General features: G+C 48.3%; 47 protein-coding genes (2 of these 47 running past the window's edge). 37 read left to right on the top strand and 10 right to left on the bottom strand.

All coding sequences use genetic code 11. The features are described 5' to 3' along the window. The 3 genes from K4H25_RS10625 to typA form a co-directional block, all read left to right on the top strand. Positions 1–2,611, top strand: the 3' portion of a protein-coding gene (locus K4H25_RS10625; protein ID WP_221020483.1) for a PAS domain-containing hybrid sensor histidine kinase/response regulator. Its footprint begins 1,670 nt before the window's first position; only the last 2,611 of its 4,281 coding nucleotides appear in the window; its start codon lies off the left edge, out of view; it ends in the stop codon at positions 2,609–2,611. Positions 2,612–2,686: 75 nt separating this feature from the next. Then, positions 2,687–3,313: a CoA pyrophosphatase gene (locus tag K4H25_RS10620; RefSeq protein WP_221020482.1), complete on the top strand. Its 627-nt coding sequence runs from the start codon at positions 2,687–2,689 to the stop codon at positions 3,311–3,313. A gap of 217 nt (positions 3,314–3,530) precedes the next feature. Beyond that, on the top strand, positions 3,531–5,339 hold the full coding sequence (typA, locus tag K4H25_RS10615) for a translational GTPase TypA (RefSeq protein WP_221020481.1): 1,809 nt from the start codon (positions 3,531–3,533) through the stop codon (positions 5,337–5,339). A gap of 209 nt (positions 5,340–5,548) precedes the next feature. Here typA and trxB read toward each other — a convergent pair whose 3' ends face one another. Continuing rightward, a complete protein-coding gene (trxB, locus tag K4H25_RS10610) occupies positions 5,549–6,502 on the bottom strand; it encodes a thioredoxin-disulfide reductase (RefSeq protein WP_221020480.1) in 954 nt (317 codons plus the stop codon). A 327-nt stretch (positions 6,503–6,829) separates the two neighbouring features. Between trxB and K4H25_RS10605 the strand changes: the two genes are divergently transcribed. From K4H25_RS10605 to K4H25_RS10490, 24 genes are all read left to right on the top strand, one after another. Then, entirely contained in the window at positions 6,830–7,459 is a 630-nt protein-coding gene (locus tag K4H25_RS10605) for an ABC transporter permease (RefSeq protein ID WP_221020479.1), read from the top strand. Continuing rightward, positions 7,456–8,022 carry a hypothetical protein gene (locus tag K4H25_RS10600; protein WP_221020478.1) on the top strand — a complete coding sequence of 189 codons (567 nt, stop codon included), beginning with the start codon at positions 7,456–7,458 and terminating at the stop codon, positions 8,020–8,022. The genes K4H25_RS10605 and K4H25_RS10600 overlap by 4 nt, the downstream gene beginning before the upstream one ends. Beyond that, entirely contained in the window at positions 8,012–8,992 is a 981-nt protein-coding gene (locus tag K4H25_RS10595; protein ID WP_221020477.1) for an MlaD family protein, read from the top strand. Before K4H25_RS10600 ends, K4H25_RS10595 begins: the two co-directional genes overlap by 11 nt. Further along, a complete protein-coding gene (locus K4H25_RS10590) occupies positions 8,989–9,771 on the top strand; it encodes a tetratricopeptide repeat protein (protein WP_221020476.1) in 783 nt (260 codons plus the stop codon). The genes K4H25_RS10595 and K4H25_RS10590 overlap by 4 nt, the downstream gene beginning before the upstream one ends. Positions 9,772–9,942: 171 nt before the next feature. Then, positions 9,943–10,668, top strand: coding sequence for a 30S ribosomal protein S2 (gene rpsB / locus K4H25_RS10585; protein ID WP_173534353.1), 726 nt, complete (start codon positions 9,943–9,945; stop codon positions 10,666–10,668). A gap of 91 nt (positions 10,669–10,759) precedes the next feature. Continuing rightward, the gene (tsf, locus tag K4H25_RS10580) at positions 10,760–11,644 is read left to right on the top strand and encodes a translation elongation factor Ts (RefSeq protein ID WP_221022927.1); all 885 of its coding nucleotides are present in this window, start codon (positions 10,760–10,762) and stop codon (positions 11,642–11,644) included. A gap of 86 nt (positions 11,645–11,730) precedes the next feature. After that, positions 11,731–12,450, top strand: coding sequence for a UMP kinase (gene pyrH / locus K4H25_RS10575; RefSeq protein WP_221020475.1), 720 nt, complete (start codon positions 11,731–11,733; stop codon positions 12,448–12,450). 70 nt (positions 12,451–12,520) lie between these two features. Continuing rightward, the gene (gene frr, locus K4H25_RS10570) at positions 12,521–13,078 is read left to right on the top strand and encodes a ribosome recycling factor (RefSeq protein ID WP_173534729.1); all 558 of its coding nucleotides are present in this window, start codon (positions 12,521–12,523) and stop codon (positions 13,076–13,078) included. Positions 13,079–13,106: 28 nt separating this feature from the next. Next, on the top strand, positions 13,107–13,865 hold the full coding sequence (uppS, locus tag K4H25_RS10565; protein WP_221020474.1) for a polyprenyl diphosphate synthase: 759 nt from the start codon (positions 13,107–13,109) through the stop codon (positions 13,863–13,865). Positions 13,866–13,875: 10 nt separating this feature from the next. Then, positions 13,876–14,703 (top strand): phosphatidate cytidylyltransferase, encoded by an 828-nt coding sequence (locus K4H25_RS10560; RefSeq protein ID WP_221020473.1) that lies wholly within the window; start codon positions 13,876–13,878, stop codon positions 14,701–14,703. A gap of 18 nt (positions 14,704–14,721) precedes the next feature. Next, positions 14,722–15,930 (top strand): 1-deoxy-D-xylulose-5-phosphate reductoisomerase, encoded by a 1,209-nt coding sequence (gene ispC / locus K4H25_RS10555; protein WP_221020472.1) that lies wholly within the window; start codon positions 14,722–14,724, stop codon positions 15,928–15,930. Then, positions 15,924–17,267 carry an RIP metalloprotease RseP gene (gene rseP, locus K4H25_RS10550; protein ID WP_221020471.1) on the top strand — a complete coding sequence of 448 codons (1,344 nt, stop codon included), beginning with the start codon at positions 15,924–15,926 and terminating at the stop codon, positions 17,265–17,267. The genes ispC and rseP overlap by 7 nt, the downstream gene beginning before the upstream one ends. A gap of 26 nt (positions 17,268–17,293) precedes the next feature. Further along, positions 17,294–19,588 (top strand): outer membrane protein assembly factor BamA, encoded by a 2,295-nt coding sequence (gene bamA / locus K4H25_RS10545; RefSeq protein WP_255587533.1) that lies wholly within the window; start codon positions 17,294–17,296, stop codon positions 19,586–19,588. 14 nt (positions 19,589–19,602) lie between these two features. Further along, entirely contained in the window at positions 19,603–20,088 is a 486-nt protein-coding gene (locus K4H25_RS10540; protein WP_173534347.1) for an OmpH/Skp family outer membrane protein, read from the top strand. 2 nt (positions 20,089–20,090) lie between these two features. After that, positions 20,091–21,131 carry a UDP-3-O-(3-hydroxymyristoyl)glucosamine N-acyltransferase gene (gene lpxD, locus K4H25_RS10535; protein WP_221020470.1) on the top strand — a complete coding sequence of 347 codons (1,041 nt, stop codon included), beginning with the start codon at positions 20,091–20,093 and terminating at the stop codon, positions 21,129–21,131. Positions 21,132–21,141: 10 nt separating this feature from the next. Then, positions 21,142–21,597 carry a 3-hydroxyacyl-ACP dehydratase FabZ gene (gene fabZ, locus K4H25_RS10530; protein ID WP_173534346.1) on the top strand — a complete coding sequence of 152 codons (456 nt, stop codon included), beginning with the start codon at positions 21,142–21,144 and terminating at the stop codon, positions 21,595–21,597. 7 nt (positions 21,598–21,604) lie between these two features. Next, positions 21,605–22,381 carry an acyl-ACP--UDP-N-acetylglucosamine O-acyltransferase gene (lpxA, locus tag K4H25_RS10525; RefSeq protein WP_221020469.1) on the top strand — a complete coding sequence of 259 codons (777 nt, stop codon included), beginning with the start codon at positions 21,605–21,607 and terminating at the stop codon, positions 22,379–22,381. 5 nt (positions 22,382–22,386) lie between these two features. Then, positions 22,387–23,571 (top strand): lipid-A-disaccharide synthase, encoded by a 1,185-nt coding sequence (gene lpxB, locus K4H25_RS10520; protein WP_221020468.1) that lies wholly within the window; start codon positions 22,387–22,389, stop codon positions 23,569–23,571. After that, positions 23,565–24,140: a ribonuclease HII gene (gene rnhB, locus K4H25_RS10515; protein ID WP_221020467.1), complete on the top strand. Its 576-nt coding sequence runs from the start codon at positions 23,565–23,567 to the stop codon at positions 24,138–24,140. Before lpxB ends, rnhB begins: the two co-directional genes overlap by 7 nt. Before the next feature lie 80 nt (positions 24,141–24,220). Beyond that, on the top strand, positions 24,221–25,081 hold the full coding sequence (gene motA / locus K4H25_RS10510; protein WP_173534342.1) for a flagellar motor stator protein MotA: 861 nt from the start codon (positions 24,221–24,223) through the stop codon (positions 25,079–25,081). A gap of 25 nt (positions 25,082–25,106) precedes the next feature. Continuing rightward, complete coding sequence (gene motB, locus K4H25_RS10505; RefSeq protein WP_221020466.1) at positions 25,107–26,030, top strand: flagellar motor protein MotB; 924 nt, start codon at positions 25,107–25,109, stop codon at positions 26,028–26,030. Between the two features lies 1 nt (position 26,031). Further along, positions 26,032–26,757, top strand: a complete 726-nt coding sequence (locus K4H25_RS10500) for a class I SAM-dependent methyltransferase (protein WP_221020465.1) — start codon at positions 26,032–26,034, stop codon at positions 26,755–26,757. Next, the gene (locus tag K4H25_RS10495; protein WP_221020464.1) at positions 26,745–28,142 is read left to right on the top strand and encodes an HDOD domain-containing protein; all 1,398 of its coding nucleotides are present in this window, start codon (positions 26,745–26,747) and stop codon (positions 28,140–28,142) included. Before K4H25_RS10500 ends, K4H25_RS10495 begins: the two co-directional genes overlap by 13 nt. 5 nt (positions 28,143–28,147) lie before the next feature. Next, the gene (locus K4H25_RS10490; protein ID WP_221020463.1) at positions 28,148–28,924 is read left to right on the top strand and encodes a TrmH family RNA methyltransferase; all 777 of its coding nucleotides are present in this window, start codon (positions 28,148–28,150) and stop codon (positions 28,922–28,924) included. Between the two features lie 218 nt (positions 28,925–29,142). Here the strand turns inward: K4H25_RS10490 and K4H25_RS10485 are convergent, their stop codons facing one another. Beyond that, positions 29,143–30,915 (bottom strand): glycoside hydrolase family 18 protein, encoded by a 1,773-nt coding sequence (locus tag K4H25_RS10485; RefSeq protein WP_221020462.1) that lies wholly within the window; start codon positions 30,913–30,915, stop codon positions 29,143–29,145. Positions 30,916–31,084: 169 nt separating this feature from the next. Between K4H25_RS10485 and K4H25_RS10480 the strand changes: the two genes are divergently transcribed. Continuing rightward, positions 31,085–31,315, top strand: coding sequence for a DUF2789 domain-containing protein (locus K4H25_RS10480; RefSeq protein ID WP_221020461.1), 231 nt, complete (start codon positions 31,085–31,087; stop codon positions 31,313–31,315). On the opposite strand, the gene K4H25_RS10475 is transcribed toward K4H25_RS10480, so the two are convergent. The 3 genes from K4H25_RS10475 to K4H25_RS10465 all read right to left on the bottom strand — a co-directional run bounded on the left by K4H25_RS10475 (position 31,312) and on the right by K4H25_RS10465 (position 34,824). Next, the gene (locus K4H25_RS10475) at positions 31,312–32,073 is read right to left on the bottom strand and encodes a competence/damage-inducible protein A (protein ID WP_221020460.1); all 762 of its coding nucleotides are present in this window, start codon (positions 32,071–32,073) and stop codon (positions 31,312–31,314) included. The genes K4H25_RS10480 and K4H25_RS10475 overlap by 4 nt on opposite strands. 84 nt (positions 32,074–32,157) lie before the next feature. Beyond that, the gene (locus tag K4H25_RS10470; RefSeq protein WP_221020459.1) at positions 32,158–33,834 is read right to left on the bottom strand and encodes a DUF2813 domain-containing protein; all 1,677 of its coding nucleotides are present in this window, start codon (positions 33,832–33,834) and stop codon (positions 32,158–32,160) included. 81 nt (positions 33,835–33,915) lie between these two features. Continuing rightward, positions 33,916–34,824 (bottom strand): LysR family transcriptional regulator, encoded by a 909-nt coding sequence (locus tag K4H25_RS10465; RefSeq protein WP_221020458.1) that lies wholly within the window; start codon positions 34,822–34,824, stop codon positions 33,916–33,918. A 116-nt stretch (positions 34,825–34,940) separates the two neighbouring features. Between K4H25_RS10465 and K4H25_RS10460 the strand changes: the two genes are divergently transcribed. The 4 genes from K4H25_RS10460 to K4H25_RS10445 all read left to right on the top strand — a co-directional run bounded on the left by K4H25_RS10460 (position 34,941) and on the right by K4H25_RS10445 (position 39,917). After that, on the top strand, positions 34,941–35,945 hold the full coding sequence (locus tag K4H25_RS10460; RefSeq protein ID WP_221020457.1) for a YeiH family protein: 1,005 nt from the start codon (positions 34,941–34,943) through the stop codon (positions 35,943–35,945). 446 nt (positions 35,946–36,391) lie between these two features. Then, positions 36,392–38,128, top strand: a complete 1,737-nt coding sequence (locus tag K4H25_RS10455) for an alginate export family protein (protein WP_221020456.1) — start codon at positions 36,392–36,394, stop codon at positions 38,126–38,128. 44 nt (positions 38,129–38,172) lie between these two features. After that, on the top strand, positions 38,173–39,162 hold the full coding sequence (locus tag K4H25_RS10450) for an SDR family NAD(P)-dependent oxidoreductase (protein ID WP_221020455.1): 990 nt from the start codon (positions 38,173–38,175) through the stop codon (positions 39,160–39,162). A 320-nt stretch (positions 39,163–39,482) separates the two neighbouring features. Beyond that, positions 39,483–39,917, top strand: coding sequence for an ion channel (locus tag K4H25_RS10445; RefSeq protein ID WP_221020454.1), 435 nt, complete (start codon positions 39,483–39,485; stop codon positions 39,915–39,917). A 60-nt stretch (positions 39,918–39,977) separates the two neighbouring features. On the opposite strand, the gene K4H25_RS10440 is transcribed toward K4H25_RS10445, so the two are convergent. The 3 genes from K4H25_RS10440 to K4H25_RS10430 all read right to left on the bottom strand — a co-directional run bounded on the left by K4H25_RS10440 (position 39,978) and on the right by K4H25_RS10430 (position 43,120). Beyond that, positions 39,978–40,541 (bottom strand): DUF4442 domain-containing protein, encoded by a 564-nt coding sequence (locus tag K4H25_RS10440; RefSeq protein ID WP_221020453.1) that lies wholly within the window; start codon positions 40,539–40,541, stop codon positions 39,978–39,980. Positions 40,542–40,965: 424 nt separating this feature from the next. Then, positions 40,966–41,199 carry an antibiotic biosynthesis monooxygenase family protein gene (locus tag K4H25_RS10435; RefSeq protein ID WP_221020452.1) on the bottom strand — a complete coding sequence of 78 codons (234 nt, stop codon included), beginning with the start codon at positions 41,197–41,199 and terminating at the stop codon, positions 40,966–40,968. 88 nt (positions 41,200–41,287) lie between these two features. Continuing rightward, positions 41,288–43,120 carry an ABC transporter ATP-binding protein gene (locus K4H25_RS10430; RefSeq protein ID WP_221020451.1) on the bottom strand — a complete coding sequence of 611 codons (1,833 nt, stop codon included), beginning with the start codon at positions 43,118–43,120 and terminating at the stop codon, positions 41,288–41,290. A gap of 179 nt (positions 43,121–43,299) precedes the next feature. Here K4H25_RS10430 and K4H25_RS10425 point away from each other — a divergent pair, with 179 nt between their 5' ends. The 4 genes from K4H25_RS10425 to recD all read left to right on the top strand — a co-directional run bounded on the left by K4H25_RS10425 (position 43,300) and on the right by recD (position 55,217). Next, on the top strand, positions 43,300–45,915 hold the full coding sequence (locus K4H25_RS10425; RefSeq protein WP_221020450.1) for a DUF1631 family protein: 2,616 nt from the start codon (positions 43,300–43,302) through the stop codon (positions 45,913–45,915). Between the two features lie 178 nt (positions 45,916–46,093). Continuing rightward, a complete protein-coding gene (recC, locus tag K4H25_RS10420) occupies positions 46,094–49,633 on the top strand; it encodes an exodeoxyribonuclease V subunit gamma (RefSeq protein ID WP_221020449.1) in 3,540 nt (1,179 codons plus the stop codon). After that, positions 49,633–53,415, top strand: a complete 3,783-nt coding sequence (gene recB, locus K4H25_RS10415; RefSeq protein WP_221020448.1) for an exodeoxyribonuclease V subunit beta — start codon at positions 49,633–49,635, stop codon at positions 53,413–53,415. Before recC ends, recB begins: the two co-directional genes overlap by 1 nt. Then, entirely contained in the window at positions 53,412–55,217 is a 1,806-nt protein-coding gene (recD, locus tag K4H25_RS10410) for an exodeoxyribonuclease V subunit alpha (protein WP_221020447.1), read from the top strand. Before recB ends, recD begins: the two co-directional genes overlap by 4 nt. A 41-nt stretch (positions 55,218–55,258) precedes the next feature. Here recD and K4H25_RS10405 read toward each other — a convergent pair whose 3' ends face one another. Beyond that, positions 55,259–56,044, bottom strand: coding sequence for a tRNA pseudouridine(65) synthase TruC (locus K4H25_RS10405; protein WP_221020446.1), 786 nt, complete (start codon positions 56,042–56,044; stop codon positions 55,259–55,261). 105 nt (positions 56,045–56,149) lie between these two features. On the opposite strand from K4H25_RS10405, the gene K4H25_RS10400 reads away from it, so the two are divergent. Next, the gene (locus K4H25_RS10400; protein ID WP_221020445.1) at positions 56,150–56,644 is read left to right on the top strand and encodes a hypothetical protein; all 495 of its coding nucleotides are present in this window, start codon (positions 56,150–56,152) and stop codon (positions 56,642–56,644) included. A 78-nt stretch (positions 56,645–56,722) separates the two neighbouring features. Here the strand turns inward: K4H25_RS10400 and glnE are convergent, their stop codons facing one another. Further along, positions 56,723–57,671, bottom strand: the end of a protein-coding gene (gene glnE, locus K4H25_RS10395; RefSeq protein ID WP_221020444.1) for a bifunctional [glutamate--ammonia ligase]-adenylyl-L-tyrosine phosphorylase/[glutamate--ammonia-ligase] adenylyltransferase. It continues 1,742 nt past the right edge of the window; the window shows 949 of its 2,691 coding nt (coding positions 1,743–2,691); its start codon lies off the right edge, out of view — the gene reads right to left on this strand; the stop codon is at positions 56,723–56,725.

Here is a 57,671-nt window from a genome sequence, read left to right as displayed (position 1 = left end):
GGCGGGGCTGTCTGCGGTGCATAGTTGTGAATTAAGGATGAAAACTGCGCAGGGCACGTGGAAGTGGGTGCATGCGATTGGGCGTGTGTATGAGCGTGATGAGCATGGCGCGCCGATTAAAATTGCCGGGATTCATCTTGATATTGATGCGCGTAAACACAATGAATTAATGCTCATTGAGCAAGATACCGCGTTGACATATTTGCAGCAGCAGCTGCGCAGTGTGGTGAATTCTGCGACTGAAATTTGTATTGTTGCAACTGATATTGCGGGTGAAATTCAGTTATTTAATGTTGGTGCAGAGAAAATGCTCGGTTATTGTGCTGAATCCGTGATTGGCGTTTTAACGCCAGAAGCTTTTCATGATGCCAGTGAGTTGGCAAGTCGAGCGCAACATATCGCCGCACAAACTGGAGTGTGTGTGAGTGGGTTTGAAGTGCTGGTGTATATGGCAAGGCAGGGGGGGAGCGATACCCATGAATGGACTTATATTTGCCAAGACGGCTCACGTTTGACGGTCAATTTGATTGTCACGGCCCGTTATGATGATGCGGGTGAATTGATTGGTTACTTAGGTGTTGCTACCGATGTGACTGAGCAAAAACAAATTAATGCCGCACTGGAGGTGGCCATTGGTCAAGCGGTGGCAGCGAGTCAAGCCAAGAGTGATTTCTTGGCCAATATGAGTCATGAGATTCGCACGCCAATGAATGCGGTGATTGGTTTTTCAACCTTGTTAACCGACACCCCTTTGAGCGCGGTACAGCTAGAGTTTGTTAGTGCAATTCAGCAATCTGGCGATGCTTTGCTGAGTTTAATTAATGATATTTTAGATTTTTCTAAGATCGAAGCGGGTCATTTGCAGCTCGAACAAATTGAATTTGATGTGCGCTATTTGTTGGAGGGTGCTTTGGATATTGTGGCGGAGAAAGCCGCCAAACAGTCGCTTGATTTAGCCTGTATTATCAATCCCAATGTGCCCTTACGTTTGATTGGCGACCCGAGTCGTTTACGCCAGGTGGTGCTTAATTTACTTAATAATGCGATTAAATTTACTGCGCAAGGCGAGGTGGTGGCGCGATTGGTAGCGCTACCTAGCTCAAATGATGAGCATTGTGTGTTGCGCTTTAGTGTTAAAGATACTGGGATTGGCATGAGCGAGTCGGCGCAAGTGTCGTTGTTTCGGCCGTTTTGTCAGGCCGATGCATCGACAACACGTCGCTTTGGCGGTACCGGTTTGGGCTTGTCGATTTGTAAACGCTTAATTGAGGCCATGGCTGGAGAGGTAGGCGTGGTGAGCGTTTTGGGAGAGGGGTCGGAATTTTGGTTTGAGGTGACGTTAGCCGTTGCCAAAATCGAAGTGCCGCCGCCCGAAGTTGAGCTTGCTTTGCAAGGCTTGCGCGTGTTGGTTGTCGATGGCTTTGCCGCCAATCGTGAGCTGATTGCTTTGCAATTGACGTCTTTTGGTATGGAACCAGTTTGTTTTTGCTCGCCACAGGATGCATTGAATGCTTTGACACAAGCGCCGAAGCGCTTTGCATTGGCGTTGATTGATTTGCAACTGCCTGACCTAGATGGATTGCAATTGGCGCGGCAAATTCAGACTGTGGTGGGTGAGACGCCATTACCCTTAGTATTGTTAACCTCGATGGCGGTGCCTGGGCTGGCGGCGGAAGCCAAAGCGGCAGGATATTCTGCGTTTTTAACTAAGCCAGTCCGACAAACACAATTGCTCCATGTTATTGAAGAGGCTTTGAAAATGCAGCAATTTCCTCGTGGGACGCAAAATCTAGTGACGGCGCATCATTTGGCGGAACAAATTGCGGCGAGTAAGCCTTATTTATTGTTGGCTGAAGACAACCCCATTAACCAGAAGGTGGCGGTGTTGATGTTAGAAAAATTTGGCTGTCGGGTTGATGTTGTTGAAAATGGCGCATTGGCCGTCGCCGCAGTGGAGCAGCGACGTTATGATTTGGTGTTGATGGATTGCCAGATGCCAGAAATGGATGGCTTTGTGGCCACGCAAACGATTCGTGCATTACCCCCCGAGCAAGCGGGGGTTTATATTGTCGCGTTAACCGCGAATGCATTTCAGTCCGATGTTGATCATTGTTATGAAGTGGGGATGGATGATTTTGTTGCTAAGCCGATTCATATGACAGAGATTTCATTGGCTTTGCAGCGTGGCTTGGCCAAGTCAGGGCGTTTGGCGCGTTTAGATTCCCAGTTACAAGAGCCGGAGGGCGATATGGAAGTTGGCATTAGTTTAGAGCTGCAGCAAGAATTGCTAGATGTTGATCGCATGTTTAATGAGCTGAAGCAAGCGGTTGGCATGGATATGAAAGAAGAGTTGCTAGCCTTGTTTTTCCCTACGCTGGATGAGTGTGTCACCGGTTTGTCACCGGCGATTGCGTCTGCCGATTCAGTTCAAGTCGTGAGCTTTGCGCATAAGCTGAAAGGCGCAGCGGCGCAATTGGGCGCAACAAAATTGGCGACTTATTGCAAGGCCATTGAAATGGCCGCTAAAAACAATGATTTTCAGTTGGCGGCGACGCAATTTGCTATGGTGCAGTCTTTGGGTGTAGGTTTGTCGCAGCAATTGCGCGTTTAAGGCAGTTGTGGGGCGCACGCTTTGCTTGCTCATGAATGACGGCCTTAGTCGCTATTAAGTTAGGAATGAATAAATATGTTGCCAGATGTTGCGCAATTACCGCACTGGCTGAGTCAGCAATTGGCTAATTCGTCACGCATCAGTGGTTATGACTACCAGCATCTATCTTCTCGAACTGCCGCAGTTTTGATTCCTATCGTGCTGCATCCTGATGGTGCAACCGTGTTGTTAACTGTCAGGGCCGATCATTTATCGCAGCATGCTGGGCAGATCAGCTTTCCGGGCGGGGCAACTGAGTACGGCGATCAAGATGCTGTCGCAACGGCTTTGCGTGAAACGGCAGAAGAAATCGGTTTGGATGGTGATCGAGTGCAGGTTGTGGCTTGTTTGGGCGAGTACCATACCATTAGTGGCTATTGTGTAACGCCAGTAGTGGGTATATTGCAGCCCGGTTTTTCTATTTGCCCCGACCCGAATGAAGTTTCGGATGTGTTTGAATTGCCCTTGTCGGTGTTGCTGAATCGCTCACTGTATGAGAAACGCTGGGTAAGTCGGCAGGGCGTACGTGGTACGACGCATTTTTTAGAGGTTAATCAACGCGTTGTTTGGGGTGCTACAGCAGGTATATTGCTCAACTTCGCGCTGGACTTGATGTTGGATGGTATACCTAAAGATATGACCATTGAGGCCGCCAATGGGTGAGGTGCATCGTCCTCGTTGCCTGAAGATTGAAGTAGGCAGGTCAATTTAATTTGGTATTCGAGCAAAAATGGACTTGCAGGTGCGAATGAATCTGCCGTTAATCAGACAAATGCCAATAAAAATCAGCTTTACTCGCCAAAGTCATTGACGAGTTCACAGTTTTTTCATTAAGGCGTGATACAATCCGCCACTTTCGCAAATAGCCCACAGTCCAAACATGACCCGTGCACTTCGTAACGTCGCCATTATCGCCCACGTCGATCATGGTAAAACCACGCTGGTAGACCAGCTTTTACAACAAGCCGGTACATTCCGCGCCAACCAAGCCATCGTTGAGCGTGTTATGGATTCCAACGATCTTGAAAAAGAACGTGGTATTACCATTCTGGCTAAAAACACTGCCATCGAATACGAAGGCACGCATATCAATATCGTTGATACCCCAGGTCACGCGGACTTCGGTGGTGAAGTTGAACGTGTATTGGGTATGGTTGACGGTGTATTGCTGCTGGTTGATGCGGTTGAAGGCCCAATGCCACAAACGCGTTTCGTGACTAAGAAAGCTTTGGCTTTAGGTCTGAAACCAATCGTGGTAATTAATAAAGTAGACCGTCCAGGTGCACGTCCGGATTGGGTTCACGATCAAGTTTTTGACTTGTTCGACAAACTCGGCGCGACTGACGATCAACTCGATTTTAAAATGATTTACGCTTCAGGTTTGAATGGCTTTGCCAAGCTGACTTTGGAAGAAGAATCAGACAATATGCGTCCATTGTTAGATTTGTTGGTGGCGACTGTTCCTAGTCCTCCGGGCGACGCTGATGCGCCGTTGCAATTACAAATTTCGGCATTGGATTACTCAACATTTACCGGCCGTCTTGGCGTGGGTAAAGTGTTGAATGGTCGTATCAAGCCAGGTCAACAAGTTGTGGTGATGAACCATGATGACCAGGTTTCTAGTGGCCGTATCAATCAAGTATTGGGTTTCAAAGGCCTTGAGCGCGTTCCAGTTGAAGAAGCTGAAGCGGGCGACATCATCATTATTTCGGGTCTCGATGAAATCGGTATCGGTGTAACGATTTGCGATAAAGATGCGCCAGTTGGTTTGCCAGTACTCGGTGTTGACGAACCAACATTGACGATGGACTTTATGGTGAATACATCGCCACTCGCAGGCACTGAAGGCAAGTTTGTAACTAGCCGTCAAATCCGCGATCGTCTGAACAAAGAATTGCTCGTTAACGTGGCATTGCGCGTTGAAGACACTGACAACACGGATATCTTCCGCGTTTCAGGTCGTGGCGAATTGCATTTGACGATTTTGTTGGAAAACATGCGCCGTGAAGGCTTTGAAATGGCCGTGGCTAAACCACGCGTTGTTTACAAAGACGTTAATGGCGAGAAGTGCGAGCCATACGAAAACCTGACCATCGACTTAGAAGATGATCATCAAGGTGGCGTTATGGAAGAAATCGGTCGTCGCCGTGGCGAATTGACCAATATGGTTTCTGACGGTCAAGGTCGTACTCGTTTGGAATATCATGTTCCAGCGCGTGGTTTGATCGGTTTCCAAGGTGATTTCATGACCTTGACTCGCGGTACTGGCTTGATGAGTCACGTATTTGACGATTACGCTCCGGCTAAGCCTGATATGCCAGGTCGTCACAACGGCGTGTTGATCTCTCAAGATAACGGCGAAGCTGTTGCTTACGCATTGTGGAAATTGGAAGATCGCGGTCGTATGTTTGTTAGCCCGGGCGACAAACTGTACGAAGGCATGGTTATCGGTATCCATAGTCGCGACAACGATTTGGTTGTGAACCCAATTAAAGGTAAGCAACTGACTAACGTTCGCTCTTCAGGTACTGACGAAGCAGTTCGTTTAACTACACCAGTTAAATTGACTTTGGAATCTGCAGTTGAGTTTATTGATGATGATGAATTGGTAGAAATCACACCAAAATCAATCCGTATCCGTAAGCGCTTCTTGACTGACAACGAACGTCGTCGTAATAAAGTGGCCTAATTCGCTGCTTTATATCCCAAGAAAAACGCCAATCGATTGATTGGCGTTTTTTTATGTTCAGTGTTTGTTGGTAGCGAATTTCAGTATGACAGTGCCCAGAGGTGTGTTGATGTGGCTGTAAAAAAAACGCCATCTGGAAGGATGGCGTTTTGTTGGGTATGTTTCTATAGATCATAGCCATAAATGCTTATGGATAAATACCCTATATCTTATCGCAGTGTTTCTAAGTATTTATCGGCGTCGAGTGCCGCTTGGCAGCCGCTCGCTGCGGATGTAACGGCTTGGCGATAGATGTGGTCTTGCACGTCACCGGCAGCAAATACGCCGGCAATGCTGGTGGCTGTTGCTCCGCCGTTACGGCCACCTTGGGTGATGATGTATCCTGTGTTGTCCATATCGAGCTGACCTTTGAAGATGTCGGTGTTTGGCTTGTGGCCAATAGCAATAAATACGCCCATCAAGGCTAAATCTTTGGTCGAGCCATCGACGGTCGATTTTAAACGCGCACCGGTTACGCCTGTTGCGTCGCCCAAAACTTCGTCGAGAGTCTGATTGGTTTCAAGGGTGATTTTGCCCTCGGCAACTTTTTCCATTAGATGGTCAATCAGAATTTTTTCTGAGCGGAAGGTGTCGCGGCGGTGAATTAAAGTCACATGCTTAGCGATGTTTGATAAGTAGAGCGCCTCTTCAACGGCCGTGTTGCCGCCGCCAACGACGGCAACATCTTGGCCGCGATAGAAAAAGCCATCGCATGTGGCGCAGGCCGAAACGCCGCGGCCAGAGAATGCTTCTTCAGAAGGGATTCCCAAATATTGTGCGGATGCACCAGTGGCAATAATTAACGCGTCGCAGGTGTATTCGCCAGAGTCGCCAACCAAGCGGATGGGTTTTTCAGTTAAGTGCGTCGTGTGAATGTGGTCAAACAGTATTTCGGTGCCAAAACGTTCGGCGTGCTTTTGAAAGCGCGTCATCAATTCTGGGCCTTGCACACCGTCAAAGTCGGCGGGCCAGTTGTCAACTTCAGTGGTGGTCATGAGTTGGCCACCTTGCGCCATGCCAGTAATTAATACAGGCTTTAAATTGGCACGTGCGGCATAGACGGCGGCAGTGTAGCCTGCAGGGCCTGAGCCCAAAATGAGTAAACGATGATGTTGGCTTGCCATGTCGATTCCTTGCTGTTGGTCTAAATAATGCTACTCAATGGGTTTGAGTGTAATGGTTTTTTAAGAAAGCTTCTAATCTAGCTTTTAAATCGGCGCCATAGCGTAAGGCTTGTTTTTTAATGTTGGGGGCGATGCGCGGCAATATCAAGTGCTGGTGTTGTAGTGTTGCTGGGATTGATGGATGAGTCGGAGTGGGAATTTGTTTACAATTGCGATTCTATTTTTTAATGGTATACGGATCATGCAAAAAGGATTGGCGCATTGTTGCTTATCTTGAAGCGGTTTTTAAATCATTTTGCAGCTCTGGCGCGCGCGCCCGTGAGGCGCGTGCTGTTAAAGCAAATTTATTTTACCGCCAATGAAGCCGTTTGGTTGGTGGCGATTACCGGTTTTGCTTTGGGTGCGACGGTCGTGGTGCAGTTGCACGAAGAATATGGCCAAAGTCGTGATGCGGCGTTGCGGCTTCTGGGTTCGCTGAGTTTTGTTGAGTTGTCACCCATGTTGGCGTGTTTAATGATGGTGGCGCGCTCGGCTTCGGCGATGGCGATTGAATTGGCATCGATGCGGATTTCGGGCGAGGTTGCCGCGCTGCGACGCATGGGGATTTCTATTGAGTCGTATTTGTTGCTGCCTCGGGTGTTGGGGATGACGGTGTCGGCGGTTGTATTGGCCGGTGTTATGGCGCTCGCGTCGGTGTTGGGCGGTGTATTGTTTGCCACTGGCTGGGATGCAAGTTATCAAATTTTCGCTTTGGAGCGCATGCTGCGCTGGCATGAAGTGCTGATTTGCTTATTAAAAGCGGCTAGTTTTGGTTTGGTTGCTGGAGTGGTGTCGATTTATGCTGGGTTTTCGGTGCCGCTGCAGGTATCCGAAATTCCTAAGGCTGCGTCGCGGGCGGTGCTCCGAGGGTTGTTGGCTTTGTTTGTGTTGGATTTTTGTTGGGCGCTGGTGTTATGACGCAAGGTGTTTTGAATATTGATTTGAGTCTCGCGTCTGGGCAGTTTTGGTTGGAATTGGCGGCGTCTGACGATTTTTCGTTGTGGATTGATCGTATCTCAGAGGATTTAAATCGTTCGGCTTTTAATGGCTTTGGTGTTTTGGAGTCTAGGCCGGTTTTGATTAGCAATTTGCGGGTGTGGGAAAACATCGTTTTGCCGTGTTGGTATCATGGTGCTGGTGATTTGACGGATGCTGAGTTGGCGCTGCAGACTATTTTGCAGCGGGCAGGCTTAGATATCGCCGCGCACTCAGACATGCTGGCGATGTTGCCTGATCGATTGGATGTCATGCAGCGCCGATTGGTGGCTTTGCTGCGCTTGGCGTTGCAAGACGCGCGAATTTGGGTGGTCGAAGAGGCTTGGTGGCGTTGGTGGCATGATCCGCTTTGTGCGGAATGGCCTTTGGTGAAAGTTTTTTTACAGTTGCCGATGCCGCAGGTCTTGTTGGTGATCTCTGCGCATCCCGCGCCAGCGGGGTTTGAGTGCGTCACCTTGGTAAAGAGTCGGGATAATGAAGAATAAAGTGCAGTTATTAAAAGATGGTGATCCGCGGTTTCGTTGGTTAACTTGGCGGGTAGTGATATTGGCCACCTGGGTTTTTGTGGCTTTTGCCGTGCTGCTGGTGGTTTTGGGGCAGCGGCAAGGCTTTTTTAGTAGTAAGGAAAAAGTGCACTTTGTTGCCGAAAATGGCAGCGGATTGACGCCGGGTATGCAGGTGAGGTTGTCTGGGTTTCGTATTGGAGTGACCGATAAAGTGAGCTTGAATGAGCAGGCGAAGGTGGATGTTACTTTATTGATTGAGCAGCAATATATGCAATGGGTGAAGGCCGATTCGATCGCTATTTTGCAGCAAGAGGGCTTGATTGGGGATCATTATATTGAGATTGCTGGAGGTTCTGCAGCTGCACCGCGTTTGGCTGAGGGTGGAGTGCTAGTGTTTGCGCCGGCGCTGGGTCTGGCTGATATTGCACAAAATCTAAGTAATCGGACTTTGCCGATGATTGATTCGATGCAGCAAACATTTGATTACCTGAATGATCCTAAAGGAGATATTCGATTGGCGTTGGCTAATGTGCGGCAGTTGAGTGTTGAAATGCGTGAAACGCGCCAACGGCTCGATCAATTGTTAGCTCGGGTTGATGGCGTGGTGGATGTTGAGGCGCGCAGTACGTTAAATAGTGCCGATCGCTTATTGACGCGGGCGGATGGTGTGGCCGCAGAGTTAAATACGAAATTGTCACCGGTGCTGCTTGGGGCTGCATCGATTGCGGTGAGTGTTGATGCGGCGGCAAAGGATGCCAGTGCGACGGCTGCCGTGGTGCGCAAGGCGGTTGAGTTGTCTGCGCCAAGCTTGCCTGGAATGGTGCGCCATGCTGATGAGTTGCTGTATGGCGGCCGTCAAACTTTGGATGCGGTGAATCAGAGTTGGCCAATCAATACCATGCTCACGCCTTTGCCGTTGCAGGCACCTCTACCGGAGAGTCGGCGATGAATCGAGTTTGGGTGTTTTTATTTTGCGTAGTGCTTACTGCTTGCGGTACGGCGCCGGTGGTGACGTCACCTGCACGTATCGTCGCCGAACGCTCGCACCGCATGGCTTTGCAAGCAATACAGGATGGACGTATTGAAAGTGCTGAGGGTGAATGGCAGCAGGCGCTACGTGGCTATCAGGCCATAGATGATTGGCGTGGGCAGGGCATGGCACGATTGGGCTTGGCGCAAGCAAGTCAGCGCTTGGGGCGAGGCACTCAGGCTGAACAGGCCTTGTTGCCAATGCTGCAAGAAGGGTATTTTTTACCAGAGCAGCAAGTGCAGGCGGCATTGCAGTTGGCGCAATTGATTTGGCAGCAGGATCTGCCTCGCGCGCAGCGGTTGCTGGCTCAGGTGCGTTTAAGCTGCGTTGCGCCTTGTTTTGTAGCAGTACAGATGGATAACTTGGCGGCACAGATTGCGCTTGAAAAAGGTGATGTGTCTGCTGCTGCGCAATTTGCCACGCAGGCACTCGATTTGGCAAAAGAGCGTCCCGCCGAGCGCGCTTTTGCGCTGCGCTTATTGGCTGAGGTGGCGTTACTGCAAGGGCGTTGGCTTGATGCAGAGGACAAGTTGATGCGGGCGATTGATTTAGATCGTCAAAGTGCCGAGCCCATGTGGTTGCTGGATGATTACCGTTTATTGTTAAAAATTGCGAAGCGTAAAGGCGATGTGGCGTTGGAAAAGAAAGCGCAAGCGCATTTAGGATCTTTGTGTGCGGCAATTGAATGTTCGCCTTGAGTCGGATTTGTATTTCCTATATAATCTTTGGCTTGCTATGTTTGTGTTGTTTTAAAATAGCGTCGTAAGCACAGCTAAAATCCCGTTCGCCCTGTCAGGGGTGCGCTTCAAATGGTTTGAAGTGTCCCGTGCGAATGGAAGACCTAACCCTAAGACACATTGGAGAATTAAATGTCTGTAAGTATGCGCGATATGCTCGAAGCTGGTGTCCACTTTGGTCACCAAACCCGTTACTGGAACCCAAAAATGGGTAAGTACATCTTCGGTGCACGCAACAAGATTCACATTATCAACTTAGAAAAAACACTGCCATTGTTTGAAGACGCGATGAAATACATCCGTCAATTGTCTGCAAACAAAGGCAATGTAATGTTTGTTGGTACAAAACGCGCTGCTCGCGAAATCATCGCTGAAGAAGCAGCACGTGCAGGCGCTCCTTTCGTTGATCACCGTTGGTTGGGTGGTATGTTGACTAACTTTAAAACAGTTAAGCAATCAATCAAACGCCTGACTGAAATGAAAGCCGTTCTGGAAAATGCTGAAGGTAGTGGCTACGGCAAGAAAGAATTGTTGATGATGAAACGTGACGTTGAAAAACTAGAGCGTTCATTGGGCGGTATTAAAGAGATGGGCGGTTTGCCTGATGCGATTTTCGTTATCGATACTGGCTACCAAAAAGGTGCGATTGTTGAAGCCGTTAAATTGGGCATCCCAGTAATTGGTGTTGTTGATACCAACAACAGCCCAGAAGGTATTGACTTCGTAATCCCTGGTAACGATGATTCTTCACGTGCAATTCGTTTGTACGCTCGTGCTGCTGCTGATGCAGTGCTTGAAGGCCGTAACCAAGCAACACAAGCTTTGGCTGCTGCGGTTGCCGAAGCTGCTGCTGAGTAAGTAGCCCATCGCTGAAACCAAGAAAAAGGGGCGTCTGCCCCTTTTTTGTAATGTTTACCGAATAAACTGAAATCCCTATTCAGGAGAATACATAATGTCTATTACTGCAAAAATGGTCGCTGAGCTACGTGAATTAACCGGCCTTGGCATGATGGAATGCAAGAAAGCTTTGGTTGAAGTTGAGGGCGACATCAAAAAAGCTGAAGAATTGTTGCGTATTAAGTCAGGCAATAAAGCCTCAAAAATGGCTGGCCGTACTGCTGCTGAAGGTGTAATTGCATCTTTCATCTCTGCAGACAAAAAAGTTGGCGCGGTTGTTGAAGTTAACTGCGAAACTGACTTTGTTGCTAAAGATGACGGTTTTGTTGCTTTTGCTAAAGCCATTGCTCAAGCTGCTGCAGAGTCAAACGCTGCTGATGTTGAAGCTTTGTCTGCAGTTCAATTGTCAACTGGCGAAACTGTTGAAGAAGCACGTAAAGCATTGATCGCTAAACTGGGTGAAAACATGACTGTACGTCGTTTTGCTCGTTACGAAACTGAAGGCGAGTTGGCAACTTACTTGCACGGCGCGAAAATCGGCGTGTTGGTCAACTTGATCGGCGGCGACGAAGTTTTGGGTAAAGATATCGCGATGCATATCGCTGCTGCAAAACCAAAAGCATTGGATGCCAGCGGTGTTGATCCTGAATTGATTGAAACTGAGCGTCGTGTAGCGATTGAACGCGCAAAAGCTGACAACAAGCCAGAAGAAATGTTGACTAAAATTGCTGACGGCACCGTTAACAAATTCTTGAAAGACGTTACTTTGGTAAACCAAGTGTTTATTAAAGCGGAAGATGGCAAACAAACAATTGAGCAATTGTTGAAGTCTAAATCAGCGTCTGTTGCTGGTTTCACCATGTTTGTTGTTGGTGAAGGCATTGAGAAAAAAGTGGTAGATTACGCTGCTGAAGTTGCAGCGGCTGCACAACTTTAAGTCTAGGCTTAAGCTTTGAAATGACGCCGCACGGTGACGTGCGGCGTTTGTACGACCACGACCACGCACTGTAAAAGGATAAATACATGAGTCAAACCACAAAATACAAACGCATTTTGTTGAAGCTCTCCGGTGAAGCCTTAATGGGTGATGATAGCTACGGCATTAACCGAGCGACGATCGACCGGATTGTGCAGGAAGTGAAGAGCGTTGTTGATTTGGGCGTTCAAGTCGCCATCGTTATTGGTGGTGGTAATATTTTTCGCGGTGTTGCGCCTGCAGCATCGGGCATGGATCGCGCCACTGCTGACTATATGGGCATGCTGGCGACGGTGATGAATGCGCTGGCACTGCAAGATGCAATGAAGCGTGCAGGTATTATTTCACGCGTTCAATCGGCACTCACAATCGCTCAGGTTGCTGAGCCTTATGTTCGTGGTAAAGCCATTCAATATCTGGAAGAAAATAAAGTTGTTGTTTTTGGTGCCGGTACCGGTAATCCATTTTTCACGACCGATACCGCAGCGGCGCTGCGCGGTATGGAAATGGGTGCTGATATCGTAATTAAAGCCACCAAAGTGGACGGCGTTTATACCGACGATCCTAAAAAGAATCCGGATGCAGTTCGCTACCAGACCGTGACGTTTGATGAAGTTATTGGTCGTAATTTGAAGGTCATGGATGCAACAGCATTTGCTTTGTGCCGTGATCAAAAAATGAATATTTGCGTATTAAGTATCTTCAAAGCTGGCGCATTAAAGCGTATGGTACTTGGGGAAGATGAGGGTACGCTGGTACACTGCTAAGCGTGTTGATTCGCAGGGCGACGGGCGGAGCGATGTTCCGCCTGTTTTTTATTGCAGCAAGAGGTAAATGATGATTGCAGATCTAAAGAAAACCACCGAAGCCAAAATGCAAAAAACGGCTGAAAAACTACGCACGGACCTTGCTAAGGTACGTACTGGGCGTGCTCATACGGGCTTGCTAGATCACGTACAAGTGGATTACTGGGGCAGTATGGTGCCAGTGAGTCAGGTTGCGAATGTGACGCTGATTGATTCACGTACCATTGGTGTGCAACCTTGGGAAAAACCGATGGTTGCTAAAGTTGAAAAGGCAATTCGTGATTGTGACTTGGGCTTGAATCCCGCCTCGCAAGGTGACTTGATTCGTGTACCAATGCCGATGCTGACTGAAGAACGTCGTAAAGACTTGATTAAAGTCGTTCGCAATGAAACCGAAGAAGCTCGGGTTGCAATGCGCAATGTACGTCGTGATGCCAATGACCAAATGAAGCGCGCGCTTAAAGATAAAGAAATTTCAGAAGATGAAGAGCGTCGTGGTCAGGATGAAGTGCAAAAGCTGACTGACAAATATATTGCGGAGCTCGATAAGCAGCTTGCAGATAAAGAAAAAGAACTTTTGACGGTATAAAAGTCGATTTGATTAGGCGGTAAGAAACGTGGCTTTATTCTCTCGCGAACGCGAAGAACCCAATGTTTTAGCGGGTAAAATTCCTCAACATATTGCGGTCATTATGGATGGTAACGGGCGCTGGGCTAAACAGCGTCTAATGCCCCGAGTATTCGGCCATAAGAAAGGGGTCGATTCTTTGCGTGAGGTGATTAGCACTTGCAAAGAATTGGGTGTGCAATGCCTGACTGTTTTTGCTTTTTCGAGCGAAAACTGGCGTCGTCCTGAGGAAGAAGTCACGTTTTTGATGGGTCTGTTTTTGCAAGTTTTGCAAACTGAAATTGAGCGAATGTTTCGCAACAATATTCAATTAAAAATCATTGGTAATCGCAGTCATTTTTCTGCTGAATTATTACAGATGATTGAAAACGCAGAAGCTAAAACGGCAAGCAATGATGGTCTGGTGCTGACGATTGCCGCCGATTACGGTGGTCACTGGGATGTGCTGCAAGCGACACATCGCTTGCTGGCCGAGCATCCTGAGCGAGCTTGCGAGTTTGGCGAAGAAGACTTGAAGCCTTACCTTGCGATGGCCTATGCGCCCGATCCTGATCTATTTATCCGAACTGGCGGTGAGCAAAGAATTAGTAATTTCTTGCTATGGCAATTGGCCTACACCGAACTTTATTTTACTGATTTGCCTTGGCCTGACTTTGGTCGTGAACCTTTGCTTGATGCCATTGCATGGTATCAAGGGCGAGAGCGACGCTTTGGCCGTATCAGTGAACAACTTGATGTATCAAAATAATTAATTATATATGCTGAAAACCCGTGTTTTAACTACGTTACTGTTGTTGCCGCTGGTTTTAGCAGCGCTGTTTTTGTTGCCGCCAATGGCTTGGACTTTGTTTTGCGCCCTCCTAATGGGGCTGGCCGCTTGGGAATGGAAAAATCTAGTCGGTATGCATGGCCGTTTTGCCATGTGTTATCCCTTGTTGACTGCCGTTTTGTTTTTGCTCTGCTCTCGTTTTGCGTCAATTTATTTTATCTATGGCCTATTATTGGCATCGCTCATCTTTTGGCTATTTTTGGTGCCATTCTGGCTCAAATTTAAATGGCCTTTAAACTCAGTTGGTAATTTAAATGCCTTTAGCGGCTGGGCCTTACTAATTCCGGCCGGTCTTTCCATGATTGTATTGCGTGGCAATGGTTGGCCATTGTTGTGCGTGATGGCGATCGCTTGGGTTGCCGACTCATTTGCGTATTTTTCAGGTAAGAAATTTGGCAAAAAAAAGTTGGCGCCAAATATTAGCCCTGGTAAAAGTTGGGAAGGGGTATATGGTGGAGCGCTGGCTGTTGTATGCTATTGCCTGTTAATACCCAAGCCATTTTTATTGCTGCCAAGTATTGTTGTTTTACAAAGTCAAACCGCACAAATGTTCGTCTGGGCTATTTTTGCGCTGGTACTCACCGCAGCAAGTGTGATGGGCGATTTACTTGAGTCGCTGTTAAAGCGGCAGCGCGGCATCAAAGACAGTAGTCATTTATTGCCAGGACATGGCGGCATTTTGGATCGTGTTGACAGTTTATTGGCCATCTTACCCATCTCTGCGGCGATTTACCTACTCCACCTTATGCCTTTGTAACAAAGCGATTGGATAACCATGCAGCAACAAATTGTAACTATTCTCGGTGCTACTGGCAGTATCGGTAGCAGCACACTGGACGTCATTGGGCGTCATCCTGAGCGTTATCGTGTTTTTGCGCTGAGCGCAGCAACGCAGATTGATAAGTTACTTGCTGCATGTGAAGTGCACCGACCTTTGCATGCTGTTGTGCTTGATGAGCAAAGCGCCGAACGCCTAAAGCAAGGTTTACTCGCTCGAGGTCTTAGCACTGAGGTGAGTTATGGTGAAAAGGCGTTGGTGCAAATTGCAGCTGCGCCAGAAGTAACAACCGTGATGGCGGCCATTGTGGGGGCTGCGGGCATGTCAGCAACGTTGGCCGCCGCGCAAGCAGGCAAACGAGTGTTACTGGCCAATAAAGAAACCTTGGTTTTGGCTGGTCAATTATTTATGGATGCAGTTGCACGCTCAGGCAGCGTGCTTTTGCCGATTGATAGTGAACACAATGCTATTTTTCAATCCCTGCCCACTTTCTATCGCGAGAATCCTTACGCCTATACATTGGCAGATGCTGGGATAGAAAAAATTCTACTGACTGCATCAGGTGGTCCATTTCGGACTCGCGAGCTGGATACATTTTCGCAAATTACTCCGGCCGAAGCGGTCAAGCACCCGAATTGGTCAATGGGACGCAAAATTTCTGTTGATTCGGCCAGCATGATGAATAAAGGCCTCGAAGTCATTGAAGCGCGCTGGTTATTTAATGCCCCAGCAGAACAAATAGAAGTCGTTGTTCATCCACAAAGTGTGGTGCATTCTATGGTGCAATACCGCGACGGATCCGTGATGGCGCAATTGGGTTCGCCCGATATGCGCACGCCAATTGCTTATGGTTTGGCTTATCCAGAGCGCATTACTGCGGGCGTGAAGGCTTTAGATTTATTTTCAGTAGGGCGATTGGATTTTTCTGCGCCGGACTTTGCGCGTTTCCCATGTTTAAATTTGGCTTATGAGGCGCTTAAAGCGGGCGGTGCTGCGCCCGCTGTACTCAATGCGGCGAATGAAATTGCGGTGGCCGCATTTTTAGAGTCGTCGATTTTGTTTACTCAAATTCCGCATGTCATTGAAAAAACACTCAGTCAATTGTCGCTGCGACCCGCCGGTAATATTGAAGAGTTGCTCGATGTTGATGCTCAGTCGCGTTGTGTTGCGCAGGAAGTCGTTTTACAAATAGGCCGTGCATGCTAACTCTATTTGCATTTATTGTAGCGATTGGTCTACTGGTATTCATTCACGAGTGCGGTCATTACTGGGTTGCAAGGCGATGCGGGGTAGGGGTATTGACCTTCTCTATTGGTTTTGGTCGACCTATTTATCAGTGGCAACGCGGTCAAACAACTTGGCAAATCGCACTCATCCCTTTGGGCGGCTACGTCAAAATGCTCGACGAGTCTGAAGGTGAGGTCGCACCTGCGCAGCGACAATTTGCGTTTAATACCCAGCATCCGGCAAAAAAGATGGCGATTGCATTGGCTGGCCCCTTGGCCAATTTGCTATTGGCGTCGTTCATTTATGCTGGGCTGTATGCTTATGGTGTCGTGACGTTAAAACCACTGGTGGCGACCGTTGCGATGGACAGTATTGCGGCCAAGGCCGGTTTACGCGCTGGCGATGTGTTGCAGCGGGTTAACGGTGATGCAGTGCAAAGTTGGGATCAAGCGCAAGTGAGTATTTTTGAGGCGGCTAGTCAAAATGAGCTCAAGCTTGAGGTCGCTACGCCACAGGGCGAGCGATCATTTACTTTAGATTTAAGCTCCTTAAGTAGTGAAGACTTCGATCAGCATATTTTAAGTCGTCTAGGTCTGTCACCCTATGCAACGACCAATCAAATTGCCTTTGTGCAAGAAAAAGGTGCGGCGGCACGTGCTGGCCTTCAGGTGGGGGATGTGGTGCTGACGCTCAATCAACAGCCATTGACCTCATGGTTGGAATTTCAGCGTTATATTGCTCAAAATCCAAGCCAGCCTTTTGAATTAAAGATTCGACGCGGCGCAAAAACACAGACTTTAACGATCACGCCCGATGTTATTGATCGAGATGGTAAAAAAATAGGCCGTATCGGCGTGAGCCCAGCCAATGACAAGGCTTTGTATGAAAGCATGCAGCAAACTATTCGTTTATCCCCAGTGCAAGCGATGCTCGGCGGGGTTGAAAAAACCTATGATCTATCGGTTTTAACGGTCAAGATGTTTGGTAAAATGCTGGTTGGCGCGATTTCACCCAAACAAATTAGTGGTCCATTGGGGATTGCTGAATTTGCTGGTCAGAGTGCAGCAATGGGTTGGGTGGCTTATCTACAATGTTTAGCCTTGATCAGTGTCAGCTTGGGTGTTCTCAATTTGATGCCAGTACCGATTTTGGATGGCGGCCATTTGCTGTATCATGGTTACGAGTGGCTAACTGGACGTACCATCCCGGCGTGGCTGACTGTGGTATTGCAAAAAATTGGCATTTTTTTATTGCTCATGTTAATGGCGCTGGCGTTATTTAATGACGCTCAACGCTTCTTGTTTGGCTTAGGCTAATCTCTAACCTGTTGACGAATCGACCGATGAAATTTAAACCTATGTATGCGCTGGTCGCAGCGGCGTTTGCCAGCATCAGCCTTGCTGCTCAAGCTTTTAACCCTATCACTGTTCAAGATATTCGAGTTGAAGGGTTGCAAAGAACCGATCCAGGGACGGTTTTTAATTACCTCACTGTAAAAGTGGGTGATAAATTTGATGAAGCCCAAGCCAGTGAAGCAATTCGCGCCTTGTTCGCGACAGGTTTTTTTGATGACGTTCGTATCGAAGTCGATAAAAACGTGATCGTCATTACGGTTGAAGAGCGTCCAACAGTGGCGCAAATCAATGTCAATGGCGCCAAATTATTAGAAAAAGATCAAGTTAAAGCTGCATTTAAAGGACAAAACTTAGCCGAAGGACGCATCTTTCAGCAAGAGGTCTTGGACGCTGCGGTCAACGAATTAAAACAACAGTATTACGCCCGAGGCCGGTATTCGGTCGACGTGAAAGCGACGGTCACTAAATTGGATCGTAATCGTGTCGGGGTACAAGTTGATATCTCTGAAGGGGATGTCGCTAAAATTAAATCGATTAATTTTGTAGGTAATAAAATTTACTCGCAAGATGATTTAATTAGCCAGATGTCACTGACTACGCCGACATGGATGACTTGGTATACCAAAACCGACCAATATTCAAAACCAAAGTTTGGTGCTGATTTAGAAGCCATTAAGTCGCTTTATTTAGATAATGGCTATTTAAATTTTGCGATTGAATCGACGCAAGTTGCTTTGTCTGAAGACAAGGCAGATGTGTTTTTAACCATTAATTTACGTGAAGGCGATTTATACCACACCGGTGATATTAGCTTTGCTGGTAATTTTGATTTACCAGAAGCGGAGTTAAAAGCCTTGGTTGCCGCTGAACCTGGTGAAGTTTTTTCGCGTGATTCGATTAATAAAACCACCGCAGCAATCTCAGATCGCCTTGGTAAAGAAGGGCACGCCTTCCCGAATGTAAATGCAGTGCCGACGATTGATGAAGCGAAAAAAACAGTCGCTTTTACTTTCTTTGTTGATCCAGGTAAAAAGACATCCGTTCGACGTATTAATATTTATGGTAATAATTTAACTAAAGATGAAGTGCTACGCCGTGAAGTGCGCCAGATGGAATCAGCTGAATATAATTTAGCGGATATTAAGCGTACGAAAGAGCGTTTGCAGCAGCTTGATTTCTTTAGTGAAGTGAATATTGATACGCCCGTCGTTCCAGAAAGTTCTGACTTAGTAGATATGAACATCAATGTCGTTGAGAAAAAAACCGGCAATTTGAATTTTGGTGTGGGTTACGGGCAAGGTGAAGGTGCTTTATTCCAAGCTTCTGTTTCGCAGGCCAATTTCTTGGGAACCGGGAAACGATTCTCTGCTGAAGTCAATACCAGTCAAGCCTCTAAAGTGTTAGCTTTTGGGATGAATAATCCATATGCCACACCTGATGGTGTGTCTTTTGGCTGGACGGCTTATTTGCGTGATACTGATCCGGGTGTGATGGATTTAGGGCAATATCAAACGCAATCAAAAGGGGTCGGATTTAATTTTGGCATGCCAACTACTGAATACAATTCAATTGGTTTGGGCATCAATGCTGAAATTATGGACTTCAAAGTATCAGAGCTCTCACCTGACTATGTGCTTGATTACATTAAAGAGTACGGAGACAGCGCGGCGATCTATTCTTTAAATGCCAATTGGGCTACTGATTCTCGTGATTCTGCGGTATTTCCAACCAAAGGCTTTTTGTTTAAGACTTCAGCAGAATTAGGCGTTCCTCCGTCAGATATTAATTATTATAAATTAAATTTGCAGAGCCAATATTTCTACTCGCTACCGACTAAAAAACCATTTACATTTATGTGGAATATGGAAATAGGTTATGGTGGATCTTATGGTGGATCGAATGAATATCCATTCTATAAAAACTTTTATGCTGGTGGTGTAAATTCAGTTCGGGGTTATAAATCAGGCAGCTTAGGGCCGATTGATAATACTGACAATAGCATGGGCGGTTCGACTCGATTTGTGAATAATTTTGAAGTCTTTGCACCAGTTCCTGGTATGAAAGACGATAAATCAATGCGCTTAAGTGCTTTTTATGATGCTGGTAATGTTTGGGGCTATGATCAGGATATTAATTTTGGCTCTATTCAACATTCGGTCGGCGTTGGCTTTACATGGATATCGCCGATTGGTCCATTAAAACTAATTTATGCACATCCAATTAATCCATCAGCGACAGCAAAAACTGAAACTATTCAGTTCCAAATTGGTCAGCTATTTTAAAAGAGATGAGAACAATGAAGTTGATAAAACTATGGCCGATATTTTTGATTTTCGCTGTTGCGAATGTTTTTGCAGACACCAAAATTGGCTTTGTTGATACGCAGCGGATTTTGCGTGAAGCATCGCCTGCAGTTCGTGCAGCGAAAAAGCTTGAAAAAGAGTTTGAGCCACGACGTGCTGAAATGCAACGAGTCTCAGCTCAGGGCAAATTGTTGCAGCAGGTTTTGGATAAAAATAATATTTCGGAAAGTGATCGTCGAATTAAAGAGCGTGAATTGATTAAATTGAATCAAGATTTTCAGCGTATGCAGCGTGAAATCAATGAAGATTTGAATGCTCGTCGCAATGAAGAATTGGCTGGTTTACAAGAGCGAGTTAATTTGGCAATTCGCACCGTTGCCGAGGGTGAGAAACTAGATTTAGTGGTTCAAGATGCTGTTTATCGTAATCCAAAAATTGATGTTACTGATAAAGTCTTGAAACTATTGGTAGATAAATAATCGTGGTTGAAACAATAAAATTGTATAAATTATCGGCTTTAATTGATGCTTTTGGTGGTGAATTACGTGGAGAAGATGTAGAAATCTGCGCGGTTTCATCTTTAGATTCTGCAGTAGCAGGTTGTTTGTCATTTTGTTTAGGAAGTAAATTTCTAAATCAGGCGAAGGCGTGTCAGGCTTCTGCTTTGGTGTTAAGACAATTTGAGCCTGAATTAAAATGCTCACAAATCATCATTAAAGACCCTCAGCTATTTATTGCGCGGGTATTGTCTTTATTGTATCCAGCACCAAAAGCACAAGGAAAAATTCACCACTCAGCGATTGTTGCTGATGATGCGGTTGTTGATCCAAGCGCTGAAATTGGCCCCTTAGTTGTGATTGAATCGGGGGCTGCAATTGGTGCAAATACACTCATTCAAGCGGGTACAGTGATTGGCCCAAATGTAAAAATTGGTTCGCATTGCTTGCTCCATGCCCGAGTGGTGGTTTATGCCGATACTGAAATTGCCGATTATGTCGAAATTCATAGTGGTGCAGTGATTGGATCGGATGGATTTGGCAATGCTTGGGCAGGTCAGCGCTGGGAAAAAATTCCACAAATTGGCCGGGTTCAGATTGGCTCACACGTTGAAATTGGCGCGAATACCACGATTGATCGTGGCGCTTTAGATAATACCGTCATTGCCGATGGCGTGCGTTTGGATAATCAAATTCAAGTCGCGCACAACGTAAAAATTGGTGCGCATACTGCAATTGCAGCGTGTACTGGCATTGCTGGATCAACAACCATTGGCGCTAATTGCTTAATTGGTGGTGGCGTGTTAATTGCTGGGCATATTGATATTGCCGATCGGATTACTTTATTAGCCGGTAATGGCGTGCCGTCTTCATTAACTGAAGCGGGTGTTTACGCTAGTGGTGTGCCTGTAATGCCTTATGCATCATGGGCCAGAAATGTATTGCAGTTTAGGCGTTTAGATGAAATGACTAAGCGTGTAAAAAAAATCGAGAAACAATGCTTAGCTAAAGATTCTGAGCAGTAAGGAGAAATAAATGGAACCTATTGATATTGTCGGCATTATGAAGCATTTACCACATCGCTATCCGTTTTTATTGGTGGATCGTGTGCTGGAGCTAGAGAAAGGAAAGTCAGTTGTTGCATTAAAAAATGTATCAATGAATGAGCCTTTTTTTCAAGGTCATTTTCCTAAGTATCCAGTTATGCCCGGTGTATTGATTTTAGAAGCATTGGCACAAGCTGCGGGTATTTTGACATTCAAAAGTATTGAACCAGCGCCATCAGAAGATACAATTTTATTTTATGCCGGTATTGATAACGCACGTTTTAAACGTCAAGTTGTTCCTGGCGATCAATTGATTTTAAAAGCAGAGATTGTGGCAAGCAAACGTGGTATTTGGAAGTATGTTGCCAAAGCTTATGTTGGCGATGAACTCGCTTGTGAAGCTGATTTAATGTGCGCTCAGCGCGAAGTTACACCTAATAATTAAGAAATATATGCCAAGAATTCATCCTACTGCGCTGGTCGATTCAAATGCTGTACTAGCAGATGATGTCACGATTGGTCCATATTCTATTATTGGACCAAATGTTAAATTATCTGCAGGTACCGTTGTTGAAGCGCATTGCGTGATTGAAGGTCACACCCAGATTGGTAAAAACAATCTATTTCATTCTTTTTGTTCTGTTGGCTGTGTGCCGCAAGATAAAAAATACAATGGTGAACCGACCCAATTAACGATAGGGGATCGTAATACATTTTTTCAAAATGTGACGGTTTCAGTGGGTACAGCGCAAGATCGTGGGCATACCATTGTCGGTAACGACAATTGGGTTATGGCGTATGCACACATTGCGCATGATTGCATTGTTGGCAATAACGTCATTTTAGCCAATAACGCGACATTAGCGGGGCATGTTTCGATTGGCGATTTTGTGATTTTAGGTGGACTCACTGCGGTTCATCAATTTTGTGTTATTGGCGATCATGCCATGGCCGGTGGCGGCTCAATTATTGTGCAAGATTTGCCGCCATTTGTGATGTGTGAAGGTAATCGCGCTAGCGCTCGAAGTATCAATATTGAAGGCTTAAAACGCCGTGGTTTTAGCGCTGAAGCTATTTCTGCAGTTAAAAAAGCTTATAAAATTTTGTATCGAGATGGCGTTGCGTATAACGATGCAATGGTACAAATTCGTGAAATGGCAAAGACAGAGTCTGCTCTAGACTGTTTCGTTAATTTCTTTGATCAAGCCAAACGTGGGATTGTTCGTTAATACTTATGAACGATCAACTGTTTACCGCAGCGAAAGGACCGCGTATTGCAATTGTTGCCGGAGAAGCTTCTGGTGATTTATTGGGCGCGGCCTTAATTAAAGCACTACTACTTCATTTTCCAACTGCTCAATTTTCTGGTGTTGCTGGCCCAAAAATGCTGGCTGCCGGCGCTAAAACCATTGAGCCTATGGAGACATTATCTGTTGGGGGTATTGTTGAGGTATTGCGCCATTTGCCTAATTTGCTCAAATTAAGACGACGTTTAGTTCGTGCAATTAAAAATGAAGCCCCGGATTTATTAATTACGATTGATGCGCCTGATTTTAATATTGGATTGGCGCGTAAAGTAAAACGTTCAGGCATTCCAACGGTCCATTACGTGAGTCCTTCGGTATGGGCTTGGCGTCCTGAGCGGATTAAAGCAATTGGCAAAGCGGTATCGCATATGTTACTTATTTTGCCTTTTGAAAAAACGATATATCAGCAAGCCAATATTCCCGCTACTTATGTAGGTCATCCTTTGGCAGATTTAATGCCCTTGATTGATGAACAATCTAAAATGCGTGAAGTATTGAATGTTGGAGCCGCAAAAAAAGTAATCGCAGTATTGCCTGGTAGCCGTCAGCGTGAAGTGAAAGTCATGGCGTCTATTTTTGTTAAAACCGCATTACGATTATCTGAAGTGCAATCGGATATAGTTTTTTTGGTGCCTTTTATTACTCGCGAAACTAGGCAAATATTTGAGAGCGAAATTTGGCTACAAAATGCGCAGGCATTAGATTGGCGTTTAATGTTTGGTCATTCACATGAAGCAATGATTGCATCTGATGCCATTTTATTGGCTTCTGGAACAGCAGCATTAGAAGCAATGCTAGCAAAAAAACCCGTTGTTGTTGCGTATAAAATTAGCCCGCTGACGTATAAAATGGTCAAAAGAAAGTTCTTATTGCCCTATGTAAGCTTACCTAATATTATTGCCGGTCGATTTATTGTTCCTGAATTTTTACAAGATGAAGCGGTGCCGGAAAACTTGGCGCAGGCATTAAATAATTATTTGCTGGATAAAAATCTGTCGAGTGATTTGGCCGCAGTGTTTACTAGTCAGCATGAAACGTTGCAATGCGATGCAGCTGCTCGAGCAGCGGCGGCTGTGGCACAGCTGTTACCTAAAAGAGCGCAGCTATGCTGATATGTGGCGTTGACGAGGCAGGGCGCGGACCTCTCGTTGGATCGGTATTTGCTGGCGCAGTGATTTTGCCCAGCGACCATACCATTGAAGGGCTGACAGACTCTAAAAAACTATCAGAAAAACAACGTGATCGCTTAGCCATTTGTATTAAAGAGCAAGCGATTGCTTGGGCTATCGCCAGTGCTTCTGCCGCAGAGGTGGATGAAATCAATATTTTGCAAGCGACTATGCTCGCTATGCAGCGGGCAGTTGGCGCTTTATCGATTACGCCTTCTGAAGTTTTAGTTGATGGCAATAGAACGCCTCTATTGGCAATGCCTAGCAGGGCGATTATCAAAGGTGATGCCACTGAGGCTTGTATTTCTGCAGCCTCAATCTTGGCCAAGGTGAGTCGTGATGCCGAAGCTTATGCCTTAGATTTACGCTACCCGCAGTATGGTTTTGCTCAGCACAAAGGCTATGGCACAGCACAACATTTGGCGGCGCTAGCCCAATTTGGCCCCATCCCAGAGCACCGCACTTCGTTTGCACCTGTTCGAGCTGCATACGCGCAACGTCAGCTATTTTAAACGTTGTCGTGGTCTGCTGTAACTTCTATGATGTAATGTAGTAATTTTCTTTGCGTGATCGCTAACTAGGAAGCTGGCTTATGTTTGTCATTATTGGCTACATTTTTATGTGCGTCTGTATTTTAGGGGCATATGTCTGGCATGGTGGTCATTTGGCAGTGTTTTGGCAGCCGTCTGAAATTATTATTATTTTCGGTGGTGCAATTGGCGGCATGATTGCCGGTTCCAGCGCGAAAGGATTGAAATTATTCACTAAAGCTTTGCCGACAATTTTTAAAGGCTCACCTTTTAATAAAGCATTTTATATGGATTTATTTGCTTGTCTTTTTGAATTACTCGCCAAAGTACGCAAAGAAGGCTTGATGTCCATTGAAGGCGATGTTGAAGATCCACACGCCAGTCCGATTTTCTCTAAATATCCCAAAATCGCACATGACCATCATGTCACAGATTTTATTTGTGACTATTTGCGTTTAATGGTCGGCGGCAATTTAAATGCTTTTGAAATTGAAAATTTAATGGATATTGAAATCGAAGCCCACCATAACGAGGCGCATGTGGCTGCAGGCATGATGGCCAAATTGGGCGATGGTTTGCCGGCATTTGGTATTGTGGCAGCGGTGATGGGGGTGGTGCATGTGATGGGGTCTTTGCATTTGCCACCGTCTGAATTGGGTAAATTAATTGGCGCGGCATTGGTCGGCACCTTTATGGGTATTTGGTTGGCCTATGGTTTTGTTGGTCCATTAGCCAATGTATTAGAAACCAAAATGGCCGAAGGTCATCAAGTTTTTCTCACCATTAAAGTAACTTTAATCGCCAGTCTAAATGGCTATGCACCGCAAGTAGCGGTTGAGTTTGGACGTAAGGCATTAGATTCAACCGAGCGGCCTTCGTTTAAAGAATTAGAAGAATTTGTCAAAAACGCTAAATCTAAATAATGCAGTCCATAAGGGTTGATAAATAATGAGCGATGACTCTCAGCGCCCCATTGTTGTAAAGAAAATTAAAAAAGGTGGCGGCGGCCACCATGGTGGGGCTTGGAAAATTGCCTATGCCGACTTTGTAACGGCAATGATGGCGTTTTTCTTATTGATGTGGTTATTAGGTTCGGTTTCTAAAGGTAATTTAAAAGGCATTTCTGATTATTTTAACAATCCTTTAAAGATAGCAAATGCCGGTGGTTCTGGATCTGGCGATGCCGATTCTTTAATTCAAGGCGGTGGTAATGATATTACCAAGCAAGCAGGGCAAGTGAATAAAGGCGCGCCACCAACACAAAACGAAGCAGCAAAAGATAAAAAAAGATTGAGTGAATTAAAGCAAAAATTTGAAGCTTTAATGGACGATAAAATAAAACAAAACACCAATTTGGGTCAGTATAAGAATCAAATTAAGCTAGACATGGTCGCTGAAGGTTTACGCATCCAGATTGTAGATGAACAAAATCGCCCAATGTTTAAATCGGGCAGTTCCGAATTAGAGGATTATGCGCATGGTGTTTTACAAGAAATCGCGCAATTACTCAATGAGGTTCCCAATACCGTTTCATTGGCCGGTCATACCGACGGCACGCAATTTGCTGGTGGCGCAGCAGGATTTACCAATTGGGAATTATCGTCAGAGCGCGCTAATTCTTCGCGTCGTGAGTTGATTATTGGTGGCTTAGACCCTGAAAAAGTATTGCGCGTGAATGGTTTTGGCGATGTGATTCCACTCGATAAAGGCAATGTATATAACCCTGTGAATCGTCGGATCAGTATTGTGGTACTTAATCGGGACGCAGAAACGGACATTCGCCGTCAAGCGGGACAAAATGAAGAAGCCGCTGAACCCGTAGCGTCGGCGCAAGAAGGTTTTGTTAATCCAATTAAAAAACCTGTGCAATAGCATGTCAGTGACAAATTGGCCGCAAAGCGCCATTTTTTTGTTGATCACTTCGGCGTCTTTGCTGCTTCTTTTTCCCATTAGCCATTTTTTTAGCCCTTTGTTGGCGACGATGATCATTCCATTGGCGGCGTTTTTAGCCGCTTATTTATTGCATGATCGGTTCTGGTGGAAATGGATGCATTTATGCTTTTTGCCATTACTGCTGCTGTTTTCCCAGTTCAATATTCAAGCGTATTGGTATTTATTGGCCTTGCTGGTGTGTTGGTTTGTTTTTGGCCGCGTGATGATCTCGCGAGTGCCGTTATATTTAAGCAATCGTTCTGCATTAGAGCAGCTAGCAGGTATAGTGCCAGAGCAAGCGCATTTCTTAGATGTTGGTGCTGGTACCGGCACTGTTTTGCACTACTTAGCACAGCACCGTGATGACTTAAGCTTAAGTGGTGTGGAATATGCCAAAGGGCCATGGCTAGTCGGGAAAGTTCGTTTGCCTGCCACTGTCGCATGGTTAAATGCCGATTACCAAAGCATTGATTTAGGTTCTTTTGAATGCGTGTATGCTTTTTTGTCCTCCGCGGCAATGCCTGATTTGTGGCAGCAAGCGGTCGCACAAATGCGTCCTGGTACATTGTTTATTAGTAATACTTTTGTGGTTCCAGATGCTCCTGCGGATCAAGTGATCGAATTAAATGATTGGAAAGACGGTAAGCTTTTCCTATGGCGAATGTAAAATCAGTAAGTAATGCATGGCTCCAATTTTGGGATCGCCGTGCTATTCCTATCTTGCAAGAGTCTCGCAATCAATTGATGGGGATGATTCGCCGCGCTGACTTAATTCGGCCCGGTGAAGTGGCCGAAATTGTTGCACGAGATCCATTGTTGACCGCGCAAGTACTCCGAATGATGAATCAGCGGCAAAAAAGCAGCATGTCGGCAGATGTGGTGGCGATTGAGTCGGCAATTTTGTTGATCGGTGTAACGCCATTTCTGGATCGTTTTGCCCGCGCACAAACCGTTGAGAGTGTCATGCTGCCGGCTCATCAGGCGGAATATGGGCAATTGCTCAAACGTGTTTTTGAGGCGCGCTTGGCACGGCGCTTAGCCACTGTTTTTGCCAATAAACGCTTTGATGCCAAATTAGGTGAAATCCAAGCGGCGGCGGTGTTGGCTAATTTATGTGAGTCATTGGCCATTATTAGTCCCCGTTTGGACGAGCAAGCACCTGCAGCTTCTTTGGATTTGCTCAGCTTACTGGAACAATGGCAAATGCCCACCGCTATTTTGGATCTAATTCGGGTTGATGCTGAACCCGCCACCCGCAGTGTGCTACAGCATGCAGTGGTGCCTTTGTCGCGGCAACTGGAACGAGGCTGGTGGCAAGACGAAATTCAACAGCGTTTATTAACTATTGCCGGTGTGTTGAACTTCCCAGTCGAACAAGTTTGGCAATTGCTGACTGAGCAGTTACTCGCTTTTGCACGAAAAGAAGGCAAAAGCACTCAACTGTATACGCCGGCACGCTATTTGGTGATGTTGCCCGGCGCTTGGCCGGCCCCTGCTAGCACCGCATCTGCAGCCAATCAGGCTGCTGCAATCCCACCGAAGGATATTTTGGCTGAACGAATGCAAGCTTTGCATTTGGCGGGTGTGCAAGGCGTGCCGACCAATCAGGTTATGGCATTGGCCGTTCGTGCATTGGCCGAAGGCCTTGGTATGCAGCGTATTGCATTTACTTTATTGATGGCGGCGGAAAATGCTTTGCGTGCTCGGTATGTGCAAGGCGTTGCGCCAACTGACCCATTACATGCATTACGAATTTCTTTAGAGAAACAGCATATCTTTACCAAGTTATTGCAAAAACCACAGAGTTTTTGGCTTAATGCCGATAACTACACGCAATTTGCGCCGCATTTGCCGCCCGAATTGGTCGCGCAAATTGGCGCAAAAAGCTTCTGTGCGATGTCCATTTTTGTGGGGGCGCAGCCTGTAGGTTTAATTTATGCCGATTCAGGTCTAGATGGCGCAGTGAACGAATTTCACTACACGCATTTTAAACAAATATGTATTTTGGCGAGCAAGGCCTTGGCCCATAACGCTCGCCGCTCTTCAGTGTGAAATCAATGGAAATTATTACTTCGTCGCAAAACAGCCTTTTTAAACAAGTGATGAAGTTATCGCAAAATCGGCGTGAGCGAATTAAAACGCAACAAACCCTGCTCGATGGTAGTCATTTATTGGCCGCATGGCTCGATGCAGCTCGTCCGCTTGAAAAAATCATTGTTTCTGAATCCGGCTGCCAACGTAGTGAAATTCAAGCCTTATTGGCGCGCAGTCCAGCGCAAGTGGTTTGTTTTGCCAACGCCTTATTTAATCAGCTCACAGACTTACCCAGTGCCAGTGGTGTATTGACTGTGGTGGCGATCCCCGCTGAACCAGTAGTGCAATATTCAGGTTTTGTGTTATTGCTTGATGGCGTGCAAGATCCGGGCAATGTAGGTGCCATTTTACGCACCGCACAAGCGGCAGGTGTTGAGCAGGTATTGCTGTCTAGTGCCTGTGCAGATGTCTGGTCGCCAAAGGTACTCAGGGCAGGTATGGGGGCGCAGTTGGCCTTGCCGATGATTGAAAACGCTGATCTTTGCCAGTTTGCCAGCCAATTTAAAGGGCTAATCGCCGCCACTTTACTCGATGGCGCAGTCGATCTTTATGATGCTCCGCTCACTGGGTCTTTAGCGCTGGTTTTAGGCTCAGAAGGCGCGGGGGTTAGTGAGGCATTGGCGATGATGGCGACGCAGCGAATTAAAATTCCGATGCAGCAAGGGATTGAGTCGCTCAATGTCGGTCATGCGGCAGCGATTTGTTTATATGAAATCAAGCGGCAAAATCGCACCGCTTAATGAGCAAACCGACTTTAAACTGACGGCGACAACTCCGATTTTACTGCGGTTGTACGCGCGGTTTTCATTTGCCGGAATATTCATTGCTCACCTCTCTTTGGCTGCAGCGGTTTGTGCCGTCAATCATAAAAAGCGGCTGTCGCCTTTAAAAAAGGCGATACAGCCGCTTAAAAAGAACTTAAATCGTTAATGGGCGAGACCTTCACCAATTATTCCAATTATTTTTTAATCAGTCCTTGGTAAATGGTATCGACTAATTCAGCCTCGGCACTGTCTTGCGATAATTCCCATGCCATAATGCCACCAAGTTTTTTCTTTTTCACAAAGGCGATTTTTTCTTTCAGTAATTGCACATCGTCATACACCCAAACGTCTTTACCATTCACTTTCCATACTGCACGCGTTTTTTCATCGCGATGCACCGTGCCGGGCAAGGTTTTTAAGTAGGAATAAGGGGCAGATCCGGCTTCGAGCGGACCTTTCGCTTTGGCGATTACGGGTTGATACAGACCGTTGTTTTCTAGGCTATTCACGGTCCAGCCATAGCCATAAAATGGCACGCCCAACACGATTTTGTTTGAGGGCACACCGCGGCTGAGGTATTCATCAACGGTGCTGTCGACAGACACTCGATCTTTTGCGCCACCAATCAAGGTTGCGTGATGTCCGGTGGTGGCAGACCAAGGGCCAGTAAAGTCATACGTCATCAGGTTGATCCAGTTTAATGACGGAATGACTTTCTCTAGCTCGATTTTTTCTGATTTTGAGCTGGCCGCAGGTGTGGCAATCGTCAGTAGCAGGCCAGGTTGAACCGCATCGATTTGCTTACGGAACTCAGCGAGCAGCGCGGTATAGTTTGGGGTGTCTTCTTCGCGAACGATATTGCCCTCGTTACCTGCAGAGCCTGGGTATTCCCAGTCGATATCAAAGCCATCGAAAACCCCTGCGGCAAGGCCGGGAACCACTTTGCCATTTTTATCCGGTACATTGCCTTTGATGTAGGCATCTACGCAAGACTTAACAAATGCTTCTCGATTGGCGGGTAGCGCTGCATCTGAAAAGTGTTTCGACCACGTCCAGCCACCTAAACTGATGACCACTTTTAAATTTGGGTATTTTTTCTTTAATTGCTTGAGCTGGTTCCAATGGCCGTATAAGCCTTTGTCGCCTTTATCTTCTAAGCCATTGAGCGTTTTATCTGCCGCTAACGGTAGCCAATAATCGTCACCGGCCGTGCCTTCGCCAGCTTGATCTACGCCGACCACACAGCGATTGTTTTTCACATTACCAAATGCGTATTCCAGAACGGTGATTTTGCCTGCTGCGCCGCTGGTTTCTAGATTTTTAACGTTAAAATCGCTGCTGTGTTTACCCCAAGAGGTGAAATACATCACTGACTGTGGGCTGCTTGGCCCAGCAACGCCGCTAGTAATCGGCTTAATCGCGCTGGCGGTATTCGCTGCGGTATTGTCAGCATCAAGGCGAATGAGTTTGAGGTTGTCAATAAAGGCGTCTTTGCCTTCACCTTTGGCTGAATCCCATTGCTCCCACTTCAGATGGAAATCAAATTTAGCTTTAAATTCGATTTCATAATGCTCCCATTTCTTAGTGTCTTTCAGGCGATTGGGAAAGCCATTGGCGGTACTGGCTATCCATTGCTCTTTGCGACCCGGTTTGCCTTCATCTAAACCAAGCGTTGCGCCGCAATTGCTGCCGCACATGCCTAAATAATCAAAAACAATTTTGTATTGGCCTGCTGGGAACTGCTTACGGCTAAAAATATCGCCGATATTCACCGGTTTATTAAAGCGCGCAGCTTTGTTTTCGGCATTGAGTGGGTCAGGCTCAATCGAGGTGTATATTGGCGAGGTTTCTTCTCCGCCTAGGCCAATCCATTGACTTAAATCTTGGTTGAAGTTGTCTTCCATGACCGGCGTTTCGGCGTGGGCAAACGCGGTAACGAGCAGTAATGGTAATAGTTTTTTTCTCATTATTATTCCCCTCTGTAAGGCAAAAAAAGCCAATGCTTAGCTTACTGTAAAGGGTGAATGACATACCAATTTATATGCCACTGTGTTTGATTTGTAGCTACTAAAAATGAACTACAACAAGAGCTGGCGCTGTATTTGATTTTGAACTTTTATTCGGTGGAAATGAGCGATGGATACCAATACACATACCTTGGCGGTGTTGTTTGCACAATTGGGTTTACCTAATCAGCCGCAAGACATTGAGCAGTTTTTGGCTGCGCACCATTTGCCTAGCGGCGTGCCGATTGCGCAAGCTTCGTTTTGGAGCAACAGCCAAGCTGCTTTTTTACGTGAGGCCTTAGAGCAAGATGCAGAATGGGCCGAGTCGATTGATGTGCTGGCCAATTTGCTGAGTCATTAATCACTTGGCATATCGGCGGCCTCTAGAAATAAATAGCCCAGTTGGTTCAGTTGTTGTTGTAAAAAATCAATCGCCGCTTGGCTGTCATGCGCATCGCCTTGGACGCTAAATTCGATATGCGCTTGCTGGCAATGCTGATTGCCAAAACTAGGTAAGCTAGAAAAAGTCAGCAGCGGCCATTGATCGACAACGGCTTGCATTAAGTCAATCAAATCACCTTCTTTGGCGTTGAGTACGGTCAAGCTGCGACGAGTGGCCACGGTACCAGCGGTGTAGTACTGATCGAGTAACCATTCCACCATCGGCCAAGCCATCGTTGGGAAACCTGGCAGTAAATAATGCTGTGCAATCGCCGCGCCAGCGACTTGGTTGACTGGGTTGGGGATGATGCTTGCACCTTGTGGGAACTGGGCCATTTTAATTCGATGCGGATACGCATCTGCGCCAAAGCGTTGTTCAATCAGTGCTGCCGCTTGCGGCTGGGGTAGCAATGGCACGTTGAGCGCGCTGGCTAATGCGGCGCGAGTATGGTCATCAGGCGTAGCGCCAATGCCGCCGCAGCTAATCACATGGCGCTGTTCGGCCAAAGTGCGTTTAAAGTGCGCGATTAACGTCGCCGGATCATCCGGCAAATAATGCACGCTGCTTAAGGTATGACCGCGCGATTGGAGTCGCTGCAAAATAGCAGCAAAATGCTGATCGACTCGGCGGCCGCTTAAAATCTCATCACCAATAATCAATAAAGTAAAATGCGCCATTGAGCCGTATCCATAAAATAGTTGTCTGATGGGTATAGCCATATAGCTTTTGTATTCTGTGCGCTGCATGGATATACATTGCGATTAACTGCTTTCTTCGCTTAAAGTTTGTAGGATTTGAAACATGTTTTGCAATACAGCCGGTATGGCTTGGCGACCTTTGATTTCGGCGGCCTCGGCGATTTCGAGTGCCATGCCGGGTTTTGAGTGATGGCGTAGCGCACGGCTGATGATTTCTTCATCGTTAAGCGGCGGTTGTTGTTCTAGCGCGGCACGGTAATAGTGATTCATTTCGCCGCGTGGTGCGGCAGCTTGGCGATAGGTGTCGGCAAAGCCGTTATCCCACAAAAAATGCTCGATGTCGCGGCAATCGAGCATGGTGATGTGTTGATCTTCTGGGCGACTCCCCAGCAGGCTGCGGGCGCGTTTTTGGTATTTCATGCCGGCGTCGTCGCCATCGCAAATCACATGCCAGTGAATCCCCAAATGATCGGCAAATTTAATCAACGGCGCTAAACCTGCTTGGGCAAACTCAACGCAGCGTATGCCTTCGAGTGGAAAATTAACCCCGCAAATTCGTGCGAGTTCAGGCAGTAACCAAAACTCAGTTTCACCTTCAACTAACAGCCAAACTCGGGCAAACATGCTGCTGGCGCGATTGCTGCGAATATGAAAAGCCACTTTTCGGGCGTCCGACATCGATAGCGCATGATCGGCTAATTGATAAACGTGAACGTGATTGTTGCGCCGCACTAAACGGCGCAGTGCGTGCTGCGCAAAGCTGCCGAGTAAGTCGCCATTATTGGTGGTAATGATTTTTTGTAAGGTGAGCTGCTCGATCAAGCCCCAAATCATCGCCAATTGAATCGGATGTAAATGCGTTTCGGGGTCTTCCATCACCAAAATCGGTTTTGCATCGGCGTGAAGTGGGTTTTCTCCGCGCGCGGCCAATAAAGCACCAAGCAGCATGAGTAGGGTGACGCGGCGTGAGCTCGAGCCAGAACGATTGGCGATTTCGATTAAAGTGTCGTCGTCACGAAAATTAAGCGGCGCTGCAGCGATTTGTTCTGCTAGCCGTTGTGGCGGCTCTTTGCCTTGTAATAAGTGCGCTTGTTCGTGAAACAAAGCTTGCATTGCGGCTAGGCCTGCGGATAACTCTTGTGGGTGCAGTTGATGCGGTAGCGTTAAAATTCGCTCAAATACGGCGCGCACTGCTGCGCTGGCCGGTAGCAGCGGGTCATCATCGTGCGCTTGGCTGGCTAAGCGCGGATGCGTTAGCCAATCGGTGAGTTGCATATCGCGAAAGCGGAGTACCGGATGCAATTGAATCAACTGCGTGGCGAGCGCATCGCTATTGGGGTGCTCAATTTCGTTGCCATCGGCAGCAATAAAGCAGCGTCGGGCGCGAATCTCGGTGTGACCAAAGCGCTCAGCAGCAAAGCGTAGCGCCAGCGTGTTTACTCCATTGGCATTGGGCCAAGTCAGTGCCCCCCAAGCGTTGGGCGTAGTGCACTGGAAAACCAAAGTAATGTGTAGCCGCCGCGCAATACTGGCACGCGAATTGGCAATGCGATGAAAATCATCGTGCGTAAATAAAGTGGCAATCGGGGCTGGGTGACTCAGGCAGCGACACAGCGCGCTAATCAGGCTGGTTTTTCCCCAGTTATTTTCGCCAAAGAGCGCCGTCGCGTTGGCATTCAATGCTAAGTCGATTTGACTAATACCACGAAAATTGGTGATTTGAAGCCGAGCCAGTTGCATTGTCGATTACCGAGTCAAGAAAGGGCGTCACGTTGATTAGTGCAATCATAACATGTACATGTCAATGTTCGTCAGCATGCATCAAGCGGCATGATCTAATACCCTTTGTTCGTTCTCTAGCCATTGATGGCAGGCCATGCGTAAGCGCTCCGCGCCAGCGGTGAGTTGTTTTTCGGCATGCCACACAATAAAAAAGCGGCGCTCCAAAGCGTGGTTTTTTAAGTGAATAGTGGCAAAAGTACCCGCCGCTAATTCGCGAGTAATCGCGCGGCGCGAACCGCAACTAATACCCATATTAAGTCGTATCGCTTCTCGAATCGCTTCGCCACTACCTAATTCAAGCACCACATTGATGGCACCTAAATGCGGCAAGAGCATGGTTTCTAAACTTTGCCGAACGCCAGAGCCCGGCTCGCGCAAAATCCACGCGCATTGCGCCAGCTCGTCAGTATTGGGGGTGCTGCCTGCCAAAGGATGATCGGGGTGGCAAAAAATGACCATCTCGTCTTTGAGCCAGAGCTCACACATTAAATTACTGTGGGTGAGCGGCGCTTCGATCAGGCCAATATCAGCCTTGCAGTCGAGTAGCATTTTCATCACTGCGGGAGAGTTGCCGATTTCAACTTCGTAGCGGGTGTTCGCCACTTGCATTAAAGGGGCGAGTAGCGCCGGTAACACATAGTTGCCGATGGTTAAACTGGCGGCGATTTTAAGTCGGCTTGGTGCACCTTGCTGGTAAATGGTTTCTAAGTCATTGGCCTGTTGCAGCATATTGAGTGCGCGCGGCAATAAATAGCGGCCGTGTTCATTGAGCGTGACGCGGCGGCCAATGCGATCAAACAAGGTAACGCCTAATCGACGCTCTAATTCGCCAATCGCGCCACTCATTGCCGATTGCGACAGGCCGAGTGCCGTACCTGCCGCAGTAACTTGGCCAGCTTGGCTGATGGCGACAAACACTTCGAGTTCTCTCAGTGTGATTTTTAGCATGGTATTTTCTTTTATCGGTTTTTCCGATGATTATAGCCTGAAAAACTGGTTATTAATGATGTAGGGGCAGGGGTAAAGTGGTGCTGTATTCAAATAAAAACACTACTGGATCTCATATGACGCTGACCAATCAAATCAAATCCTGTGCCCCAGGCTTAGCTGTTGTTCTGGGCTTAACGATTATCTCAACGATTGTTGGGAATGCTTTTCCGCTGATGGGCGGCGCAGTTGTTGGTATTTTGCTGGGGATTATTATTCGCAGCCGCACGACGATTGCACCGCAATTTAATGATGGAATTCAGTTTTCATCCAAACAAATTTTGCAATGGTCGATTGTCGGCTTGGGCTTTAGTTTGCCGATTGCCGACGTGATTAAAACCGGTATGAGCTCGTTAGAAATCACTTTTGCTACGATTACCGCAGCGGTACTCAGTGCGATTATTTTTGGCCGCTTATTAAAAATCCCGCTCAAACTGTGTGTATTGATCGGTACCGGTACGGCAATTTGTGGTGGTTCGGCGATTGCGGCGATTACCCCGGTCGTTAAGCCCGATGAGCACGATACGGCGTTCGCTTTATCAACGATTTTCTTATTTAATATTGTTGCCGTGCTGGTATTTCCAGCCATCGGCCAGATGCTGGGTATGAGCGATAGTGGTTTTGGCATGTGGGCTGGAACCGCGATTAATGACACTTCATCGGTGGTAGCGGCAGCGTATTCATGGAGTGACAATGCCGGTGACTATGCAACGATTGTGAAGCTGACTCGCGCCATGTTGATTATTCCGGTGACGTTGATTTTTGCTTTCTTGTTTGGCATGACGCGTCGTAAAGAAACCATCGCAGAAGAAACTGGTTCAGTCTGGAAAGCAGTGCCTTGGTTTATTTTGTGGTTCTTATTAGCGTCTTTGTTTGGCAGTATGTTGCCTGATTGGATGATTAAAACGGCGCAGTTTATTGCACCAGTGATGATTACGATGGCTTTGGTAGCGATTGGTTTGTCGACTGATTTGGGCCGGATGCGTCAAACCGGTTGGCGTCCAGTGGCTTTGGGTTTGTTGGTGTGGGTGAGTGTAGCCAGCACCAGCTTGGTGGTGCAGCATTTAACGAATCGTTGGTAATAAATTAAATTGAAATGAGAGGAGGGCTCGAATGCCCTCCTTAGTGCTATTTGATCCATCCCTATCCTAAAATCGCTGCATGGGTTTTAGCGATATCAGCAGTCAATTTATTCTGCGCATTTATTTTCTCGTTACATGGCTATAGTGGCTGCGCCCCTCTCTTAAGTGCACTACATTATTAGCAAGCCAGTTTTGTTACGGTGAACGGTTTACGAATTTGACCGCGCTCAGGCGGTGATGGATTCACTTGTGCGAAAACGCACAGCAGATTGAGTGAGCTAACTGTCCTCCATAGTATGCGTCTCGCAACATATCGTTGATTTAGGCCGGTGTCGCGCATCTATAGTCTTTGCTCTGTTGGTGGTTGACTTTAAGTCAGCAGTGGCGATCAACCTCTCATCGCAGTAAATCAAAATATATTTACTTCATATCGACGGAAAAATGCCATGAAACAAACCGATTGTATGTCGTTGACATTTGTGAGGTCGATGCATGTCTTGCTGGTTTTTGTTGTACTCGGCCTTTTTTTCTCTCTTGTTTACGCTCGAAGTGGCGGCGAATTTAGCGGTAGCCGTATTGAATCGGTTCATGTTCAATTTATGGATGGGCAGCAAGGAACGCCAACATATCGTGATGCGATTTTAAATGCATTTTCAGCTAGCCCGGGCAGTCAATATGATCCAGTGCGCAGCAATTTAAAGCTCAGTCAGGTGCGTCGCCTTAAATTTGTGCAAAAGGCAGACTATCAGATAGAAACCAGTGGTAATGGTAATGTTATTCTTACGCTGCAGGTTACGCTTAGCGATGCGGCCAAACCGCTCGCTGAATCTGCGATGGGCGTACTGGCCAATGGTGATTGGGGCGATTTTCCAACGTTGTATGCCGATGAATCCTCGGTTTTGCAGGCTAAGTTGGAAAATAAGTCGATGATTTTTTCCAATACAAATGCTTTTTTTGGTCGTCCTGATCTACTTACTATGGGTAATCCGCTCGCGATATCGCCATCAGGACGGGGTACAGATACGTGGGCTGAAAGTAGTGTTGAGCTAGGTCTATATGGGCTGAATGCGATTACCGAGCAAATTTCTGTTTTTGCCGGAGCCAGTGTGATCGCATCAGGGTCATTGGGGCCTGAACTTTTTACCGATGAGTCGCGTGTATATACAGGCGTTGAAGATGCTTACTTTGGCGTGATAGGCCGCAATACCACAGAGCAAGGTGGTGTGCGTCAGATGAGTTTGCTTTACGGGCGCAAAGCTTTTCAGATTGATAATGGCATGATCATCCGATTGTCGTCCGCCAATGGCGGTGAACGAGCGGCTTTGCAATCGAACCCCAGAAATGCAGCAGAAGAACTGATTCATGCCCAGTTTGTATACGATGCGCATAAATTAGAACTGTTTCGATTGGATCCGGATGAGCTAGTAGAAACAGACAGTAAAACGCGTATTCATGGCGTTAATTATGAAGGGCAAGTACTACCTCAGCTGCGTCTAGGGGCAATGTTGCTGCAAGTGCCTCAGTCAAACTTCTCTTATTACACAACGAATGCGACGTATTCTCGCCAAGGCTTGCGAGTTGCCGATCTGCGCCTGGCTTATGACACGCTTGCGGAAGATTCAAACTTTTATGCTCGGGCTGAATTCGCACGGCAAACCAATGAAAACTTTGATATGGACGCTCGTGCTGGTTACGTTGAAGCGGGTTATCAATTGCTTAGCATGCCGTGGCGGCCCACGCTAAGTTATCGCTATGCAAAATTCACGGGAGACAATCCTGATACGCCAACTTTCGAGCGTTGGGATCCTTTGTTTGCGGGTGGTGGTGGTGACGAATGGGTACAAGGATTAAATCAATATAAAGTGGTGCAAACCTCGAATGTGATTTCACATCGGTTTATGTCTCGTATGCAGCCAGCTCCGCGCTGGGAGTTAACGCCACAATTTTGGATATTTAAAGCCGATACCCTCAATAATTTGGGGGGTGCACAAGCTTTATCGGTGCTGCAGTCTGATGATTTGGGTATGGAGCTTAATCTGACGGCGCGGTATGTGGCCAATCCCAACTTGATTTTTGTCTTTTCCGCCGCTTATACCAAACCTGGCGAAGCCATTCGCAAGGCATTAAATGATGATTATCGTAATTGGTTTAGTGCCAGCGCATTCATGATTGCGCGCTTCTAAATATTCATTTCTCGAGGTTCATTCGTCTTTTAAAAGGAAAAATCATGCTTACGCTAAAAAAAACCTTAGGTCTTGCTGTGCTTGCCAGTAGTTTATTGGTCTTGGGCCAGCCTGCAGTGGCAGAGTCTTATCCGACCGTTGATATAAAACCGCTTGATCCTGCATTTTTTACGCCTAAACGCCATGAAGGTCGCACTTATCTCATTACGGGTGGCGCAAGGGGGATCGGCGCGGCATCTGCAATTCGCTTGGCCCGCGAAGGTGCAAAAATTGTGATTTTTGACGTGTTGGCAAAAGAAGGCAATGAAACTGTAGTGCAAATTCGTAAAGAAGGGGGACAAGCTGAATTTGTGAAAGGGGATGTTCGCAATAATGCGGATTTACAAAAAGCAGTTGATCTGGCGGTCAGTCAATTTGGTGAGCTCAATGGTGCACTGAATGCTGCGGGCGTGATGGCAGCAATGCCTCCTGACGTCGTTTTTGATTATCAAAAACAAAAAGATTTATTACCCAAAGCGATTGCCGATGCAGGGGATGAATATTTTGATACCTTAATGGCCATCAATGGGACGGGGATATTTAAATCAATGCGTGCCGAATTAAAGCCCATGCTTAAACAAGGTAAAGGTGGCGCTATTGTGAATATTTGCTCGATTGCTGGCTTAACGGGCCTTGCCGGTAATTCGGCCTATGTTGCAAGTAAGCACGCTTGTAGTGGTCTTACTCGAAGTGGTGCTATTGATTATGCGCCATACGGCATTCGGGTTAATTCAGTGAATATGGCCGCGACTGAAACGGCGATGACAGATATGGCAATGAAGTATGTTATGGCGGCCAGTAAAGAAAATACCAAGTCAACCGTGCCAAATATGGGGCGCACTAAGACGCTGAGTCTGCAAGCGTATGCCGACAGTCAAAAACGTCAGGCAACGGTTTGGGAGCAGGCATCGGTGATTGCGTTTTTATTATCAGATGAGGCATCCAATTTAACTGGTGCACTCTATGCCACGGATGGCGGTTGGACGGCTTATTAATTAGGTTTGTTTTGCTGCTTGAGTGCTTGTGCTCACCACCAGCGGCGTTCAAGTGGTTTGGTGTTTTGTGGTGGTGAGCCAGTTGCTTGGTGGCGCAGTGTTTGATAGGTCGCTGCTGGTTCTTTTGTTCAGTTACTTAACCGCATGTATTGATTGATAGGGTATTGCGCTGTGTGCTTTTGTATATAAAGCACAAAGCGCAATACCCTTTTTGTTTGGTGTGGCGATTTTTGAGGTTTTCATTGTGCCTCGCGCAAGTTTGATTAAGGCGCTCTAGACTGAGTGGCAATCGAGTGTAATTTGCCTTTTGAGGGGTAGAGATGATTTATTTAATCTGTGGGTTTTTACTGGTTGTCGCTACGGTATTGATACATGTATTGGGCATTTTTTTAATTACCTATGTTGAAAAATTCTTAATCCAGCAATTTGCCAGCTCGATCATGGTTGAGGCGATTTTATTTGTCATCGTGACCTATTTATTGATGGTGGTACATTTGGTGTCGATCTTTCTTTGGGCCTTTGTATATGTCGAGATTGGTGCCATGGATAATTTTAGCGATGCTTTTTTCTATTCGATTTCTAGTTACTCCACCGTCGGCTTTTATGCCGAAGGCCCCGCAGGGCCGATTGGCCGTTTAAGCGGGGCATTTGAATCCTGCGTTGGCATGGTGATGTTTGGCTTATCAGCGTCGTATTTGTTTGGCATTCGCGGCAAGTTAAATGCCAATGCATTGGCAATGCAAACATCAACATAGTCTATGGGTATATCGCTGTGGGCATTATTAATAAATGGATGTAGCTAAATACCCATCTACTTAAATTGTTTTTTCGCCACTGGCCTCTTGCGCTAGTCGCTGGCGGCGTTCCAGTTGTTTGGCGTCGTAAGCCGATTTGTGCGCGATATACAAAACACGGTCGACTTCGGCGCAGACATCGCCCTTGGCGTTCACCATTTCCACGGCATAGGTGCGAGTGATTTCTGGGGTGATGGCGAGTAATTGGTGAATTTCAGTCAGTTCTGCTTCATCCAGTCGAAATTGAGCCGTCAGTGTGCTGAGCGCTGGGCGTTTAAAGCGGATGGTGCCGCCTTTATCCCAAACTACATATTCTTCGCCCAAATTAAAATACAGCATGCTCATATAAAAAGGGTCGGTTGCGGCAAACATGCTGCCGCCAAACAGACTGCCATTGAGGTTGCGCGTTTTCCAGTTGAGTGGCAATTTGACGGTGATTTGCCGAACATCAGTACTAATTTGGCTGACTTTGCAACCGGTGCGGCGGATCGCAGGGTAGTAGTTAAAACCGATTTTTAATAGCGCAGCCGCAAGGCGCGGCCGAGCAAGGATGGCAAAGGCAAGTTTTTTTACTAGGGGCGACATAGTCATCCATCGGTTTCTAATGCGTTAATCAATCATGCCGCGCGTTGATTCCAGATTAAAACTCATAATCACGCTCAACTTTGGCGATGCATGTTTTGTACTGGCTATACCACTGGGCGCGTCCTGATTTTTGTGCCAGTTGATGCTCGCTATGGGCTTTCCAGTTTTGGATCGACGCTAAATCAGCCCAGTACGACTCCGTGATGCCAATAGCTGCTCGGGCAGATTCAAGCCCTAGGGTCTGTTGACGATTGGTTTTCGGTCGCGCTGGAGCGATTTTCGCGGCAGATCAAGGCATTTTATGCGACCAATAACCCGTTATTCGAGCATAAAATAACGCAGAGATGCCGCGAAAAGCGCCCAGCCCTTAGGGTTTGGCTGCTTTTGGCCTGACACTGCGTTGAAAAACGCTTGCATAGAATGACTATGCCACGCGTCTTTCGCCTTGTTTCAGGCCAAAATCAGCACAAACGCGATCTGCAAACCAAACGTCAACAGACCCTAAAAACCCCGGCTGGTCTTGTGCTAAGGCCAGCATTTTTTCAGCCATTTCAGCGTAGCCTTGCTCATCCTCAGTACGTATTGAAGTGAAAATCACTGCGTAGTAAGGAGGTTTTGGCGTATTGGCATAGCTGGGGTGCTGGTTTTCAGTTGTCATGGTGCCGTTATTGTCTCGAAGTGTTAATCAGGGAAATCGTCAGTGATATGTCATTTTTGCGGTGCGGTACACCACTGACGACGCAAGTTTAATCGGCTTCTTCGCCTAAAAATCCGCCGCTTTGATGCGACCACAGTCGCGCATAGAGGCCATCTTGCTCCAACAAGCTTTGATGATCGCCTTGCTCAACAATCCGCCCTTGGTCGAGCACAATCAAACGATCCATCGCCGCAATGGTGGATAAACGATGGGCGATTGCGACCACGGTTTTGCCTTCCATTAGGCGGTATAAGCTGGTTTGAATAGCTGCTTCAACTTCAGAGTCGAGCGCGCTAGTGGCTTCGTCGAGTAATAAAATCGGCGCGTCTTTGAGCATCACGCGCGCAATCGCAATCCTTTGGCGTTGCCCACCCGAGAGTTTGACGCCGCGCTCGCCGACATGCGCGTCGTAACCGGTGCGCCCAGCAGGGTCGCTTAAGTTCAGAATAAAATCATGTGCTTCGGCGCGTTTAGCGGCAGCAATCATTTCCTCATCCGTGGCATTGGGGCGGCCATAAAGGATATTTTCGCGCACTGAGCGATGTAACAGCGACGTGTCTTGCGTCACCATGCCGATATGCGCGCGTAAGCTGTCTTGCGTTACGTGCGCGATGTTTTGGCCGTCAATCGTAATTTGCCCCGACTGAATATCGTAAAAGCGCAGCAATAAATTAACAATCGTTGATTTGCCAGCGCCGGATCGACCGACTAAACCGATTTTCTCGCCGGCGCGAATGTGTAGCGACAATTGCTTGAGTAACAAGCGGTCTTGTTCGTAGCCAAAGTCAACGTGGGCAAATTGAACTTCTCCGCGCGGTACGGTGAGTGCTGTGGCGTCGGGCGCGTCATTGACTTCGTGTGGTGTAGTCAGGGTGTTGATGCCGTCTTGTACGGTGCCAATATGCTCAAACAGTGCGGCGATTTCCCACATAATCCATTGCGACATGCCGTTTAAACGCAGCGCCATGGCTAATGAGGCAGCAACCGCGCCAGCGCTCACCTGGCCATGACTCCATAAATACAAGGCGGTGCCGGCGCTGGCAATAATTAAACAGATGCTTAGGGTGTGATTGACCACCTCAAAGCTGCTGACCAAACGCATTTGGCCATGCACGGTATGCATAAACTCTTGCATGGCGCTGCGGGCAAACGCTGCTTCGCGCCGACCGTGCGAAAACAACTTTACTGTTGCAATATTGGTATACGCATCGGTAATTCGTCCCGTCATTAATGAGCGAGCATCTGCTTGGTTTTGTGCTGCTTTGCCTAGACGTGGAACAAAATAAAACATCGCGCCAATATAGAGCAACATCCAAGCCAACAGCGGCACTAGTAGCCACAGATCAAAGCTGCCAGCAACGGCCAGCATGGTGAAAAAATAAATTGCGACGAACACCATAATGTCGGTGACGATAAACACGGTTTCGCGCACAGCTAAGGCTGTTTGCATGACTTTGGCCGAAACGCGACCGGCAAATTCATCTTGATAAAAACTCATGCTTTGGTGGAGCATTTGCCGGTGAAAATCCCAGCGCAGCAACATCGGGAAATTGCCTGCTAAGGCTTGATGTTTCAGCAAAGTTTGCAAGCCGACCACTAGCGGGCTGAGTAATAACACGCCCGCAATCAAGCTAAGGCGAAAGTGCTCTTGCGCCCAGAGTTGGCTCGGCTCGACGTGTGCCAACCAATCGACAATATGCCCGAGCAAACTATATAAAATCGCTTCAAAAGACCCAATGATGGCGGTGCAGAGCATCATGCCAAAAATGAGTGGGCGCAGTCCTTTTGTACAGCCCCATATGAATGATTTGAAATCATGAGGTAAGGTTTTGTTTTGCTGTTCAGGGTAGGGGTGAACTATATTTTCAAAAAGTCGAAACACTGAGAGTTAGCCTTGCTGCCATTCGGATCGATAGATTGTACCGAAACTGTCGCAAGCAGCGCAGGCTATTGTCAGTTATCATCCGGTTTTTATGCGGTTTGAGTTGAATGCTGTGCCTCAACTCAGTGCAATGCAATTTCGGCTAGGCCGAATTAATTTGATGTGTGAGGGTGTGGCAGATGGATAGAAATGATTTACTCATTGCGACGCGCTCGGTGTTTTTGGCTGAATTTAATCAAAGAATGCCGATGGTACTGGCGCATTCGACAGGGCAATTATTTAATCAGGCCGATCGGGCCACTTCAATGCTTGAGCAACGCCGTTTACTCGCTGCGCGGCAATTGATTATGAATCACGATCAAAAACTTGAGCAGCAGCTATCGCGTCAGGTTGAGCAATTATTGCATCGCAGTTTTCAAACGGCTTATAACCACTTTCGACCGTCATTTACCGAGGGGCTCAATGCCACGTTATCCTTGGTCGAATCGGCGTCGTTTGAAGAAGAATTACATATTGATCAAATTACCACGCGTTTTCGGCAAGAGGCCGAAGAAGGGATTCGCGATTTAAATATTCGCATTGCTTTATTGCTTGAGCAAGACGTGATTAAAGAGCGTGAAAACCCATTTCGTACTTATATTATCTCGCGCAGTATTGCCAATGCATTAGAAGAAACGGTTGCCGAAACAGGTAGCGACAATGAATTAATTCCAGTACTGCTAGCGCAACTCACTACGTCAATGTGCCCGCATATCGCGCCGCTGTATGAGGCTTTAAATCAGCTGCTGGCCCAGCATGGCATTGCCGCGCAATTGCAATTAAAGGTTAGAAAACAAAGTGAACCCGCTGCAATCGCAGCGAGCAATCTGCTGGATCAACCTGATGAATCGCCCTCAGCATTCACACCCGATGCGCAACACAGCGCACCCGCATCGGGAGGCCGTGAGCCGCCGCGCGTAGCGGCACCCATTCGTTCATCGGCAGCTTCATCAGCAACTTCATCAGCTGGTTCGGTAGGCGCAGCGCCGTGGAGCGCACGCTCGGAAGATCAATTTTTGGATTTTGTGCAATCTAGACCGTCTTCATCGCAGGCATCATCGCAAGGTACTGCGTCAGCGAGTGCGCCCAATGATCTGGCTAGCATGGGGTCAGGCGAATCTGCCGCGATGGATTTGGCGGTAGCGCCAGCGTCCAGTGCAGAGGCGCGCGCCAGTATGGCGCGAGCACCATCATGGTTGAGTCATCTGGGGCAAGTGGGGCGAAGTATTCAGCAATTTTTTAGTGGCCACAGTCTGCAGCCAGGTGCGCAGGGGCAAGGCCCGGTGTGGGATGAAGCTGCATCGCTGGAACTGCGTTCGGTGAGTGTGCCGCTGAGCCAATCACTGCAAAGTCTGATTGAAGTCGCCACGCCAACGGGCGACGCCATGTGGAATGGCGATGGCAAGCTGCGCAATCTGATTTTAGAGCAGCGCCAACAATTGGGCGCCAGCACCAGCGACGTTAATGAGGCGATGACGATTGATGTGGTCGCCATGCTGTTTGAATTTATTTTGCGTGACGATAAAGTGCCAGCCGAAGTTCGGGCGCAGCTTGGGCGTTTGCAGTTTTTGGTATTAAAAATCGCGCTGCAAGATCCAAATCTTTTTGCCAGAAAAACCCATCCAGCGCGCATGCTGGTCAACCGAATTGGTTCGATTTCTCTGGGTATGCAGCAAAATAGCGAAAGCGCCGCCCGAGTCAATACCGAGATTTGCCGCATTGTGGCGATTATTTTGGCCGATGAAAGCGAAGATTTAGGCTTGTTTGTGCAAATGCTCGATGCGCTGGATGCATGGGTGGCCAATGAATTAGCCCATTGCGAAAAAATGGCCATTAGCGCCACGCAAGTTTTGGATTCTGCCAAACAGCGCACATTACATTTTGCGCGAATTACCGCAATGATTTCTGACGCTTTATCGCCCTATACCATTGAGCCGTATTTGTATGACTTTTTGGTCAGCACTTGGGCGCGGGTCATTGAATTGGCCGGGCGCGAAGCGCCGCATAAAGAAACACAATATCGTTTATTGGTGCCCGATTTGATTTGGAGCTTGGCACCAAAAGTTGATCGCGATGAATGCAAAATTTTATTGGGTTTGATTCCAACCATGATTGCCACTTTGCGCGAGGGAGTGTTAACGCTCAATTGGACGGCCGAACAATTACAAGAACTCAACTTGCATTTGGTCGATGCGCATCGTTTGGCGATGCGCTCAGGTGCTAGTCAAGTGCTGAATGCTGTGCCGCCACCGCTATCGGTGATGCATGAGGCTTTTGCGCCATTTTTGGACGCGGTGCATACCACTGAAACCTCCGAGAATGAGGTGGTGGTGACGTTAAATCCGCTGTTTATTCAAGCTGAGATCGATGCTTTAGAAATCAACCTCAATCTGATTGATCAATTGATTGAGTCGGAATTAGGGCCGCAAACCTTAGTTGAGATCGACAATGAAGATGAAGATTTTACGGCGTGTTTAAGCAATGGCGTGGCGGTTGAGATTAATTTTGATGGCACTGCGCGTATTGCGCAATTGAGCTGGCAAGCCAATCATCCCGATGCGATTGTGTTGACTTGGCCCGACCAAGACGCACCGGCGGTTTTGAGTTTGCGGGCGTTTCGCCGATTGTTTGCGCGTGATCGCGTGCGCTTTTTAGAGCAAGCACCGCTGTTTGATCGCGCCATGAACGAATTATTGGCCTCGGCCGAGCAAGTGGCCAGCGCCGAAACTGCATTGCCGAGCATGGCGATGGCCTAACCAAGCCCAAGCAAGCATGGGTAATCGCCTAAAACAGCGTCTCGCTGGTGCTGGTCTTGATATGAGCTCAGCGTGACGTGTCGAATGTGGTTCGAATGTCTACTTTGTGCGCCTTTTCTGGCAACTGAAGTCAGCTTAACAAGGTAGAATAAGCCTTGCTTCTTACTTCGGTGCCCGCATGTCCAGCCGCCTGCATATCTACCAGTCCAATCGCCTAGAAAATCTGTTCGAATTACTGCAAGCGCTGTATGGCGTTGCCTTGAATGATCCGTTTGCCAGCGAAAAAATCATAGTCTCCAGTAAAGGGATGGAACGCTGGCTGCGGTTTAAATTAGCCGATCGCGTCGGCATTTGCGCGGGGATCGATTTTCAGTTGCCGGCGAGTTTTGTCTGGTCTTTGCTCAAAGACGCATTGCCGCATTTGCAAGCCGATTCGCCGTATAGCTCTAGCCCGCTGGCTTGGCGCTTATTTGGCGTATTGCCCACATCCGGCGCACGCGCCGCCAGCCCGATTGTCGCTGCGTATTTGAATGAGGGGGACGCGCGGCGGCAAATGGCGTTGGCGGGTAAATTGGCCGACGTGTTCGATCAGTATTTGGTGTTTCGCAGCCATTGGATTGCAGCGTGGGAAGCGGGGCAGTTAGTGGGCTTGGGCCCCGATGAAGCGTGGCAAGCGACTTTGTGGCGGGAAGTGAAAGCCAGTATCGACGCCGATTTTGGCGCAATGCCACATCGTGCCGATATGTTTGTGCAGCTCTTTAATACGTGGAAAAACGATGGCCCAAGTCGTTTGCCAGAACGGATTACGGTGTTTGGTATTGCTGGCATGCCGCCAGCGTATATCGACGTGCTGGGCGCGTTGGCCGAACATATCGACGTGAATTTATTTTTACTCAATCCTTGCCGCGAAGAATGGGGTGCGATTGTCAGCGCCCAAGTGATTGCGCGCCGCGAGTTAGACCGCGCGCAAGAATCGCTCTACCTCGATATTGGTCATCCTTTATTGGCTTCGATGGGCAAGGCGGGCCGCGACTTTTATCGCGCGGTGACTGAGGCTTTCCCGTGGAGCGGTGGCGGCGAGCAGTGGTTGTTTTATGACCCGCTCGAGCATGTTGCCACGCCGAGCTTATTGCAAACGCTGCAATCGGACGTGCTTAATCTACTCAATCGTGATGCATTAAATGCCCAAATGGTTGCAAAGAACGATCGTTCACTAACGTTCCATAACGCACATAGCGCGATGCGTGAAGTTGAAATCTTGCACGATGAAATCGCCGCCATGCTGGTCAATGACGATAGTTTGTTGGCCTCCGAAATCGCCGTATTACTGCCCGATATGGGACCGTATGCCCCGCTGATTGAGGCGGTTTTTGGCGGTGCCAAAGCCTCTGGCGCGCCCAATATTCCTTTTAATATCGCCGACTTAACCACGCAACAAGAATGCCCTGCGGTTGATGTGTTAATGCAACTATTGCAATTGCCGGAAAGCCGCTGCAAAGCCGATGAAATGTATGGTTTACTCGAAACGCCGCAAGTGGCGGCGCGCTTTGACATTAGTAGCGATCAATTGCTAACGATTCGGCATTGGATTGCGGCCGTCGGCATTCGCTGGGGCTTAGATGCTGCGCATCGGGCTGAGTTTGATTTGTCCGATATGGGCGCGGCCAATACCTGGCAGCTGGGTTTGGATCGATTGCTATTGGGTTTAGCCTTGCCCAATGCATTGGCGGGCGAGGCTGTGCCGCTGTGGGGCGAGGCAACGTCTGAATTAGCCGCGCTTGCGCCGTGGGATGATTTAGAAGGCTCGCAAGCGAGCTTATTGGCCAAATTAACCACATTTATTACCGCAGTCCGTGATTGGCGGGCGGCGCTGAGTATTTCGCGCACTTTGCCTGAGTGGCGCGATGCGGCGTTATTGTTACTCGAAAGTTTTATTTTATTTGACGAGCATGACGAGGCTGAACTCAAACTGGCTGAAGCCATTCGCACGACGTTGGCCGACTTGGCCGATGAAGCGCAATTGGCCGGTTTGGCTGAGCCCGTGCCGCGTGAAGTGGTTTGCGATTGGCTGCAACATCGGTTTGAAAACAGCAGCCGAGGTTCTGGCTTTATGTCGCGCGGGGTGACGTTTTGCACCATGGTACCGATGCGCGGTTTGCCGTTTCGGGTAGTGGCGGTGCTTGGATTAAATGAAAATGATTTTCCCCGTAATCCGCCAACGGCTGGCTTTGATTTAATTGCCCAGCATCCGCGCTTAGGCGATCGCTCGCGCCGCTTGGATGATCGGTATTTGTTTTTAGATTTGATTTTGGCGGCTAGAGAAAAACTCTATTTGTCGTGGGTTGGGCGCAGCTTAAAAGACGATGCGCATTTTCCGCCTTCGGTCTTGGTGAGCGATGTGCTCGATTGTGTGGCGCAAGGGTTTTTCCTTGAGGGTGATTTAGACGCGAGTCTCGAAGTGCGGCGAGCGAATTTATTGCAGCATTTAACCCTTGAGTATCCTTTGCAACCCTTTAGCCTACAAAACTTTGTTGGCCATACCCCAGAACACCATGCCATTGCGTCGTTTAATCCGCTGTGGTGCCGTGCCGCCGAACAAATTGCCTTGGCGGCGGTCGGGCGAGTGCCTAGCGCTGATGAAGGCGCAGGCGAGGGTGTTGTATTGAATGAACTGGCGCAAAGCGCTGCGATCAGTGATGCGCCAAGCGATTCAGGCGCGATCCATTTAACCACCACCGAGCAATATCCGCCGTTTGCCATGCCCAATAGTTTGCGCTGGGATGAATTGGCGCAATGTTTGGCAAAACCTGCGGCCTACTTTTTGCGGCATCGGGCAAATTTGCATTTTCAGCCTAGCGCCAATGATGCGGGTTTAGAGGACGATGAGGCGTTTGATTTAAAAGATTTTCGCGATAATGCCGTGCGCGATTTGGGCCTTAAGTATGGGCTTGAAGCTCATGATTTGGCTTTTGCGCGGGGCAATACCCCTTTGGGTGTGCCGGGTGAAATGCTCGTGGATGAACAGCTCTTTGCCGCGTGTGCGCTGCTGGATGCTTTGCCGCGCTATCAAAGCAGTGATGTGTTGCCAGCGCAAATGGTGCAAGTTACGGTGTCACCGTCTTTATCGGCATCACCGGCGGATGTGCAGCTTACCGGTTGGTTAGATGCCTGTTATGCCGATGGGCGCATTGTTTTAAAAAGCCAAATTTATCCGCGCGATATGTTTCGGGCTTGGGTTGAGCATTTGCTGTTGTGCGCCATGCAGCCCAGTGCGATGCGAACCGTAACGCGCTGGTTGTCTCCTGAGCGCGTGTTGTACTGTTCGCCCATTGCACCGGAACAAGCGGTGGCGTATCTGCAGGATATTTTGGCTTTATATCAAGCCGCAATGGCCGCGCCATTGCCGTTTTTTCCGCACAGTGCTTTAGCGTGGGGCAAGGCCGTGCCTAGCGATACGGTAGAGGATGAAGACAGCCAAGCCTTACGTTGGGCGGCGGCGATTAAGCGTTGGTTGCCGAGCTTTAACCGCGATGGCGAATGGTTAGAAGTACAAAATCAATTGCTTTGGCCGCAAGATCCGCTGCAAACCAATAGCGAAAATGGCGTGCAATTTGTCGCATGGGCAACGCGGATTGTGTTGCCGATGTTGGCCGCAGTCGAGGAGCGAACCTTGCACCATGATTTAAACCGCTGGTTAGCCGAACAAGGAGCTGCGTGATGACTGAAAGCCAACGGAATGAATCGATGGCGCACGCCAGCGTGGCAGCGTCCTTAGCCGCAGATAAAGCGGCGCTACCTGAATTTGCGCCGTTAATGGTGCACGATGTGCCGCTCGGTGGCCGAGTGTTGATTGAAGCTTCGGCCGGTACCGGTAAAACCTTTAATATCACGGGTCTCTATGCGCGCTTGATTTTAGGTGCGGGTATTGGGCCAGATGAGCCAGCGTATAACGCGGCCAATGGATTACTCCCAGAGAGTATTTTGGTGGTGACGTTTACCAAGGCGGCAACGGCCGAGCTTAAAGATCGGATTCGTTTGCGTTTAGCGCAATTAACGCAAACCTTTGTTGAGCAAACGCCAGTGATGGTCGGCGGCGCGCCGGAGCCATTTTGTGCCGAGGTGTGGGAGCGGGTGTTGGCCGAAGGCTTAGATCCCGATCCTTTATTGCGGCAACTGCGCTTGGCGCTCGCTACGCTCGATTGCGCAGCGATTTCGACGATTCATAGTTTTTGCCAGCGCTTATTGACCGAGCAAGCGTTTGAGGCGGGCTTTGATTTTGATCGGCAATTGCTTGAGGACGAAAGCGAATTACTCGCTGAGATTACCCATGATTTTTGGCGCAGTCAGGTGTATGCCGCTGATATGGCGTGGGTGGCGTATTTGCGTGAGCAAAAAATCGACGTGCCGTATTTAGAGCAATTAGGCGGGCAAGTGAAAAGTCTTGATCCGGCGTATTTCTTGCCTTTGCCCGATTTGCCATCGGCCACGTATCGCGACGAGCGCCGCGCGCAATATGCTGAGCAATGGCAACAATGCCAGCGCTGGTGGGATCAAGACGAAATCGCCGCGCTATTGCTCAATGCCCATGCCGGAGGTATTTTTTCTGGCACGTATAAGCTAACGAATGAAAAATGGCAGGATGGCTTGGCCGCGGTCAATCGCTTATTACAAAGCCCAACGCCCAGCGTGTCTTTATGCAAAGACTGGGAAAAATTTACCCAAAGTCATTTGCTAAAGATGACTAAAAAAGAATTTAAACCGGTCGTGCCGCAACATGAATTTTTTATCGCTGCCGAGGCTTTATTGGCCAATGCCGACAGTATGGCCGCCGATTTGGCCTTGCAACTTAAATACTGGCGCTTGGATTTTGCGCGCTATGTGCGTGAGCAATTGGCGCTACGCAAAGCGCACAGCGGCAAAATGTCATTTGATGACAGCATTACTTGCTTAGCTGGCGCGCTGAACGATACGGTGCGGGCGCAAAATTTGGCCAATAAGGTCAATCAAAAATATCGCGCAGCCTTGGTGGATGAGTTTCAAGATACCGACCCTTTGCAATTTAAAATTATTGATCGATTGTTTGGTCACGCCTTAAGCGACGGCAGTGCGCCGCCGTTTTTTATGGTGGGCGACCCGAAGCAGGCGATTTACGCTTTTCGCGGTGCCGACGTGTATGCCTATTTGGGCGCGCGTGGGCAGGCCAAAGCGTGTTATTCCATTGAAACTAATTTTCGTTCGGACGCGCCGATTGTTGAGTTTGTGAACGCGCTGTTTGCGCCCAAAGATGCTTTTGTTGAACGGCAAATTAGCCATCCGACCATTGCCGCCAAGCAAAGCGGAGAATCTAAATGGCAATGCGCCGATGATCGCGCGGCGGTACACGCTTTTGTGTTTGATGGCGGCAATCCCGATACGGCTGAAAAAATGCTGTTGGCAGCGACCGCTGATGAAATTGCTGGTTTACTCAATGCCGCCAGCCAAGGCAAAGCCACGCTCAGTGGGGCTGCTTTAAGTCCAAAAGATATCGCGGTTTTGGTGCCGAGCCATCGGCAAGCGCATGCCATGCGCCACGCTCTGGCTGAGCGCGGCGTGGCGGCGGTGATGCAAACCCGAGAAAGTGTTTTTGCCTCCAGCGAGGCGCAAGGCTTGTGTGCGATGCTGGCAGCGATTGAAGCGCCAGCGCAAACCAGTTTGCTGCGTAAAGCCTTGGTGAGTTCAGTGATGGGCTTTAGCGTGGCGCAATTAATGGCGCTGCAATTGGACGATGCAGCGTGGCAAGACGAAGTTGAAAACCTGCAAAGTTGGCGTGATGAATGGCGAAAATTTGGCTTTATGCCGATGTTTCGGCGCTGGTTGGTCGAGGCCGATATTGCCAGCCGCGTATTAAAGCAAGACGGTGGCGAGCGGCGCTTGACCAATTTACTGCACGTGGCTGAGCTGGTGCAGCATGAATCCAGATCTCGCCCCAATCCTGCCTTGTTGTTAGCGTGGTTAGAGCGGCAAATTGCCGAGCCCAATCAAGGCGCAGAAAGTCAACAAATGCGCTTAGAAAGCGACGCCGATCGCGTGCGCTTGGTGACCATCCATGCATCCAAAGGCTTGGAATATCCGATCGTATTTTGCCCGTTTGCATGGAAAGGCAAGGGCGAGCTGGTGCGTAACCGGCAATGGGTGTCGTTTCATCAACCGAGCGCGGCGCATGCGCTGCAAATTGATGTGGGTACGTCTGAGCTCGAGGCGCATCTTGAGCAAGCCGAGCACGAAGCCTATGCCGAGCAGATTCGTCTGTTGTATGTGGCCGTCACCCGCGCCAAACATCGCCTGTATTTGGCTTATCCGGCGTTTGAAAAACTCGCTTGGCAGTCGCTGGCGGGACTTAATAACGCGCCTTTGACGCATTTATTGCGCACGGAATCAGGTCAAACCATTAGCGAGCACCTCAAATCGCTTTCGCTGCCTTTGCTGAGCGACGCATTTAAGCGCTTGGATGCGCGCGTGACGGTGAGTGGTTTACCCGAGTGGACTCGATTTGCGGGTACGGATCGTGCGCTACCGCATTTGCAATTGGCGGCGCGCTCTAAGCGCTTTGATTACGCACCGTGGAGTTTGGCGGCGCCGTGGCGCTTAGCCAGTTTTACTTCGCTCACGCGCAGTTATGCCAGCGATGCGGTGGCTGAAGCGGGGACTGATTACGATGCCGATGGGGTGCAAGTACTGCGCTTGGATAGCGAAGCGTTGTCGGATGAAATGCGCTTTCGATTTATGCGCGGTAGTCGTGCTGGTACCACATTGCATTCGGTGTTTGAGCATACTGATTTTACGCGAGTCGATGCAGGTGTCTTGGCGCAGACTGTGACGCAAGCGATGCAAAAATCGGGCTTGGCCTTGGCGCTCGATGCCGCACCACAAGTGGCCGATTGGCTGCTGGCGGCGCTCGCCGCTCCAATTGAGCTGGCGGCGGGCGTATTGCGGTTAAATCAATTGGCGCAGCGCCAGCGCTTAAATGAATGGCAGTTTTTATTGGGGTGTAAGTCAGTCGATATCGCCGCATTTTGCCGCGTACTGGCTCAGCCCGAGTTTGGCGTTGAGCCGCGCTTTATTGCCGCTGCGCAGCGGTTAAAGCCCGAAAGATTCGTCGGTTATTTAAATGGTTTTGTCGATTTGGTTTTTTTCTGGCAAGGCCAGTATTTTATTGCCGATTACAAATCCAATTTTTTGGGCGATCGCTTGAGCGATTACGATCCAGCCGCATTGCGTGATGTGATGAGTGACTCGCATTATTACTTACAGTATTTGCTGTATAGCTGCGCTTGGCACCGGCATATGTTGGCGCGCTTGGGGGAAAAATATGACTATGAGCGTGATTTTGGTGGGGTGTTGTATTTATTTATTCGAGGTATGTCGCCAGAAATCGCTAATTGTGGCGTTTGGCACGATAAACCCCCTTTGAAACTGATTGAGGCGCTTAATCGTGCTTTAGGTGAAGGCGTAGCGCAATGACCAATACTGTAGAAACTAGTACGCCACTGACTGCGATCAATCCCAGCGCAGTAGAGAAAATCGATTTTTCTAGTGTACTGCTGGATTTATTACGGCGCAAAAACCCTAACGCGCCCGCTGATTTATTGGGGCTTGCCGCGCAATTGGCTAAAGCCAGCGAGCGCGGCGATGTTTGTGTGGATATTCCGCCGCAAACCGATTTGGCGGCATGGCTAGCGAGTGGTTTGGTGGGCGAGGCGGGTGATTTTATGCCCTTGATCGCCTCGCATCAGCGCCTGTATTTAGCGCGCTATCACGCGTATGAGTCGCGAGTGGCGTTGCAATTGCGTGCCTTGGCGCTGGATGCGCCACCGGCGCCAGACGAAGGCCAGCTGGCGGCGCATTTGCAGACTTTTTTTGCCGATAGCCAAGAAAACCCCGATTGGCAAAAAATCGCCGTGACCGCTGCGCTGCATCAACGATTGAGTATTGTGAGCGGTGGTCCAGGAACTGGAAAAACCACCACGCTGATTAAATTATTGACCTTGCTGCAAATCAGTAGCGATCGTGTTCTCAATATTGCGCTGGCGGCGCCAACCGGTAAGGCCGCCATGCGCATGCAGGCGGCGATTAGTCAGGGTAAGCAAGATTTAGCAGCCAAAGGCTTGCTAAGTGCTGAGTTGGCGGCGCAGATCCCCGATCAAGCCACGACTTTGCATCGCTTGCTCGGCAGCCAATTTAATTCCGTGCAGTTTCGCCATCATGCCGCGCGCCCTTTAGTGCTCGATGTGCTGGTGCTGGACGAAGCGTCGATGATCGATTTGGCCTTGATGAGTAAATTGGTCGACGCTTTGCCGCCACAAGCTCGCTTGATTTTATTGGGTGATAAAGATCAGCTCGCTTCGGTTGAAGCGGGCGCGGTGATGGGCGATTTATGTGCTGAAAGCGGGTTTTCGCCTGACTTTGCCGCTAAATTGTCACGCTTAACCGGCCAAGTGGTTGAGCCAAGTTTTTCCGCGTCGGCATTGGGCGAGCATGTGTTGACCTTGCATAAAAGCTATCGGTTTTCTGGCGCGATTGGCGCTTTGGCCAAGGCGATTAATGGCGGTGATTTACGCGCAATCAGTACGCTATTGCAGTCTGCCGCCAGCCAAGCCAAAAGCGATGCGCCCTTAATTTGGTATGCCAGTAATCCCGCTGCCAGCGGCCAAGATTTATCCGTGCCACTGCTGGCGGGCTACGCGCCATTTTTTGCTGCGGTGGCGGCCAATGCCGCGCCGAGCGAAGTGTTTAAGGCATTTGATGCGTTTCGAGTATTGAGCCCGGTGCGCCAAGGCGCAGCCAGCGTGTCGCGCGTGAATCATTTAATTGAGGCGCAATTGGTCAAACAAGGTTTAAGAATGAATGACCAAGTTTGGTATGCCGGCCGGCCGGTATTGGTGCCGCAAAATCTTTATGATTTGGCGCTGTATAACGGCGATATTGGCCTGACTTTGATGGATGACGCCGGCAAGCTCTGGGTGCATTTTCCCGATAGCGATGGCGGCACGCGCAAAGTCGCCCCCGCGCGCTTGCCCTCAGTGGAAACCGCGTTTGCAATGACAGTGCATAAATCGCAAGGCTCGGAGTTTGCGCATGTGTTATTGCTGTTGCCCAGCCCAAGTGATGGCAGTGCCAGTGTCTTAAGTCGGGAGCTGGTTTACACCGCTATTACGCGTGCGCGCAAGCAAGTGAGTTTGTGGGGTGAGGAAAGCATTATTACGAGCGCCAGTCGCAAAGGCATTACGCGGCAATCGGGTTTGGCGCTGCGTTTACTGACTTAATTGGTGCAATACAGCGTGGTTGGATGATTTAGTGCTCACCATCAAACAAAAATCTGCCGCTGCAAGGCGCTCGCTTGTGGTGTTTGGTAATCAATTTTCTGCATTTGCAAAGCGGCTAGCCAGCCTAATTCTTGGATCACCCAACTCATGTCGGCCGCAACGGGCGCTGAAATGCTGAGCATTTGTCCGCTAATGGGGTGTTTAAAACGCATTTGGGTGCACGCGAGCAGCAGGCGATTTACGCCAAACGCTTGGGCGAACGCCCGATTGTGTCGACCCTTGCCGTAGGTGGTGTCGCCAATAATTGGATGGCTAAGGTGCTTGAGGTGACGTCGGATTTGATGGCGGCGGCCAGTGATTGGATCGAGCCTCACTAAGGCGTAGCGGCTGCTGGGGTATTTATCGACCGACCAAGGTAGCTCGACACTGGCAATGCGTTGATAGTGGGTTTGACTGGCTTGGGCGGCTTTTTCAACGACGCCACCAAACACTTCAGCGTCGTCTTTACGAATTTCCAGTGGATGATCGATTTCGCCTTGCTCATCTGGCCAGCCGCGCACCACGGCGAGATAGTTTTTTGCCACTTGCCGTTCGGCAAATTGCATCGAGAGTGCGCGGGCGCTGTCTGAGTTGAGCCCAAACAATAAAACCCCTGAGGTGGCTTTATCCAAGCGATGCGCTGGATAAACATGCTGGCCAATCTGATCGCGTAATAGTTGCACCGCAAAGCGCGTTGCGTACGCGTCTAAACTACTGCGATGAACCAATAAATCGCTGGGCTTGTGAATGGCAACGAGATGATCGTCTTGATACAGAATGGGGAGCATAGCGTTGCTTTGTGGCGAGAGGTTTTGATGAAGCTGGCTGATTTATGACGAAATCAGTCAGTGTGTGCTAATGTAATGGTTGTCTGCTTGCGTTTTGGGTATGTCATGTCAATGGTTCAGCAATTGCCACATTATATTTGTGGCCATTATCATCCGCTTGAGGCCTATCAGCAATCTGATGATCACTCACAAACTTTGTGCTGGTCGGCAATGACATTGCCTTGCCCGAGCTGTTGCGTGCAAAGCGTACAAACCTTAGATTTGAACCCGCAAGTTTACGTTAATCTTCAGCAATTATCACCCAGTTTGACTGCTTTTGTGATCGAGGTGAGCGAGGTAAGCCAGCCTTTGGATGGCGTTTTATCTCTGACCGGTTACGTGCAGCGCGCGGCGTCAATTGATGAATTGCATCCTGGCGGCGATATTTTTGACCTGCCCAATGCAGTGTGGCGCAAAGAATATTGGTTTGATAATGACACTGAGCCGATGCACGTAGTGGCCTTGCTTCGGCATTTAAAGCAAGAAATGCGCTGGTTAGAAACGTATTTGCCGCAAGGCGTGCGCGCGATTCATTTTGCTGATTTTGTCGGCACAGCTTAATTAATTTGATAAATTGATCATCGATTGCAAAAAGCCCCAACGGTGCAAGACGTTGGGGCTTTTTGTTGGCTGAAACCTTTATCCAAATAGATTTTGCCAAGTGGCTTGCACCGATTGCAGATCGTTTTCCAGTGGCGCAATCATGTCCGGCGTGAGCGGCGTGCCGTTCAGGCGATTGATATGCTGCAAGCGGCGCAGCGCGCGGTAAGCAATGCGAGCGTGTTCTGCGGCGTGGCTGCTGATTAAGCCATGCTGGGCGGCGGTGTCCAGTAAAGCGATATTGCCCAAATTGGCTGTGAGCGCGGGAATGGTCGATGAATATGCCAAAATCAAAAATTGCATAATAAATTCAATATCCACAATCCCACCGCGCAAATGCTTTACATCCACTGCGCTGGCGGGGTGGGTTTCAAGGATTTTCTCGCGCATTTTTTGCACTTCGGCTTTGAGCGAATCAATATCACGCTCTAAACAAATGATGGCGTTGCGAATCAGCGTGAATTTTTGACCAATCGCGGCGTCCCCTGCGCAGTAGCGAGCACGTGTGAGCGCTTGATGCTCCCAAACCCATGCCGAATTGCGCTGATATTGCTCGAAGGCATCAATACTGGAAACCAAGAGTCCCGATGTACCATTGGGGCGTAAGCGTAAATCAATGTCATACAGCTGACCGGCTGAGGTCATGCTGGTGAGCCAGTTGACCACCCGCTTGGCAAAGCGAGCGTAGATTTCGCCCGCGTTGGGGTGCTCGTCCTCGTATAAAAACACCAGATCTAAGTCCGACGCATAGCCCAATTCTTTGCCGCCCAATTTGCCATAGCCAATAATGGCAAATTGCGGTGTGTCGAGGTGTTTATTGGGCATTTCGCGCCAAACTTCTTCGATGGCAACCGATAAAATCAGATCGGCCAGATCAGATAAATGATCCGAAAGCGTTTCTAAAGGCAATAAATCGGCCAAATCTTGCGACACTAAGCGAAAAATCTGCGTATGTTGAAAGTGCCGCAAGCAATCCATCTTGGCTTCG

This window comes from Deefgea piscis (genome assembly GCF_019665785.1).
GTDB lineage: Bacteria > Pseudomonadota > Gammaproteobacteria > Burkholderiales > Chitinibacteraceae > Deefgea.
This window is presented reverse-complemented; position numbering and strand designations above follow the sequence as displayed.

Bases quoted from the DNA above. Each gene is read 5' to 3' on its own strand.
- K4H25_RS10620 (WP_221020482.1), top strand. From the start codon at position 2,687: ATGTTGCCAGATGTTGCGCAATTACCGCACTGGCTGAGTCAGCAATTG.
- fabZ (WP_173534346.1), top strand. From the start codon at position 21,142: ATGGAACCTATTGATATTGTCGGCATTATGAAGCATTTACCACATCGC.
- lpxB (WP_221020468.1), top strand. From the start codon at position 22,387: ATGAACGATCAACTGTTTACCGCAGCGAAAGGACCGCGTATTGCAATT.
- K4H25_RS10475 (WP_221020460.1), bottom strand. From the start codon at position 32,073: ATGGCGCATTTTACTTTATTGATTATTGGTGATGAGATTTTAAGCGGC.
- rnhB (WP_221020467.1), top strand. From the start codon at position 23,565: ATGCTGATATGTGGCGTTGACGAGGCAGGGCGCGGACCTCTCGTTGGA.
- K4H25_RS10485 (WP_221020462.1), bottom strand. From the start codon at position 30,915: ATGAGAAAAAAACTATTACCATTACTGCTCGTTACCGCGTTTGCCCAC.
- K4H25_RS10465 (WP_221020458.1), bottom strand. From the start codon at position 34,824: ATGCTAAAAATCACACTGAGAGAACTCGAAGTGTTTGTCGCCATCAGC.
- recB (WP_221020448.1), top strand. From the start codon at position 49,633: ATGACTGAAAGCCAACGGAATGAATCGATGGCGCACGCCAGCGTGGCA.
- K4H25_RS10425 (WP_221020450.1), top strand. From the start codon at position 43,300: ATGGATAGAAATGATTTACTCATTGCGACGCGCTCGGTGTTTTTGGCT.
- trxB (WP_221020480.1), bottom strand. From the start codon at position 6,502: ATGGCAAGCCAACATCATCGTTTACTCATTTTGGGCTCAGGCCCTGCA.
- K4H25_RS10440 (WP_221020453.1), bottom strand. From the start codon at position 40,541: ATGTCGCCCCTAGTAAAAAAACTTGCCTTTGCCATCCTTGCTCGGCCG.
- K4H25_RS10600 (WP_221020478.1), top strand. From the start codon at position 7,456: ATGACGCAAGGTGTTTTGAATATTGATTTGAGTCTCGCGTCTGGGCAG.
- K4H25_RS10560 (WP_221020473.1), top strand. From the start codon at position 13,876: ATGCTGAAAACCCGTGTTTTAACTACGTTACTGTTGTTGCCGCTGGTT.
- K4H25_RS10540 (WP_173534347.1), top strand. From the start codon at position 19,603: ATGAAGTTGATAAAACTATGGCCGATATTTTTGATTTTCGCTGTTGCG.
- bamA (WP_255587533.1), top strand. From the start codon at position 17,294: ATGAAATTTAAACCTATGTATGCGCTGGTCGCAGCGGCGTTTGCCAGC.
- pyrH (WP_221020475.1), top strand. From the start codon at position 11,731: ATGAGTCAAACCACAAAATACAAACGCATTTTGTTGAAGCTCTCCGGT.
- motB (WP_221020466.1), top strand. From the start codon at position 25,107: ATGAGCGATGACTCTCAGCGCCCCATTGTTGTAAAGAAAATTAAAAAA.
- K4H25_RS10470 (WP_221020459.1), bottom strand. From the start codon at position 33,834: ATGCAACTGGCTCGGCTTCAAATCACCAATTTTCGTGGTATTAGTCAA.
- K4H25_RS10400 (WP_221020445.1), top strand. From the start codon at position 56,150: ATGTCAATGGTTCAGCAATTGCCACATTATATTTGTGGCCATTATCAT.
- K4H25_RS10490 (WP_221020463.1), top strand. From the start codon at position 28,148: ATGGAAATTATTACTTCGTCGCAAAACAGCCTTTTTAAACAAGTGATG.
- K4H25_RS10495 (WP_221020464.1), top strand. From the start codon at position 26,745: ATGGCGAATGTAAAATCAGTAAGTAATGCATGGCTCCAATTTTGGGAT.
- K4H25_RS10405 (WP_221020446.1), bottom strand. From the start codon at position 56,044: ATGCTCCCCATTCTGTATCAAGACGATCATCTCGTTGCCATTCACAAG.
- K4H25_RS10445 (WP_221020454.1), top strand. From the start codon at position 39,483: ATGATTTATTTAATCTGTGGGTTTTTACTGGTTGTCGCTACGGTATTG.
- K4H25_RS10500 (WP_221020465.1), top strand. From the start codon at position 26,032: ATGTCAGTGACAAATTGGCCGCAAAGCGCCATTTTTTTGTTGATCACT.
- K4H25_RS10595 (WP_221020477.1), top strand. From the start codon at position 8,012: ATGAAGAATAAAGTGCAGTTATTAAAAGATGGTGATCCGCGGTTTCGT.
- K4H25_RS10435 (WP_221020452.1), bottom strand. From the start codon at position 41,199: ATGACAACTGAAAACCAGCACCCCAGCTATGCCAATACGCCAAAACCT.
- motA (WP_173534342.1), top strand. From the start codon at position 24,221: ATGTTTGTCATTATTGGCTACATTTTTATGTGCGTCTGTATTTTAGGG.
- K4H25_RS10450 (WP_221020455.1), top strand. From the start codon at position 38,173: ATGCTTACGCTAAAAAAAACCTTAGGTCTTGCTGTGCTTGCCAGTAGT.
- lpxA (WP_221020469.1), top strand. From the start codon at position 21,605: ATGCCAAGAATTCATCCTACTGCGCTGGTCGATTCAAATGCTGTACTA.
- recC (WP_221020449.1), top strand. From the start codon at position 46,094: ATGTCCAGCCGCCTGCATATCTACCAGTCCAATCGCCTAGAAAATCTG.
- recD (WP_221020447.1), top strand. From the start codon at position 53,412: ATGACCAATACTGTAGAAACTAGTACGCCACTGACTGCGATCAATCCC.
- rpsB (WP_173534353.1), top strand. From the start codon at position 9,943: ATGTCTGTAAGTATGCGCGATATGCTCGAAGCTGGTGTCCACTTTGGT.
- frr (WP_173534729.1), top strand. From the start codon at position 12,521: ATGATTGCAGATCTAAAGAAAACCACCGAAGCCAAAATGCAAAAAACG.
- K4H25_RS10480 (WP_221020461.1), top strand. From the start codon at position 31,085: ATGGATACCAATACACATACCTTGGCGGTGTTGTTTGCACAATTGGGT.
- typA (WP_221020481.1), top strand. From the start codon at position 3,531: ATGACCCGTGCACTTCGTAACGTCGCCATTATCGCCCACGTCGATCAT.
- ispC (WP_221020472.1), top strand. From the start codon at position 14,722: ATGCAGCAACAAATTGTAACTATTCTCGGTGCTACTGGCAGTATCGGT.
- K4H25_RS10460 (WP_221020457.1), top strand. From the start codon at position 34,941: ATGACGCTGACCAATCAAATCAAATCCTGTGCCCCAGGCTTAGCTGTT.
- rseP (WP_221020471.1), top strand. From the start codon at position 15,924: ATGCTAACTCTATTTGCATTTATTGTAGCGATTGGTCTACTGGTATTC.
- K4H25_RS10590 (WP_221020476.1), top strand. From the start codon at position 8,989: ATGAATCGAGTTTGGGTGTTTTTATTTTGCGTAGTGCTTACTGCTTGC.
- K4H25_RS10455 (WP_221020456.1), top strand. From the start codon at position 36,392: ATGAAACAAACCGATTGTATGTCGTTGACATTTGTGAGGTCGATGCAT.